This is a genomic window from Brevundimonas sp. TWP1-3, from assembly GCF_049896085.1.
Classification (GTDB): Bacteria; Pseudomonadota; Alphaproteobacteria; order Caulobacterales; family Caulobacteraceae; genus Brevundimonas.
Genome location: NZ_JAFCTP010000001.1, coordinates 109101 through 162872, shown reverse-complemented (window position 1 = coordinate 162872; position 53772 = coordinate 109101). Strand labels below are relative to the sequence as shown.

Here is a 53772-nt window from a genome sequence, read left to right as displayed (position 1 = left end):
CGTCGCGCGGCGTCTCGCAGAAGGCGCCGATGGCTGCGAACAGCACGGCATACATCAGGTATCCGCCGACCATATAGGCGATGAAATAGAAGATCAGGCCGTCGTGCAGCAGCACCTGGCCGATCGTCGCCGCCGTCTCGGGCGAGGCCGACAGCAGGCTGAACGTCCCGATTCCACCCCAAACGCCCATGACCGTCAGGGTCAGCAGCGCCACGCCCAACACCTTGCCCGTCAGGATCTCGGTCGCCGAGGCCGAGGACAGCAGCACCTCCAGGATCTTGTTCGACTTCTCCTCCATCACGCTGTTCAGCAGGATCGAGGCGCCGGTGATGACCAGCGACCACAGCAAGAAGCCCACACCCAGGCCGATGAACGACGGAATCCGATCGCGCATCGACACCTCGCCCCCGCTGGCGGCGTTGGGCGAGAAGGCCTTCACCTCGGGCCGGAAGTTCTGGACCTCCTGCGCCATGGCCGGCGCGACGCCGGCGGCGGTCAGCAGTTCGGTGCGTCGCGCGTCGCGAAGGGCCGTGCGAACGAAGCTGGACACGTCATTGTCGGTGGCGCGGGCGGTCCACACCTGGGCGGCGGGCTTGCCGTCCACGCGGTTCAAAAAGACCACGGCGTCCAGGCGGCGGTCCTTGGGCGCCGCCTTGTCCAGCGCGGCCTTGATGGCGGCGTCGCGCGCCGGGCCGGTCGCATCGGCGATGGCGGACGGGGGGGCGACCAGGCGGATCTTGGGCCCGCTGATGGAGGCCACGGCGCGACCGGCGCCGACCTGACCCTTTTCGGCGGCCTCGCGCAGGCGTTCGTTCTGGCGATCCAGATCGGATTGCAACGAGGCGCGGACGGCGGCGGCCAAGCCCGTCGCGGCCGGCCCTTCCTCGATCACCGCCACCGCCTTGATCGGTTCGGCCGAGCGGATCAGCAGGGGAATGCCCCCGCCCAGAACGGCGAACAGCGGCAACGCCAGCAGCGACAGCCAGAAGCCTACGGTCTTCGCATAGGCGACATATTCGCGTCGCGCGATCAGCAGGGTGCGGTTCATCGGGCGGCCTCCGCAGGTGCAGCGGGTTGATCGGGATGGTCGCCGGTCAGGCCGATGAAGGCGTCGTGCAGCGTCGTTTCCTTCAACGCAAAGCCGCGCACGTCCAGACCGTTCAGGAAGGCCGTTTTCAATGTTTCCTGTCCCCCCGCGCCGGGGGAAAGGGCGATCTTCAACCGCCGCACGCCGTCCACATCCGACAGGGTCTCGACGCCGGCCACGCCGGGCAGGGCGGCGGCGGCCTGCGCGCTGATCGCGCCTTCCAGATCGAGGAAGCGGGGCGAGGTGGCCCTGGCCTGATCCACCGTGCCCTCGAACGCCTTGCGACCGCGCGCCAGCAGCACGACCTTGTCGCACAGCCGTTCGGCGTGCTGCATCACATGGGTCGAGAACAGGACCGTGGCGCCGTTCGCCGCCAGGTCGCGGATCATGGCCTCCAGGCCCTGCTGGTTCATCGGGTCCAGACCCGAGAAGGGCTCGTCCAGGATCACGAACTCGGGCTGATGCACGACCGAGGCGATCAACTGCACCTTCTGCGCCATCCCCTTGGACAGCTCCTTCATCTTCTTTTTCTGCGCTGCGCCCAGCCCCTGCTGCTCCAGCATGGCCTTCGCGCGCTTCTTGCCTTCGGCGACCGGCAGGCCCTTCAGGGCGCCGAAGAAGCTGATGGCCTCGACGGGGGTCATCTTCTTGTAGAGGCCGCGTTCCTCGGGAAGGAAACCGATCCGGTCGCGCACCTTGCGTCCGTCGTCGGCGCCCAGGATCTCGATCCGCCCCGACGTCGCCGGCTGCAGGCCCAGGATCATCCGCAGGGTCGAGGTCTTGCCCGCCCCGTTCGGCCCCAGAAAGCCGCAGATCGCCCCTTTCTCGACCTGAAAACTCAAATCCCGCACGGCGTCGAAATCGCCGTACCGCTTGTTCACGCCATCCAGCGTCAACGCCGCCATATCGCCCCCCGTACTGTGGCGCTCAGCCTAGAAGCGCAGGTTGTGCGACGCCAGTGGATTTGGCGTCGCGGCCGTCAATCCAATACGGGCAGCTCGATGTAGGAGGCGTCCTCTCCAGCATGGTGAATGGCGTTGTCGGCGACGACGCCTTGGCGCTCAGCCTCGTTCGGCCCGCCCGTGTTCAGGTTGCGAACGAATTTGGGGAAGTTCGAACTGGTGACCTCGACCCGGATGCGGTGCCCCGGCTGGAAGGTGTTGCTGATCGTCATCGGCGTCGGTTGGACCGTCGCCACCTGGCCGGGCGTCAGCGGCATGGGGCGGTCGTATCCATCCCGATACCGGGCCCGCATGATGGTGTCGCCGAGGATATAGGCCGTGCCGTCCGGCGCCACGTCCACCAGCTTGACCGCGAAATCGGTATCAGCCGCCGAGGACGACACTTTCAGCACCGTGTCGATGAAGCCCGTGACCTGCATTGGTTTTGTCAGGGCTTCGGAGGTGTAAACCAGCACGTCGTTTCGCGCCTCGATCTGGCGCTGGTCGAACGCTCCGGCGGTGACCAGGCCGCCGTTGCAGCAGTCGCCGCCGCCGATGGTCTGGACCGGGTTCATCGGATCATAGCGATAGCGGTCGGCCTGTTCGCCTGCCGGCGGCGCCTCCAGGCTGAGCATGCCGTCACCGTTGAGGCTGTTGGCCGCTCCGCCCGAGCGCAGATACATCCGCACGGTCTTGACCCCGGCGGGCGGCCATTGCGCGGCGGTGCGCCATTCGTTTTCGCCCATGTTGAAGTATTGGACGTGGGGCGTGCTCTCGGGGAAGGCGCGGCGTTCGCCCTTCAGCCAGCGGTCGAACCAGGCGTGGACTAGGGCGTCGCTGTCAAAGCTGGCGTCGCCCAATGGCCGCTCGCCCGACTTGTAGTTCGGACCCAGGCCACCGAAGGCGCAGTGGTTGTTCGGGCCCACGACCACATATTGGTTCTCGGCCGCCTCGCGATCCTGCGTCGTCGAACGGGCATGGTTGAACAGTTCCATGTTCGGGCCGATCGACACGTCGTACCAGCTGTTGAACCACAGCGACGGCACGCCCCAGCCCATGTCGTCGTGATAGAGGCCGCCTTGACGCCAGGCTGGGTCGGCCGGTGTGCGGGCGATCAGTTCCTCAAACGTGCCGGCCGGCTCTCCGAGGTCTTTCAACATTTCATTGACGGGCAGGTGGCGGATCTGGCGGGGCCAGTTCACGTCCGGCTTCTTGGCGTCCAGGTCGTTGTAGCGGACCAGCCTGGCGCGCGTTTCCTGGTCCATGTCGCCGGGGATCTGCGCCCGCTGCGGATTGTCGACGCCGTACAGCCAGACGAAGAACAGGTTGCGGGGAACGCCGCCGGTGTACCAGTTGCCCTGTTCCTGGAACCGACCGACCTTGCCGATGCCGGCGCCCGAGGCCTGGGGCACCATGGCGGCGTGGGCCGGATGGTTCTGCGCCGCCAGCGCCAGTTGCCATTCCGCTGAGGACGAGCATCCCAGCGTGCCGACCTTGCCGTTCGACCAAGGTTGGGCCGCGATCCAGGTCAGGGCGTCATAGCCGTCGGTCTGGGGGTAGCCCAAAATCTGGTAATCGCCGCCCGAGAAATAACGCCCCCGCTCGTTCTGGACGACGAAGGCGTAGCCCTTGCTGACCCAGCTCAAGGCCGAGCGCGTGGTGCGCGCGTTGTAGGCCAGCTCGTTGTAGGGCGTGCGCACGAAGACGGTCGGCAAGGGGCCCGATGCGTTCTTGGGGCGATAGACATTGGTGGCCAGGCCCACGCCGTCGCGCATCGGCGCCATGACCGCCATCTGCACATCGGCGAGGCGCGACAGCTCGGTTTGCGCGGCGGCGTCGCTGTAGCGGCCATAATCCTGGGCTGATACGGCGACAGGCGTGGCGGCCAGCAAACCCGCGACGACAGCGGCGACGATCTTGTGCATTTCCATCCCTCCCAGAACCTGGGGGGGAGACTAGGACGGTTGGGACGATCCCCGCAACATCATCAGGCCTTGGGCTTCACAGTCACTTCGAAATGGCGATCGACGACCTTGGTCGGATTGACCTGGGCGCCGTTGCGGCGGACTTCGAAATGCAGGTGCGGCCCGGTGGAATAGCCGGTGGAGCCGACCAGGCCGATGCGCTGGCCCATCGTCACGGCGTCGCCGTTCGCCACGTCTATGCGGCTGAGATGGCCATACAGGGTGCTCATGCCGTTGGGGTGGCGCACCTCGATGAAGTTGCCGTAGCCCTCGGGGTCATAGCCCGTGCGGACCACTTCACCCTCGGAGGCGGTGAAGACGGTGGTGCCTTTCGGGGCGGCGATATCGACGCCCTTGTGCGCACGGGCCTTGGCCTCGATGGCCAGTTTGCGCAGGCCGAAGGGGGAGTTGATCGCATAGCCGCGCACGGGGGCGGTGAAAGCGATCTGGCGTGTGATCGGACCGGCTTTCTCGACCTCGGCCTTGACCGGCGGGGCGACGGGAATGGCGATCTGGGCGGGCGGCGGCGTTGCGGCTTCACGGGCGGCATTGGGCGCGGCAGCGGCGGCGAAGACGGCCACAACGGCGAAGGCGGCCGTCTGACCGGAGTGTATCAAGAGGGTCTTGCACCGCGCCAATGGCGCGTTGGTAAGCAGGCGTCGCATTCGGCGGCGTCTCCAGCGTTTTACGCTCTGGAATGAAGGCCCGCGGCGTCCGACGACGCACGGCGTTCCGTGGAAGCGCCGGCTTATGCCCTCGGGCTGGGGCGACTTTGGGGCTGAGGCGGGGCGGCGGATGGTCGCACGGAGGAACCGGCCGCTCGCCGTCGTCCGATCAGGCGATGATGTCGGGCAGGATCTCGTCTTCGATCTTCACGATCTCGTCCTTCAGCGCCAGCTTCTTGCGCTTCAGCCGGGCCAGCATCAGTTGGTCGGGAGTGACGGCCAGGCTCAACGCGTCGATGGAGGCGGCCAGGTCGGAGTGTTCCTGACGCAGCAGCTTCACCCGTGCGTGAAGCTCGGCCATCTCTGCGGTGGTTTCAGGCGTGTCGTCGTTCATCGTGTCGTCCCCAAGCCGCTTATAGCCACGCCGGCCTCAGGTCGGAAGGGCGTCTGCGAGCCGGATCAGCGCCGGTCGCGGTGTGATGTTGGCCCACACACGCGCCGTCACGACGAGAGCGTCGATGGCAGGACGCGGCGGGCCGGCTGGCGCGGGCGCCAAGGCCTCCAACGCCTCCAGCAAATGTCTTTCCGCCTGAAGCTCCAGCGCCTTGATGCGGTTGCGCACCGCCTCGCGCGGGCCGTCGTCGATGTCGGGAACGGGAGCCTTTAAGGTGCGACGGATCGAGCGCAGCGGCGCGACGACGACGCTATCCCAGGCGCGGGCTGTGTCGCAGGCGGCCTCGATGGTCTCCGCATCCGGCTTGCGGCCGGTTGCGGCGACCCAGCCAGACCAGAGCAGCACAGGCACGTTCTGCTCATGGCTGTCCTGCAACGCCAAGCATGCCTCGCCGACCCCTGGCGCGGCATAGGCGGCGACCGCCCAGTCCCACAGCCGCATTATTTCAGGCCTTCCCAGCGACGCACCGCGCCCCAGTCCAGGCCGAACAGATCCAGTGTCCGTCCGACCGACTGATCCACCATCTCCAGAATCGACGCGGGCTTGGCGTAGAAGGCGGGCAGGGGCGGGGCGATGATCGCGCCCATCTCCGTCAGGGCCGTCATGGTGCGCAGGTGGCCCAGGTGGAACGGCGTCTCGCGCACCATCAGCACCAGCGGTCGCCGCTCCTTCAGCGTCACGTCCGCCGCGCGCGTCAGCAGGGTCGAGGTCACGCCGGTGGCGATTTCGCTCATCGTCTTGACCGAGCAGGGCGCCACGATCATGCCCAGTGTGCGGAATGAGCCGGAGGCGATGGTCGCGCCCACATCGGCCAGTTTGTGAACGACGGACGCCTTGGACATCAGGTCGTCGGGCGACAGATCGGTTTCCTGTGACAATGTCAGCAAGGCCGCCTTGGTCACCACCAGATGGCTCTCGACCCCCAGATCATTCAGCGCGTCCAGCATGCGCGCGCCGTAGATCGCTCCGGACGCCCCTGAAATTCCGACCACGACCCGGGCGGGCGGGTTCCGTATGGCTCCGTTCACATCATCGACCATTTTTGGGGTCAGCCTCCGTGGGTCCGGCGAGACGGGCTGTCACTGGAAAGTGATTACACAGCTCGCCAAACCGGGCGCTCACTCTACTGGTCCCTAACCTGAGGAGGCGCAAGCCATGACCATCGAGGCTCGTATTCGCGAACTGGGTAATCGTCACCGTAGTCTGGATGAGACCATCCAGAAGGAACTTACCCGTCCGTCCACGGATCCGTTGCAGGTCAGGGCGCTGAAGCAGAAGAAGCTTCGGCTGAAGGAAGAAATCACCAGTCTGGAGGCGCGGGCGCATTAGCGACCGACGTCCTGAAAACGACGACGGCCCCGGAGATCGCTCTCCGGGGCCGTTTTCGTTTCGTGAAGCGAAGATCAGTCCTTGGTGCCGAACACCGAGGCTGCGGTCGGCTCTGCCGTCGGACGCTGACGGGCTTCCGGCACGAATTCGGGTTCGGCCTCGACCTGTTCGACGGGCTGGATGGTGCCGCCGCCCTTCTTGAGGTCGTCCTTGGTCTTCTTGTCGGCGGCTTTCTTGACGATCTCGTCCAGGGCCAGCTGGCCGACCAGGCCCAGGGTCACCGGATCAACCGGCTTGATGTTGGCGCTGTTCCAGTGGGTGCGGTTGCGCACGCTTTCGATGGTGGACTTGGTCGTGCCCAGCATCTTGGCGATCTGGGCGTCGGTCACTTCCGGGTGATTGCGCACGAACCAGGCGATCGCGTCCGGGCGATCCTGACGACGCGAGACCGGCGTATATTTCGGGGCCGGCTTGGCCGACTTCATCAGTTCGGCGTGACGGCTGACGATGGCCTTCATCCGGTAGTTCTCGTCGCTCTGGGCCTTGTCCAGCTCTTCGCGCGTCAGCTGGCCGCCCGTGACGGGATCGACGCCGCGGATGTCGCGCGCCACGTCGCCGTCGGCGATGCCGCGGACTTCCAGCGGGTGCAGGCCGCAGAAGTCGGCGATCTGCTCGAAGCTGAGGGAGGTGTTGTCGACCAGCCAGACCGCAGTGGCCTTGGGCATCAGAATGTCGCTCATGGGGCGTTCGTCCCGGTGTTGTTAAGCCGCCGAATGAGGCTTCGGCTGGCGTTGGATACGACGGCGCCCGGCCTTTCGACCGGGCGCGTAGTGTTTCGATATAGGCCTATTCGCCTGAAAAGAAAACGCCGCCCGACAATCCTATACAGCAACGGTTCATCCGTCCTGACGCAACCTTCGCCTTAGTGAAGACTTACAGCCTTGGGAGAGGAGAACCATCATGTCACTGCTATTCGCTGCGGCCCTTGCGGCCGCCATGTCGTCCCCGGTCGAGCCGCAACAGCAGCGCGTCGCACCGAGAGGCAGCTACGCTCAGAGCTGCACCGAAGCCTATGTGAACCGGGGTCGGCTCTACGCCGACTGCCGAGACACGCGCGGCCAGATGCGCGGCACCTCGATCGAGCTGGCGCGCTGCGGCAACGAAGAGATCAACAACGACAACGGCCTGCTGGTCTGCGGTCGCTTCCGTGGCGATTACGAGGGCGCCCAGCCCGGTCGTCCCGGCGGTCCTGGCAATGGCGGCCCCGGCAACGGCGGTCCGGGTTGGGGCGGCGGAAACGGCGGCGGTTGGGGCCGTTCGTCCATCACCGTCTATGAAAACTCCAACTTCCGCGGCGCCTCGCGCGAGTTCACCAGCGAGGATCGCAATCTCGGTCGAACGCCCTTCAACGACCGGATCAGTTCGGTTCGCGTCCAGGGCCGTTGGGAAGTCTGCACCGACGCCGAGTTCAGGGGCCGTTGCCGCGTCGTAGAAGGCGACGTCCGCAATCTGAGCGGCGGCTTCAACGACAGTATCTCGTCCATGCGCCCCGTGCGCGGCGGCGGGCGCTACTAGGCCTCAGACGGTCAAGACCATCTTGCCGATGTGCCCGCCGGCTTCCAGTTCGGCGTGCGCATCGGCAGCCTTTTCGATTGGAAAGACCGCCTGAACCGGCGGCCTGACCGCGCCTGACACCACCCAAGGCCAGACCGTCGCCTCGACGGCGGCGGTTAGTCGGGCCTTTTCGTCGGCGGGACGGCTACGTAGCGTCGATCCCGTCAGCGTCAATCGCTTCAGCATGATCCGCTGCAAATCCATTTCGACCTTGGCGCCGGTCAGGGACGCGATGACGACCCACCGCCCGCCGGCGTTCAGGCTGTTAAGGTTCAGGGCGGCGTAATCGCGCCCCACCATGTCCAGAACCACATCGGCCCCGCCCGCCGCCTTGATCTGCGCTTCCAGATCGTCGGCCGAGGCGTCCAGGCTGATATCGGCGCCAAGCGACTTCGCCGCCTTGGCCTTGTCCGCCCCGCGCGACGTGGCGATCACCTTTGCGCCCGCAGCCTTCGCCATCTGAATCGCCGTCACGCCGATGCCGCTGGTCGCGCCGTGGATCAGCAAGGTCTCGCCGGCCTTCAGCCCGCCGCCCTCGAACACATTGGCGAAAACGGTGAAGACGGTCTCGGGCAGCACGGCCGCCTGGACGAAATCGAGACCCTCGGGGATCGGCAAGACATGCCGCGCATCCACCACCGCCTGTTCGGCATAGCCGCCGCCGCCCAGCAGGGCGCAGACCCGGTCGCCGACATGCCAGCGGGTCACGCCCTCGCCGACGCCCGCGATCTCGCCTGCGATCTCAAGGCCCAGGATGTCGGATGCGCCTGGGGGAGGGGGGTATCCGCCATTTCGTTGCAGCAGGTCGGGCCGGTTGACGCCCGCCGCTCGCACCCGGATCAGCACCTGTCCTGGATCCGCAACGGGATCGGGGCGTTCGGCGATCTTCAGCGCCTCGGCCGGGCCTGAACCGCCTTCGATCTCGATCACGCGCATCGCACTTCCCTTGCATTCGTCCGTATCCGGGCGTTGAGATAAGGGTCCTGGGCCGCCTTGGCCATGACAGCGCGGAAAGGCGACGACGATGTTCGAAGATATTGAACCCCGCCCGCAACGCGGCGAACCCCTTCGCGCCCTGTCGCGCGAAGACCTGGATGTCTATTCCATCGAGGATTTGCAGGAGCGGATCGCCGCTCTGGAGGACGAGATCAAAAGGTCGGGCAACGCCATCGAGGCGAAACGCTCCAAGAAAAACGCCGCCGACGCCCTTTTCAACTTCGGTTCCTGATCGCGAATGGCACGTCTGCATGGCATGAGCGTTGCATCTATCCTGCGAACGGTTCCGCCAGGCGCCGATTGCAGGACGGACTCGCATTTCCCTAATGATCAAAGCTCAAATGACCTCCGCTCCGTCCTTCGCTGACCGCAGCCGCACCGTGCGCGATTTCGCCCGCTCTGAGCTGTTCGACCGCACCTTCCGTGAAGGCATGGAACTGGTCGAGGAGACCGCCGCCTATCTGGACGGCGAGGGGCGTCGCGATTCCAAGATGCTGTCGCGCGCCGCCGCCCTGGCCTATGCGGCCGAGAGCATGAAGCTGACGACGCGGCTGATGCAGATCGCCTCGTGGCTGTTGGTCCAACGGGCCGTGCGCGAGGACGACATGACGCCGGAAACGGCCTGCGAGCCGCGCTATCGCCTGAACGAGCGCCGCATCGAGGCCGAGCCCAGCCACGCCGAACTGCCCATCGCCCTGATCGAATATCTGGTGCGGTCGGAAAAGCTGTTCGACCGCACCCTGTATCTGGATCGCCGCATGTATATGGACGATCAGGATCAGGCCCCCGAGAACCCGGTCCTCAGCCAGATGGGTCTGCTGGAAGCCGCCTTCAGGGGCTGACCGCCCCTGTTACGGCCCGACATCGTTGGCGTCGGTACGGCCGTCATCGACCGGCTTGGGCAGGTTGACGCCGATGCCTAGAGCCTCAGCCAGCTTGTCGTCGCGGCCATAGACATCCTCGCGGAACGCCACGCGACCCTGACCGTCCACGAAGGCGGTCCAGTACAGCAGTCGCACCGAAATCTCGCGCCCGGTGGTGACGCGCGTCGTCTCACGCGTGTCCTGGGCCGTGTCGAACTGGGCCAGCTTGGTCGGGTCGGGCGCCAGCAGCAGGCGCGCGAACTCCACCGCATTCTGCACCCGCACGCAGCCGTGGCTGCGCTGGCGCGTAGACAGGTTGAAGGCGGCCTTTGACGGCGTGTCGTGCAGGAAGATGGCGTAGCTGTCGCGCAGCTCGAACTTCACATAGCCCAGGGCCGAACGTGGGCCGGCGCGCTGGATGACCGTGCCGTCCTTCACATACATGTCGTTGGCGGCCAGATAGCCCGGACCCTTGGGCAGGATCTCGCGACGCGCGATGCCCGCCGGCACGTACCAGGGCGGATTGGCCACGACCGAGGCGAAGGGCTTCTCCAGGCTGGGCGTCTGATTCTCGGCCGAGCCGACCACGACGCGGTTGGAGTGGACCGGCTTGCCGTCCTTCCAATAGACCATGATGGCGGCGGCGGTGTTGACCTCGATCCGCTCGGGCGCGACGTCGCGCTTCAGCCAGCGACGGCGTTCCAGGTTCAGGGCGATCTGGCGGGCGCGGTCCTCGGCCGATGCGCCCAGCGAGCGCTGGGTGCCCGTGCCGATGCGGCCGTCGGCGCCCAGGCCGTGGCGATTCTGGAAACCCTGCACAGCACGCTGCAGTTCGGCGTTGTAGGTCAGGCCCTGGGCCTTCAGCCGTGCGCCGTCGGCGGCCGACAGGTCGCCCTCGGCCGTCAGCCGGTCGATCAGGGCGGGGATGCGGCGATCGCTGTTGCCCGGCTCGATTGTGCCGCCCGGCGCGAACGCGGGCCAGCCGCCCTGCGCCGCCAGCCGGCGATAGCGCACATAGCCGGCCGACAAGTTCTGATAGCCGATGTCGGTGGGCGCCAGGCCGTCGTACCAGTTGGCCAGCACATTGCGGTTCAGGGCGTCGCTAAGGCCGCGCGGCAGGTCGACGCGGTTCTTCTGCATCTCCCACAGGTCTTCGACCGTCTCGGGCCGCACCTTGCCCTCGGCCAGGACGCGCGCATAGGCGAGGGCGGCCGTGGTGGTGCGCAGATCGGCGCTGGCCGGATCGGCCGCCAGTCCCACGAAGTCGAAATAGTCGGCGCCCGACAGGCCGTGGCGATCGGCGCGGGCGGCGGCGGCGTTCAGGGCGCGCATCCGATCTGCGTTCCACACCGGCCGCCAGCCGTTCAGCTCATAGAAGGCGCGCACATCCGCCTGCTGTGTCGCGGGCAGACGCGAAATCTGGTCGTTGAAGCTGTTGTAGAAGGCGGTCGCCTCCGGGCCACGCTGCACGAAGACCTGCTGCGCGCGCGCCGTGGAGCCGAGGGCCATGGCCGCCGTCGCGACGCCCAGACCCAGTTGCCGTCTATTCATATCCAGTCCGCTTCTTCGAATGTTTCGGCCAGCGTGGCCAACGCCCCTGGTACCCGAACGCCGCCACATTATCGGTGTTCCGGCCAAACAAAAAGCGCCGGTCTCGCGACCGACGCTCTTCGTGATGTGTTTGCTGCAGTATGCCGCAGCCTTGGCCTTACTTCTTGATGAAGCCGGCGAACTTGTTGTTGAAGCGCGAGACGCGGCCGCCACGGTCCAGCAGGTGGGCGTTGCCGCCGGTCCAGGCCGGGTGGGTGGACGGATCGATGTCCAGGTTCAGCGTGTCGCCTTCCTTACCGTAGGTCGAACGGGTCTGGTAGGAAGTGCCGTCGGTCATCACAACATTGATGAAGTGATAGTCGGGGTGCGTGTCCGCTTTCATGGTCGTCGTCCGGTCTCTGCGCGATGACGATGCCGACCGTCTGTGCGCGTGAAATGAGAAACCCGCCAGAAATCCGGCGGGAATGAGGGGCGGCGTTTACACCGGGGGGCGTTCCGGGGCAAGAGGCGGGCGCAATGACCGACCAATCCAACGCCACCGCCCCTTCCGCAAACCGCGCTTCAGGCGTGGCCTCGATGGAGGGCCGGCCCAGCGCCGGGGCCCTGCTGGCCGATCAGATGTCCGAGGCGGGCGCCAAGCGCGCCAAGCGCCGCGACATCCGCCCGCTGGCGCGGCTGATTCCCTTTGCGATGCGGCACAAGGGCCATGCCCTGATGGCGGTCTTCTGGCTGTTGCTGTCCACCGCCGCCTCCCTGGGTCTGACCGCCCTTGCGCGCGGGGCCATCGACCACGGGTTCGAGGCCGGCGGCGCCAATCTGAACATCTGGTTCCTGCTGCTGGGCGCCAACGCCCTGTTCCTGGGTCTGGCGACGGCCGCCCGCTACTATTTCGTCACCCGCACGGGCGAGCGCGTCATCGCCGATGTACGCAAGGGCCTGTTCGGCCGCATCCTGACGCTGGATCCCTCCTTCTACGCCCATATGCGCACGGGCGAGGTGCTGTCGCGCCTGACCACGGACATCGCCCTGGTCGAGACGTTGATGACGACGTCCATTTCCTATGCGCTGCGCAACTTCCTGACCCTGATCGGCGGCGTCGCCTTGCTGTTCTTCGTCAGTCCCAAGCTGACCGGCTTCGTCCTGCTGATCGTGCCCTTCCTGCTGGGACCGATCTTCATCTTCGGTCGCAAGGTCAGGAAGCTGACCGTCACATCCCAGGATCGGTTCGCCAACGCCGTCGGCTTCGCCGGCGAGAGCGTGGACGCCATCGAGACGGTCCAGGCCTTCGGGCGCGAAAAGAGCGCCATCGCCCGCTTCGGCGCGGCGGTCGAGGACGCCTTCTCCGCCTCGCTCACCCGGATGAGGGCGCGCGCCTGGATGACCGCCCTGATCATCGTCGTCATGTTCGGCGGCGTGACCCTGGTGCTGTGGCTGGGCGCTCAGGACGTGGTCGCCGGCGTCATGTCGCCCGGCGCCCTGCTTCAGTTCGTGCTGCTGTCGGTCTTCGCGGCCGGGGCCGTGGGCGCCCTGGGCGAAAGCTGGGGCGACGTGCAAAAGGCCGCCGGCGCCATGGAGCGGATCGAGGAGCTGATGCGCGCCGTGCCCGATATCGCACCTCCGGCCAACGCCACGGCCCTGCCGTCGCCGCCGCGCGGCGAGGTGTCGATGTCGGCCGTCGGCTTCTCCTACCCCGGCCGACCGGATCTACCCGCGCTGAAGGGCTTCAGCCTGACCGTGCGTCCGGGCGAGACCGTGGCCCTGGTCGGCCCGTCGGGTGCGGGCAAGTCCACCGTCTTCCGCCTGCTGCTGCGCTTCTATGATCCGCAGACCGGCATGGTGTCGGTCGACGGCGTCGATGTGCATCAGGCCGATCCCGTCGATGTGCGCGAGCGTTTCGCCTGGGTGTCGCAGGAAACGCCGCTGTTCTCGGGCTCGGCCCTGGAGAACATCCGCTTCGGCCGCGAGACCGCCACCCTGGAAGAGGCGCGCACCGTCGCCGAAAAGGCCCAGGCCCTGGGCTTCATCGACGCCCTGCCTGAAGGCTTCGACACGCCCTTGGGCGAACGCGGCAAGAGCCTTTCGGGCGGCCAACGCCAACGCCTGGCCATCGCCCGCGCCCTGGTCCGCGACGCGCCGATCCTGCTGCTGGACGAGGCCACCAGCGCCCTGGACGCCGAAAGCGAGCGCCTGGTCCAGGTCGCCCTCGACCAGGCTATGGAAGAACGCACCACCATCGTGATCGCCCACCGCCTGGCCACCGTGCTCCGCGCCGACCGCATCGTCGTCATGGACGACGGCCGCGTGGTGGAAGAGGGGACGCACGACCAACTGGTGGCCAAGGGCGGCCTCTATGCCCGGCTGGCGGAACTGCAGTTTCGGGCGGGCTAAGCCTGCACTTGGGCTAAAGGCCCGCGCGCGCGAGCGCCGGGAAGTCGCTGAAGATCGCGTCCACCCCCGCTTCGGCGAAGGCAGCGGCATAGCCTGGCATGTCGCCATGCTCGGCCAGGCCTTCGCCCCGCCGCCGTTCGGCCGGCAGGAAGGCGTTCTCGGCTCGCAGCGTCCAGACGACCACTTTCAGCCCCGCTGCATGAGCGTCATCGACCAGGGCGCTGGGCGCGGTCGTGCGGCCCTCGGCGTCGCGCGGCAGGACCAGGGTCATCTCCGGCGCGACCCATGCGGCATAGGCGGCCATGGCCTGCAGGCCTTCGGGCGTGATCATCTGGGCATAGGTCATGTCCGGTCGGTCCGCCGGTCCACCCACGCCGGCGACCAACTGGGCCAGAGGGGCGTCGATGCGAGCCGCCAGCCGCTCCAGCGGCCCGACCTCGAAACACTGGATGATTACGGGTGCGTCCGCGCCCGTCAGGCCCAGCCGTTCCAGCTCGGCGACGAAGGCGTCCTCCATCGGCAGGCCGATCCCGGCGAAATAGGTCGGGTGCTTCATCTCCGGCGCCACGGCGATGGTCCGTCCCGTGCGGGCAGAGGCCGCGCGGGCGATGGCGACCACCTCCTCAAAGGTCAGGATCGGCTCGCCCCCGTCATAGGCGGCGCTGCCCGGTCGAAACGCGGGCAACCGCTCCTTGGCCCGCAGCGTCTTCAGCTCGGCCAGGGTGAAGTCTTCGGTGAACCAGCCGGTGGTCTGGACGCCGTCGATGGTCTTGGTCGTCTTGCGGTCTGCGAACTCGGGTCGGCCGGCGACGTCGGTCGTGCCGCCGATCTCGTTCTCGTGCCGATCCACGAAGACGCCGTCCCTGGTCAGCACCAGATCCGGTTCGATCACGTCCGCGCCCTGTTCGACCGCCAGTTCATAGGCCGCGCGCGTGTGCTCCGGCCGTTCGCCGGACGCGCCGCGGTGGGCGATGATCAGGGGCTGAGCCAAGGCGGGCGTTCCGACAAGGAGGGCGACGGCGGTGACGATGGCGCGGATCATGCCCGATGGGTAGGGTCGCCGCGCGACAAGCGAATGACGACGGCGTCTCTCCCTCCCCCTGCGGGGGAGGGGGGCGAAGCGAAGCGCAGCCGGGTGGGCCGGGCCGGGCGACGCCCCACAGACCTGATCGTCTCAGTCCGTGCGCCCTGGCCTTGCCGTCCTCACCCCGTCGCTTCGCGACGCCCCTCCCCGGTCGGGGAGGGAGAGGCGGCTATGCGGTTTCAGGACGCCTGCAGCACCTTGCGCAGCTGCGGATGCAGTTCGCTGTTGGTCGCCAGGACGGACACGCCCGTCTTGGGATCGCCGTCGTTCTCGATGGTCGTGACCCGGCCGCCGGCCTCGGTGACGAACAGGATGCCTGCCGCCACGTCCCAGGGCTTCAGGTTACGCTCATAGAAGGCGTCATACCGACCGGCCGCGACCCAGGCAAAGTCCAGCGCAGCCGAGCCCAGACGGCGCATGCCGGCGACCCGCTGGCCGACGGCGTGGATGTCCTTGATGGCCTGGGCGTGGCCCGACTTACCGATGAAGGGCAGGCCGGTGGCGACCAGGCTTTCCGACAGGTCGCGACGACCGGCGACGCGGATGCGGTGATCGTTCAGATAGCAGCCCTTGCCCTTTTCGGCCCAGAACAGCTCGTTCATGACGGGGTTGTAGGTCACGCCGGCGACGATCTCGGACGAACCGTCCGGCGCGCGCCGCTCCAGGCCCACCGTGATGGCGAAGTGGGGCATGGCGTGCATGAAGTTGGTGGTGCCGTCGATCGGATCGACGATCCAGGTGTGGGACTTGTCCGTCCCCTCCATCATGCCGCGCTCTTCGCCCAGGAAGCCGTAGCCGGGTCGAGCCTTCATCAGCAGTTCGTAAAGGGTGTCCTCGGCCTTCAGGTCGGCGGCCGTGACGAAGTCGCCGGGGCCCTTGCGCGAGACCTGCAACTGGGAGACCTCGCCGAAGTCGCGCAGCATGGGGCGGGCGGTCTTGCGCACCGCGTCGAGCATGACTTGGAGCAGGGCGGAAGCGAGGGCCATCGGCGGATCTCCTGGTCCGCATGTCCTGAAAAGGCGCTGGTTGGCCCGGAGATGCGGAGAAGTTCAAGAAAGGGACGGCCTCGAATGAGGCCGGTCGTCGGTATCAGTCCGCGCGGCGGACGTATTCGCCGGTCGCGGTATCCACGACGATGCGCTCTCCGGCCGACATATAGGGCGGGATCATGATGCGCACGCCGTTCGACGCCATGGCGGGCTTGTAGGAGGACGATGCCGTCTGACCCTTAACGGTCGGCTCGGTCTCGGCGACTTCCAACACGACCTGATCCGGCAGCGACAGGCCGATCGGACGCTCTTCGTGCATCTCGATGACGACCTTCATGCCCTCTTGCAGATAGGGAATGCGGTCCTCGCCGACCCAGTCCTTTTGCAGTTCGATCTGCTCGTAGGTGCCGTCGTCCATGAAGACCAGGCTGTCGCCGTTGTCGAACAGGTAGGAGAAGTCCTTCTGCTCCAGCGTCACTCGCTCGACCTTGTCTTCCGACCGGAAGCGCTCGTTCAGCTTGTTGCCGGTCTCCAGGTTCTTGGCCTCGACGTTGGCGAAGGCGCCGCCCTTGCCGGGCTTGACGTGGCTGGCCTTGGTGACGACCCACAGGCCGTTGTTCACTTGCAGGACCATGCCGGGCTTGATGGTGTTGCCGTTGATCTTCATGGGGTCACATCGGGAATAGGGTTGCGCTCTCGCGCCGTTCGGGGCGAGGCGAATAGGGCGCGATCCCTAGAGGAAGCCCCGAGAAAGGGCAAGGCGGCCCTAATGCAGGGTGCGCTCTCGCGACGCCTCGTCCGCCTTGCGATGCAGGAAGTTGCCGAGCCGCACGCCCGATCCGGTCGGAGAGGCCATCTTGCCTGCGCCCTCGTTCAGCTTGCGGGCCTCATGCGCGAAGGCGGCGGCCAGACCGGCGGACGACATGGCGGCGATCACCTGACGCGCCATCGACGACGGGCGCAGGCCCAGCCAGACGGCGTTGACCGTCTGGGCCGCGACCCAGAGGCCCATGGCCGTGGTGCGCTCGCGCTGTGGCGGGGCGTTCCACACTCTAACGGCAGACAGGGTGGTGGCCGAAAACACGGCGGGCAGGATCAGGCTGAACGCGCCCCGCGGCTTTTCGGTGATCGGCAGATCCTTGTTGCGGGCCTGTTTCAGATTGCGCTTGGGCTTCATGGCTCCCGAGGCGATGCCGTGCGCCAAAAGGGCGAATCCGACGGTCAGAGCGATGCCGGCAAGGACATGTCCAGTGCTGCGGCCCTCGCTGTTCAGCAAATCCTTGGCGGCGTCGCGCACGTCGTCGATCGCTTCGTCGATATCGGTCATGGTCCGCTCCAGCTTGGCCCTGAAAGGCTAATGACCAGAGCGGACCAGAGTTCCGTCAGAGGTCTGAGCTTAGTTGCCAGTCGCGGCGCTGTCGGTGACGATCTCTTTCATGGCCGACTGCAGATAGTTCTGCGCGCCCATCAGTTCGATCAGCTTGTGCTGGTTTTCCAGGAAGTCGATGTGCTCCTCGGTATCCGCCAGGATCTTCATCAGCAGGTCGCGGCTGACGTAGTCGCGGGTTTCCTCGCACTGGGTCACGGCGGCGGCGGTGGTGGCGCGACTGTCGAGTTCCAGCTGAAGATCGGCGCCCAGGCATTCGATCGGATCCTCGCCGACCTTCAGCTTGTGCAGATCCTGCAGGTTCGGCAGCCCGTCGAGGAAGAGAATGCGTTTGATCAGCATGTCGGCGTGCTTCATCTCGCCGATCGATTCTTCGTAGATCACGTTGCCGAGGTGCGACAGGCCCCAGCTTTCGAACATGCGCGCATGCAGGAAATACTGGTTCACGGCCGTCAGTTCATTGGTGAGCACTGCGTTCAGCGTGCGCAGGATTGCGGGGTCGCCCTTCATGGCCATGGTCCTTGGTCTCGCCACGGCGCATTCGCCGTCTGTCTAGCGAGGCAATACCACAGTAAAACGCGCGTTGTTTATTTGCGAGTTTTTATCACTACATTGATAGTGCGAGTGATTTTCGGCCGCGATACGCGGTGAGGACTATTCGGCTGCGAGTGCGAACGCTTCGCGGCTGTCCTGAATCATCTGGCGCATCTCGCAGACGCATTTGGCGCACTGGGCCTGGCACTGGTTGCGCGCGAAGATGTCGCGCGGACGGCAGGCCCCGGCCTCGATGGCCTGGGCGACATCACGCTGGCGAAGACCGTTACAGTTGCAGACGTACACGAGGCGCTACACGTTCCATCGACTGAGAATGGTTCGCTATAGCACGGGTTAAGGCGATTGCAAGTCGTTCGCATAGCTCGAACGTTGACGGATCGTCGCGGGGGAGGGAAGGACGAGTATGGCCCGAACACCCACCGCCCCCGCCCGCCCGCCTTGCCGGCTGTATCTGATCACGCCTCCTGCGATTGCAGACTTGGGCGCCTTTGCCGAAACGCTGGATCAGGCGCTGGCGGCCGGCGATGTCGCGGCCTTGCAGATCCGGTTGAAGCCAGCCGACGATGCGACGATCCGTGCGGCGGTCGCGGCGCTGGCCCCCGTCGCGCGTCGTCACGACGTGGCCGTGCTGCTGAACGACCGGCCCGACCTGGCGCGGGAAACAGGGTGTGACGGCGTCCATATCGGTCAGGCGGACGGCTCGCTGGCCGAGGCCCGCCGCATTCTGGGGCCGGACGCCATGATCGGCGTCACTTGCCACGACGACCGCGACCTGGCCTGGGACGCGGCCGAGGGTGGGGCGGACTACGTCGCCTTCGGCGCCTTCTATCCCACGGACACGAAAGAGACCGTCCATCGTCCGGGGCTGGAGATTTTGACGGTCTGGCAGGAAACGGTCGAGACCCCCTGCGTCGCCATCGGCGGAGTCACCGTCGACAATGCCGCCGACCTGGCCCGTGCGGGTGCGGACTTCGTCGCCGTCAGCAACGGCGTCTGGGGTTACCGCGAAGGCGCAGCCGAAGCGGTTAGGTTGTTCAATCAAAGATTGAATTTCTGACTTCAGGGGATATTAGGAACCCTGTGGTTTTTTACCCCGCCTCTATTTGGTCGGGACGGTTCCATGATCCTGAGCCGCGCGCTCAACAGTAACGACCCATCGGTGTCGTCTTTGACGACGTCGCCAGAGGTTGTCCAACAACCGGGTGATCTGACCGACAGCGTTCATCCGTTTCAGCCTCTGGCTCCTGTACTGACGGGTGTAGCCGTCGCGATCCTCGTCGCCCTGGCCATCGCCTATGGCCGGTCGGCAGGGCTGGTCGCGGGGCTATGGGGCGCCAGCGGCGTCGCGGTGGTCGTATGGTTGCGGACCAGCCGTGGTCGCCGCAGCGACATGACGTTTGCGGTGGTCCTGACCGTCAGCATCCTGATCGGAGAGATCATCGCCGGCAACAAGCCGGCTTTGGCGCTGGCCTTCACCATCGTCAACATGATCGAGATCGTGGCTGCGGTCCTGCTGGCGCGGCGGTTCTCGCCGACGTTGAACCTGTCCAGCCTGAACGGCGCCGTCAACTTCCTGTTCTTCGCCGCCGTCCTGGCGCCGATCCCGGCGGCCCTGGCCAGTTTGGTCATCCTGAATCAGATGGGACAGGGGGAGATCTGGCAGGGGTTCCAGACCTGGTGGTTCGGCCATGCTCTCGGCATCGCCGTCCTCGGCTCCATGGGGCTGTCGCTGACGCGCAGCACGCTCAAGAAACTTTTTCGACCGGCGAAGATGACCGAGGCCGTCATCCTGTTGGGGTTGGTTCCCATTTTTTACTACGTCGCTTTCGCGGGAAACGTTCCCATGGGGTTCGTGTTGCTGCCCCTGCTGCTGGGCATTGCCGTGCGGTTGGGCGTGGCGGGCATCGCCTTCACCCTCGTCGTCGTCAGTTTTTTGTTGGTAGGCGGGGCGATGATCGGCCACGGCCCCTATAACCAGGGATCGCTTCCCGAACAGGTTATGATGGCCCAGATGCTGGTCCTGATCGGTTATATGCCGGTCTTGCTCGTGGCGTCGCTTCTGGAAGAGCGCGACTTGCTGGCCGAACGCGCGCGTCTCGGGCGTGAACGCGCCGAGAAAGCGTCCGAAGCCAAGTCTCGCCTGCTCGCCAATGTCGCCCACGAAATCAAGAGCCCGGTCGCCGGCATCATCGGCATAGGCGATCTTTGGCGTCAGGGCCAACTAGGCCCGATCACGGCCCAGCAGGCCGAAATGTCGGAAATGCTGGTCTCGACAGCCCGTCAGGTCGAAACCCTGGCTCATGACCTGCTGGACGTGGCGCGGGCCGAATCCGGGGCCGTCAGGGTGGAACTGCGTCCGACCGACATTCCGGGATTGCTGGAGGATGTGCGCCGCACCTGCCTGCTGCGACCCGACGCCGACAAGGTCGCCATCGAAGTGGTGTGCGAAGGCGACGGCCTGATCGCCATCGCCGACTCCCAGCGTCTGGCGCAGGTGCTGACCAATCTGATGATCAACGCCCTGAAATATGGCAGTTCGGGCGGCCGCGTCATTCTTCGGGCGCTGCGTGAGGACGATCATGTGCGGATCGAGGTCATCGACTTCGGCCCCGGGCTGTCCGTGCAGAAGCAGGCCCAGCTGTTCGAACCCTTCAACCGCTTGGGGCTGGAACGTTCGACGGTAGAGGGTCACGGCGTGGGCCTGGCGCTGGCCAAGCGTCTGGTGGAGTTGCAGGGCGGGTCCATCGGCGTGATCTCCGCGCCGGGCGAGGGGGCCACCTTCTGGGCTCTGTTGCCCAAGGCGTGAGGTCGCGCTTGCGGTCGGTGCGTTGGCGCGCGATTGTCCGGCCATGCCCATGATCGCCCTCGCCGCCGCCCTTCTGATTTCTGGACAGGCGACCACGCCTCCGCGGCGCGCCACGTCGGACCTGACGCGCGATCTGAACAGCGCGCCCCCTTCGGCCGTCACGCCGCCATCGTCAGCCAATGCGGCGCCGGCGCAGGTCCCGGCGCGCGCGCCGACAGCGACACAACCCGCCACACCGCAAAGCCCGACCGCCGCGACCGCATCCCCTCGGCCTGCGCCGTCGACTGCGATTCGGCCTGTTCAAACGCCGGCTTCCACGCCGCGTCCGGCGCCCTCGACATCGACGCTGCCCCCGATCGGCGGCGGATCTCAAACGCCGCGCGCGTCCCCGGCTGCGCCGCGCCCTGCGCCTTCGGCATTGCCGCCTATCGGCGGTGCGCCTCAAGTCCAGCCCGCTGCCACCGCCGCAACGCCGACGACATCAGCCCCTGCTGTCCCTGCGCCGGCCGCGCTCGGCGCCGCCGCCATCGCGGCCCTGCCGTTGAGGATCGAATTGCCTGCCGGACTGACGATTACGCCTGCACGCGCGGGCGCCGACGCCAGCATCTACCGGGTTCAGCGCAGCGATCAGACCTTGCTGATGATATACGCCGGGCCGTCGTCGCAGTTTCCGATCTATGACGGCGAGATGGTGCGCGCCGGCGGCCGCGCCTCGGTGGTGGTGACGGAAGGCGGACGGCGCCTGGCGATGGAGCATCTGTTCCAGCGACCGACCGTCCCCAAGGAAATCCACGTCTGGATCACCAGCATCACCGGCGCCGACCGGGATCTGGCCGAACGGATCGGCCAGTCCATCGACGCCCGCTAAGCCGTCAGCCCTCGGACCAGACCGCCATTTCGGTTCCGGCCGGATCGGCGAAATGGAACCGGCGACCGCCGGGGAAGGCGTAGATCGGCTTCAGGATGCGACCGCCGGCCGCCTCGACCTTGGCCAGCATGGCTTCCAGGTCATGGGCGTACAGAACGGGCAGGGGCGTCTGGGTCCGCTCGGCCTGATCGGCGTCGAACCCGCCGTCCAGCCCCTGATCGAAGGCCGCATAGGTGGGGCCGTAGTCCACGAAGGTCCAGCCGAACGCCTGGCTGTAGAATTCCTTGGTCGCGGGCAGGTCTGCGGCGGGCAGTTCGAGATAGTCCAGCTTTCCGTCTTCACGCACGGTTGATCTCCTCAGTTCGACGCCACCGACCGATCCCTCTTGCACGACGCCCGAACATGCGCAAACCTGCAAACGGTTCGCAGTTGCAGGAGTCGGCGATGATCGTGATGACGACGGGATTGTCGGGCCTCGTCGCCCTGATGCGGCAGGAGGAGCGCGCGGTCGAACCGCCGCCCAGACCGCAAGCCGGTCACCCGCAAAGCCTTCAATCCATCATCTCGGCGCGCAGACCGAGGCGATAAGCCGTCAGCCGACTTGGGCGCGGTGCCTCAGGAAGGCATCGGCCAGGACGCAGGCGGCCATGGCCTCGACCACCGGCACGGCCCGCAGCGCGACGCAGGGGTCATGGCGACCCTTGGTGCGCAGGTCCGTTTCCTCACCGTCGCGCGTAACCGTCTGACGCAGGGTCAGGATCGAGGATGTCGGTTTAAACGCCACGCGCGCCGTCACCGGCTGCCCCGTCGAAATCCCGCCCAGCACGCCGCCCGCCTTGTTCGACAGGAAGACCGGCTGCTTGTTTAGGTCCAGCCGCATCTCGTCGGCGTTCTCTTCGCCCGTCAGTTCGGCCGCCTCGAAGCCCGCGCCGATCTCCACCCCCTTGGCGGCGTTGATCGACATCAGGGCCGCCGCCAGTTCGGAATCCAGCTTGCCATAGATCGGCGCGCCCCAACCGGCCGGAACGCCCGTGACCTCCAAAGCGACCACGGCGCCGACCGACGACCCGGCCTTGCGAATGCCGTCCAGATAGGCCTCCCACGCAGGCACGACCTCGGCCGAGGCGGCGAACAGCGGATTGCCGGATACGGCGTCGAAATCGACCTGATCGGGTGCGATCCGGTGGGGTCCGATCTGCACCACGCCTGCACGAATCCTGACGCCTTCGCCCAACACCTTGCGCGCCACGGCGCCGGCCGCGACGCGACTGGCGGTCTCGCGCGCCGAGGATCGGCCGCCGCCCCGGTGGTCGCGCACGCCGTATTTGGCTTGATAGGCATAGTCGGCGTGGCCCGGCCGATAGGCGCGGGCGATCTCGCCATAGTCCTTGGACCGCTGGTCCTCGTTCTCGATCATGATCGAGATCGGCGTGCCGGTGGTGACCGGGCCGTCGCCGTCGTCGAAGACGCCCGACAGGATGCGCGCCGTGTCGCTTTCCTTGCGCTGGGTCACGAAGCGGCTTCCGCCGGGCTTGCGCTGGTCCAGCCACGGCTGGATGTCCGCCTCGGTCAGCGGGATCATCGGCGGGCATCCGTCCACGACGCAGCCGATGGCCGGCCCGTGGCTCTCGCCCCAGGTGGTCACGCGAAACAGATGGCCGAAGGTATTGTGCGACATGCGCCGACTTAGGCCGCCAGACGCTCCTGCGTCCAGACCCGCGTGAACCGCAACAGCAGGTCTTCCGCCGCCGACGGCACGTCCGACGACGGCGTCAACGTCACGAACAGATGCCCGGCCTCGCGCGATCCGCGCGCCGGCAGACCCAGGCCTTTCAGGCGAACCCGCACCGGCGCGGCCATGTCCGCCGTGATCCAGGCCGAGCGTGTGCCCGCGTGGGTCTCGATCTCGACCCGGCCGCCGTCGGCCATCAGGCGCTGTTCCGTGGGCCAGGTCATGAAGATGTCGTCGCCGACGACCGACAACCCGTCCTCGGGTCGGATCAGAACCGACAGATACAGGTCGCCGCCGTCCGCCGCGCCGCGACGCAGCCGCAAATGATCGCCGCTTCGCAGGCCCGCCGGCGCCGTGACCCGCACCGTCCGCGCGCCCAGCCGCAGGTCCACGCGCGCCCCGGCGATGGCCTGCATCGGACTGAGCACTAACACGGGCGCAGGCGCGGGACGCAGCTTGGGAGCGGACAGGGCAGGGCGTGCGGGCTGATGCGCCTGGATCAGGCGATAGGCGGCGATCACGCGCCGGAACCGCTCGGCGTCGCCTCCGGTCTGGTCGGGGCGCGCCGCCTTGACCGCGGCGCGGAAGGCGGTCTTCAGCGCGGCGGCGTCGACATCGCCGCTGAGACCCAGCATCGAAAGGGCCTCGCGGACGCCGGAAACATCGGAGGGGTGACCATGCGCGCTCATGCCGTCACCGTTCGCCCATCAGGGTCAATGGGCGGTTAACCGTGCTGCGCAAACGGCCGTTTTGACCTCGATCATTTCCAGAACCGCTCACAGGGATTAGATCACCAACATGACCGCATCCGTGATCCCGCCCAGCCCGTCGCGTGAGGAATACGCCCGCGACTATGCCGCCGCCCTGGCCGCCAATGGCGACGAGACCATCTTCTCGCGCGCCGAACCCATCGGGCTGTTCGTCGAGTGGCTGGCAGACGCACGGGCGCACGAGCCGAACGACGCCAACGCCATGACCCTGTCCACCGTCGATGCGGATGGCCTGCCGGATGCGCGGATCGTGCTGCTGAAGGACGTCGATGCGCGCGGCTTCACCTTCTATTCCAACAGCGAGAGCGCCAAGGGCGTGGAACTGGCGGCCTGCGCCGCCGCCGCCCTGACCTTCCACTGGAAATCGCTGCGGCGTCAGGTGCGGGTGCGCGGCGCGGTCGAGCCGGTGTCGGTCGCTGAAGCCGACGCCTATTTCGCCAGCCGCGCCCGCGAAAGCCGGATCGGCGCCTGGGCCTCGGACCAGTCTCGGCCCCTCTTGGACCGCACGGTGCTGGAAGAGGCCGTGGGGCGCGAAACCGCGCGGTTCGACGGCCAGGACGTGCCCCGTCCCGCGCACTGGACCGGCTGGCGGATCGTACCGCGATCGGTCGAGTTCTGGCGCGATCGCCCCTTCCGCCTGCACGATCGGCTAAGGTTCGAGCGCGACGGCGAGGCCTGGCGGTCGGGACGTCTTTGGCCCTGACCCCCGATCAGTCGCGGAAAAGCAGAGATCCGTCGCCGTAGGAATAGAATCGATAGCCGTCGGCGATGGCGTGGGCGTAGGCCGCCTTCATCGTCGCGCTGCCCGCAAAGGCGCTGACCAGCATGAACAGCGTCGACTTCGGCAGGTGGAAGTTGGTCATCAGCACATCGACCGCGCGGAACCGATAGCCCGGCGTGATGAAGATGGCCGTGTCGCCGTGGAAGGGCCGGATCTCGCCGTCCTCGGCCGTGGCGCTTTCCAGCAGACGCAAGCTGGTGGTGCCGACGCAGACGATGCGGCCGCCGTTCGCGTGGACGGCGTTCAGGGCGGCGGCGGTCTCAGGTGAAACCTCGCCCCATTCGCTGTGCATCTTGTGATCGGCCAGGTCGTCGGCCTTGACCGGCAGGAAGGTGCCGGCGCCGACATGCAGCGTCACGGCGTGGGTCGAGACGCCCTTGGCGCGGATGGCGTCGAGCAGGGCCGGGGTGAAATGCAGGCCGGCGGTGGGGGCCGCGACCGACCCGTCATGCTCGGCGAAGACGGTCTGATAGTCCGAACGGTCGCGGTCGTCCTCGGGCCGTTTGGCGGCGATATAGGGCGGCAGGGGCATGACCCCCACGTCGCGAATGGCGTCATCCAGCGCCGGGCCGGACAGGTCGAACGTCAGGGTGATCAGACCGTCGTCGCCCTTGGCCGTCACCGTCGCATCGAGGCGGCCCAGATCGCAGGCGGCGTCGCTCTCGTTTCCGAAGCGTATCCGGTCGCCCGGCTTGATGCGCTTGCCCGGCTTCATGAAGGCGGACCAGACGTCGGGCGCGTCACGGTGGTGCAGCGTCGCCTCGACCTCCACCGTCAGGGTTTCACCCTCCGCCCCGACACGCTGGCGCACGCCCGACAGACGGGCGGGGATGACACGTGTGTCGTTGAACACCAGGGCGTCGCCGGGTCGCAGGAAGTCCGGCAGGTCGCGGATGACCCGATCCTCCAGCGCGCCGCCCTTCACGACCAGCAGTCGCGCAGAGTCCCGCGGATCGGCCGGACGCAGCGCAATCCGGTCTTCAGGCAGGTCGAAATCGAAATCGGCGGTCTTCATCGCGCGCTCTATACGAGCGTCGGGCGGACCGCGCCACGAGGTAAGGTGGATGAAACGCGGAGCTGAGCCTTATGAACTTGTTCATCGACGCAGAACAAAATGCTTGGATGATCACTCGCGACCGTCTCATCGTCTCGGCAGCCGCGCTCCCCGCTGTGTTCGGGTTTGGTTTGGCGATCGCCATATCTCGCGATCTGATTATCGCTGGCGCCGTTGCGGTCGTCGCGTCCCTCATCTCTGCCGGGATTACATTCACACCGTCAGTGCGCGCTGCGCGCATCCGCATAATGCGGCGGAAATATCCGGACGCTTCCTGACTAACTTCCGTTCGCCCTGTCAGGCGAGATGGGCTGAGAACGCGCTGCCAGCGCATTTCGCTCGAGCCGGTCCTTGATTTCCAAAAGGATTTGTCGCCCGAACGGCTTCTACCCTAACGCGCCCTATCCATGCGTTAGAATGATCGCCGATCTTTGACAGCTTAAGTTCAGGCAACCCACACGGCCAATTCCCGCCTGCGTCTCACGGCGACCACACCGGGAGATTAGACGAATTAGACACTCTAGACGGTGAATTCTGGTCCGCGCCTCAGGGCGCCGACGCCCAGAGATCAGACGAATTAGACAGTTTAGACGGTAAAAATCGCCGGTCAGCGTCTGATGTCAGTTGTAGCCGGGCGCAAACGCCCCCGCCCAGGCGCCGTAGCGGTTCAGGGACAGGTCGCGCGTCTCGATCTCGGGCGACCGGCCGTCAATCATGTCGGCCAGCACGCGGGCCGAGCCGCACGACATGGTCCAACCCAAGGTGCCGTGGCCGGTGTTCAGATAAAGGCCTGGGATCTTGGTCGCGCCGATGACGGGCGTGCCGTCCGGCGTCATCGGACGCAGGCCGGACCAGTAGCTGGCGCCCGCCAGATCGCCACCGCCGGGGAACAGGCTGCCGACAGAATGGGCCAGGGTTTCGCGGCGCAGGGCCGGCAGGGTGTTGTTGTAGCCCGACAGTTCCGCCATGCCGCCCACGCGAATGCGGTCGCCCAGGCGAGTGATCGCCACCTTGTAGCTTTCGTCCATGACGGTGGAGACCGGCGCGCGGTCGGCGTCCAGGATTCGGGCCGTGATCGAATAGCCTTTCACCGGATAGACCGGCAAATCCAGGCCCAGGGGCTTGGCCATCATCGGCGAATAGGAGCCCAGCGCCAGCACGACCAGATCGGCGGACATCGCCCCCTTGCTGGTCAGGGCGCCGGTCGCGCGGCCGTCCGTGGTCGTGATAGCGTGGATTTCGGTCTCGTGATGGAAGACCACGCCCCGCCCCGCCGCCAGCTTCGCCAGGGCGTTGGTGAACAGGAAACAGTCGCCGGTCTCGTCATGCGGTAGGCGCAGCCCCCCGACGAAATCGACATCGGAGGCGGCCAGGCCCGGTTCGGCGGCGATGCATCCGGCGCGGTCCAGCACCTCGCACGGGACGCCGGCCGCCTTCAGCACGTCCACATCCTTGTGCACGTCAGCCAGCTGTTTTTCGGTGCGGAACAGCTGCAGCGTGCCCTGCTGGCGGCCGTCATAGGCGATGCCGGTGTCCCGCCGCAGCAGGTCCAGCTGGTCGCGGCTGTATTCGGCCAGACGCACCATGCGGCTCTTGTTCAGCGCATAGCGGTCGTGGGTGCAGTTGCGCAGCATGGCCAGCGTCCAGCGCACCATGGCCATGTCCAGCCTGGGTCGAACGATCAGCGGGGCGTGGCGCATCAGCAGCCATTTCATCGCCTTAACCGGGATCGATGGCGCGGCCCAGGGCGCGGAATAACCGGGGGAAATCTGGGCTGCGTTGGCGAAGCTGGTTTCTAGGGCCGGACCCGCCTGGCGATCGACCACCGTCACCTCATGTCCGGCCTGATTGAGATACCAGGCGGTGGTGACGCCGATGACGCCGGAACCCAGAACCAGAACCTGCATGTGACGCTTCCGAACCGTGTTGATTGTCGGCGAAGTTACCCTCGCATCGTTCGATGATCCTGCCTGTTTGCGCAATGATCTGCGGCTGGTAGATATGTGACGCAATAATCTGCGGTCGAAAGGCGGAAACTTGTGCCCCTGCTTGATCCCATCGACCAGCGCATTCTTCAACGGCTTCGCGCTGATGGCCGTGTGAGCAATGCAGACCTGGCCACAGCGGTCGGCCTGTCGCCGTCGGCGTGCCTGCGCCGGGTGCGACGGCTTGAGGAACGCGGCGTGATCCGGGGCTATGCCGCCGTCCTCGCCAATGACGCCGACGACGGGGTGGTGGCCTATGTCGAGATCACGCTGGAAAAGCAGACCGACGACCATATGCGCCGGTTCGAGGCGGCGGTGCGCAACCATCCCGAAATCCGCGACTGCTATCTGATGGCGGGCGAGGCCGACTATATCGTGCGGGCCGTGGCCCCCGACATCGCGGCCTATGAGGTGATCCACAAGGACGTGCTGTCGCGCCTGCCGGGCGTGTCACGCATCCACTCCAGCCTGGCGATCCGAAACGTTCTGGCGGCGCGCGGCTGAACCCTCGCCGTCGTGCGGTGTTCAAACGGCATGAAGATCACCGAACTGTTGCCCTCCGCTCTCATCGGCGCCGTCGCCAGCGCCCGTTCCATGACCCCGATGGCGGCCATCGCGGCGGCCGAGTTGGCGCACAAGCCGACGCCGGGGCGGGTCTTCCTGTTGAACCAGCCGCTGTTCAAGTTCGGGGCGCTGTTGATGGGCGTGGGCGAACTGTTCGGCGACAAGATGAAGTCGGCGCCCGACCGCACGGTCTTTCTGGGCCTGTTGGCGCGGGTGATGAGCGCCGGCATCGCGGGATCGGCCCTGGCGCCGCGCGGCAAGGAAAAGCTGGGCGCCGGCGTCGCCGTCGCCACCGCCGTGCCGCTGGCCTATCTGACCCTGGCCGGTCGCAAGAAGGCCATGGCTCGCATCGGCCAGACCCGCAGCGGACTGATCGAGGACGCCCTGATCGTCGGGGCGGGCGCTCTGGTCGTCGGTCTGACGGTCGCCCGGTTCAGCCGCCGCTAAGCGCTCGACAGGCGAGGGGCGGGCGGCGATAGATGCGACAGCATCTCCACAGGAACCCGCCATGATCACCCGCATCCAGCCCGGCGCCCGCATGAGCGAAGCCGTCATCCACGGCGACACCATCTATCTGGCCGGCCAGGTCGGAGAGCCGGGCGACGACGTCATCGCCCAGACGAAGACGGCTCTGGCCGAGGTCGAGGCCTTGCTGGCCGAGGCCGGCAGCGACAAGTCCAAGATCCTGATGGCCCAGATCTGGCTGGCGGACATCGGCGATTTCGACGCGATGAACAGCGTCTGGGACGCCTGGGTGGACACCGCCAATCCGCCCGCCCGCGCCACGGGCGAGAGCCGGCTGGCGTCTCCGGAGTATCTGGTGGAGGTGATCGTGATCGCCGCCAAGGGTTGATCGCGACGGCTAAGCGGTTGACCGGGCGGTATGCAGACTGCAAACCGCCGACATGTTGCAGAACCTCGAAACCCTCGCCCGCGAGGCCAAGTCCTGGCCGTTCGAACAAGCCCGCAATCTGCTGGCCCATGTGCTGAAGAAGCGTCTGACCGACGCCGAGCGGGACGCGGCGAAACTGCTGATCGACGCGGGCAAAGCGGACGAGGCGCTGGCGACCTTCCCGGCGCTGCAACGGCCTGTGATCCTTGAAACCGGTTATGGCCCCTCGGGCCTGCCCCACATGGGCACCTTCGGCGAGGTGGCGCGCACGACCATGGTGCGCAACGCCTTCCGCGCCCTCACCGGGGACCACTGGCCGACGCGCCTGATCGCCTTCAGCGACGATATGGACGGGCTGCGCAAGGTGCCCGAGGGCATCCCGAACCCGGAAATGCTGCGCGAAGACCTGCACCTGTCGCTGACGCGCGTGCGCGATCCATTCGGCACGCACGACAGTTTCGGGGCGCACAACAATGCGCGGCTACAGGCCTTCCTGGATTCGTTCGGCTTCGACTACGAGTTCATGAGCTCGACCGAGACCTATAAGTCCGGCCGGTTCGACGGGACGCTGCTGACGCTGCTGGAACGGTTCGATGCGGTCATGGCCATCATGCTGCCGACCCTGGGCGAGGAGCGGCGCGCCACCTATTCGCCCTTCCTGCCGGTTAGTCCGATCACCGGCCATGTGCTGCAGGTCCCGACCCTGGCGCGCGACGTCGAGAAGGGAACGATCACTTTCGAGGATCCGGCCGGCGAACCTGGCAACCGCACCGAGGTTCCGGTCACCGGCGGCCATGTGAAGCTGCAATGGAAGCCCGACTGGGCCATGCGCTGGGTCGCGCTGGACGTCGATTACGAGATGTCGGGCAAGGACCTGATCGAGAGCGTGCGCGAGTCGTCGAAGCTGTGCCGCGCCTTGGGCGGCACGCCGCCGGAAGGCTTCAACTACGAGCTCTTCCTCGACATCGAGGGCAAGAAGATCTCCAAGTCCAAGGGCAATGGCCTGACGATGGACGAATGGCTGCGCTACGGCACGCCGGAGAGCCTGAGCTGGTACATGTTCCAGTCTCCGAAGTCGGCCAAGAGCCTGCACTTCAACGTCATCCCACGCGCCATCGACGACTATCTGGCCTTCATCGAAAGCTACAAGACGCAGGAGTCGGCCAAGCGGATCGACAACGCCGTCTGGTCGATCCATGCGGGCGATCCGCCGACTCATACGTCGCCGGTTTCCTTCGCCCTGCTGCTGAACCTGGTGGGGGTGGCCAACGCCTCGACCAAGGAGCAGCTGTGGGCCTATTTCGCCAAATATCTGCCCGAGGCGACGCCTGAGAATGAGCCGCTGCTGGACCGGCTGATGGGGTCGGCGCTGAACTATTACGAGGACTTCGTGAAGCCCTCGAAGTCGTATCGCTTGCCGGACGACAAGGAGAAGGCGGCGCTGCTGGACCTGGCGGAAAGGCTGAAGGCCCTGCCGGCGGACACCACTGACGGCGAGCTGATCCAGAGCGAGGTCTATGCCGTGGGCAAGGCGCATGAGTTCGAGCCGCTGCGAGCTTGGTTCGGGGCGCTGTACGAGGTGCTGCTGGGCGCCAGCCAGGGACCGCGCTTCGGCTCGTTCGCGGCCATCTATGGCCTGGCGCAGACCATCGCGCTGATCGAGGCAGGGGCGAACGGCGAACTCGCGTAACCTTGATTTTGGTCAGGATTGTTAACCTGGACGCGTTTGGATGGGCGCGTAGCCGGGGAGGCGACGTTGCGTTACGAAATCGACGAGGCCGCGCGGATCTTGTGGCTGGACCTGGTCTCTGCCGGGTCAGCGGACAAGGTGTTGACGGCGACGGTCAATCTGATCACCGGTCGGCCCGAGCTTTGTAGCTGGGACTGGATCGTTGAATGCGAGCCGATGCCAGATGACGCGACGATCCAGCATCTGGGCAAGCTTGCAGAGGCGTGGGGGCCGCCGCCAAGCGACGAGGCTGTGACGGTCTTCGTGACCCACGATCGCCTGCTTTATTTGTGGGCGCGGGTGCTGGATTTTCAGTTCGTGCGTCGCAAGCATCTGATCGAGCAGGACATCGAGGCGGCGCGACGGCTGGTCCAGCGTCGGCGAACGGCGCGAGCAACCAAGATGAACGGAAAATAACGGCGAAGCTCCGGGAGCCTTCAGGTTCGTCCGGGCATTCTCCCGTCATCGGCAAACGCGCTGACAGGAGAAGAGTTATGTCGAACAAGATTTTCAAGACCGGTCTGGCCACGGCTGCCGCTCTCGCCGCCATGGTGACGGCCGCCCCGATGGCCGCCCAGGCTCAAGCCAATGGCGTGACCAACTGCGACGCCCCCGGCGGTCGCCAACGTGCAGGCGCCCTGATCGGCGCGGTTGTCGGCGGCGTGGTGGGTTCCAATCTGGCGCGTAACGAGCGCACGGCCGGCACCATCGTCGGCGCCGGCGCGGGCGCAGCGGCGGGTTCGTACATCGGCTGCAACCAGCAGCGCGCGCGTGCGGCGTCGGTGTCCAACGGTTCGCAATATCGCGCCTCGTCAAACCTGCGTATCCGCAGCGGTCCCGGCACAAACTATCGCCAGGCCGGCACCCTGTCGGCCGGCCAGCCCTTCACCGCTGTCGGTTCGCAGGGTGAGTGGGTCCAGATCGCCGGCGGCGGCTGGGTGAACGCCCACTACGTCACGGCCAACTAGGTCTGAACGGATCACCATCGAAAGCCCCGTCCGGTTCGCCGGGCGGGGCTTTTTGCTGGCGCCTTACTGGCTCACCCAGAGGATGCGCGCCATCCACTCGATCTCGCGGCGCGAAACGACACGGGGCGGATAGTCGGGATTGATGGAGGAGAGGGTGACCGTACGGCTGGTCAGGCTGGTCACCTCCTTGGCCACGGTCTCGCCGGTCGTCAGGCGGGCCACGACCCGGTCGCCCCGCCGCACGCGCGTCGCCTCCTGATCGACGATGACCCGGTCGCCCTCGCGATAGAGCGGCGACATGGAATCGCCCGTGATCTTCAGGCTGAATAGGGTGTCCTTGGCGCGCGGCAGGTCGGTCTGGTCCCAGCCCTCTCCGGTCGGCAGGCCCGCATCATCGAAAAACCCGTCCTGTCCCGCCTTGGCCAATCCGAGAAGCGGCACGGTCGTCGGTCTATCCGGGGCATCGTCGGCCAGCACCGCGAAGTCGGAAAGCGACACGCCGGTCGCCTGCAGCATCAAGGTCATGCTCTCGGTCGACGGCCAGCGCGGACGCGGCGGATCGCCGGGACCAAAGCGTTTGGACGGATTGAAGCTGGTGGCGTCCAACCCCGCACGCCGCGCTAGACCAGACGGCGTCAGCCCCTCACGCCGCGCCAAGGTATCGACGGCCTTCCACAGTTTGGCGTGCGATAGCGGCATGGCGTCCCGACGATCGATTCGCCCACAGAATACGATGCTAGGCTAGGAATTTCTACCTAGGTGGGCTGTGGCGGCTTTTCGGTCCTGCCATGCCCAGAAGGTGCCCATGGTGATGCAGCCGATGATCAGATAGCCGGTGAAGTTCATGACGGTATACAGCGACGCTACCGACACGGGTTGCCCCGTCAGGATCATGATGTGGGACATCACCACGATCAACTGAAGGCCGCTCGCCCACACAGGCCAGGATCCACGATATCTCCAGGCGATCGTGACGAAAGCGGCCAAAAGCGCCAAATCGATCACGAACATTCCCAAGGGAACGCCACGGAAGCCGCTATTCTCCTGCATGACGATCGTGGCAAACCAGGCGAACAGATAGGCTCCCGCGCCAAGCCGTTCCGGCTTTTCGCCTTTCAGAAAGGCGAAAAGCGCCATGCCAACCATGAAGACCGCGCCTACGACGGCGTAGATCATGTTCACCATGCGAAATCGCCCCCACGCAGAATGCGCAGGGGCGATAATGACCTAAGTCAGCCCAAACTGAAATCTCAGCAAGCTAAGCTTACCAAGAATTCACGCCACGCGGAGATGGCCCATCGGACGGGTCTGCTCTTGCGGATCCAGCCAATCATCAGGCTTGCCCACAGGACCGGCGGCATAAGTGCCGTAGCCGAGGCGGCGGTGATCTTTTTGAAGTTCGGCGTGGCAGGCCACGATGGACTCGCGCGCGGCCGACAGGGCGGCGATGGTTTCCATGGCCTTGGCCTGGGAAATCGTGCCGCTGACCGGCGAAAGCGAAAGCGCGGCGCGGGCGCCGATGAAGGATTGAACCAGCGTCGTCGCCTGGGTGATCGCGGCGTCAATCGCGAGTTCGGTAGCATGCAGATCGCCAGCAACGCTGGTGACGACTTCGGTGTGGTCCATGAAAGCCCCTCAGATAAGGTTACGTGAGGCTTATAGTTATCACGTCTTAACCATGCTTGGTAGGGGTATCTTCATAAGTGCGGCAATCGCGCGTTGAAGCGCCGCCATAAGGATGGCGTTGAAGTTCAGCGTCCGTGGGGATCCAGGCCGAATCGGCGCTAGGGCCAGCGGTGACTAGCCCTGGTTGTCCAAGAGGAAGTGTGCGGTCAGGGACGCGATTGGCTGTGCACGTTCTTCCTGCCAAGCCTCGGCCTGAACATGGGCGACGCGGCGGCCGGCGCGGCTGATGCGGGCGCGGGCGAAGACATCTAGAGGTCGGCCAGTGCGCAGATAGGCGACCGTTACATTGATCGGGCGCGGAAGGCGAGAGCTGGGGAAGGTGATCGCAACCTGGGCCATGGCGGTCATTTCCAGCAGGGCGGCCGTCGATCCACCGTGCAGGGCGGGCAGCATGGGATTGCCGATCAGCTTGTCTGCGAACGGCATGATCACCGTGATCTCGTCGCCGCTGACCAGGGTCTGAAGGCCCAGGAAACGGGCATAGGGCATCCGGTCCAAGATGTCGGTCATGCGCCGGCTCCGGTCGAACGCTCACGGGTCTGGTTGAGGATATAGGCGGACTGGGCGGCAGCAACGGGATCTGAGGGATCGTCCTCGAACGCCCAGGCGCGCACGAAGGCGATGGTCGGCGTCAGGCGATAGCAGAGCCCCTGGGCCAGCAAATCCTGACGGGGCCGCGCCGCCCGCATATAGTCGACCCGCAGGTCCAGGGTGGCGATGGGCTGGAAGGTGTCGAGCGCCGTCCAGACCGCCAGGCCGCCGATGTGATCGAGCAAGGTGGTGACCAGGCCGCCGGCGAAGACGCCGCTGTCAGGATCGCCCACCAAATCTTCACGCCATGGCACGCGAATGCGCGGCTCGCCGTCGTGCAGTCCATCGAAGGAGAAACCCAGCGCGCCGGTATGGGCCGCGCCGGCCGCCAGTTGCGGCAGGATGGTGGTGAGGAAGCTCTCTTGCATCGTGCGGGCTAAACCTTTTGAGCCGATTTTCCGATCATCTTGTATGAGGCGGCGACCTGACGGCGTCGAGAGCGTTACCGCAACATGATCCGCCCCGAAGACCTGCTGCACCCGACGCCTGCCGGCCTCTATTGTCCGCCTGGAGACTTCTATATCGACCCGGTTCGGCCGGTGGATCGGGCCGTCATCACGCATGGCCACGCAGACCATGCGCGCGCCGGACACGGTGCGGTTCTCGCCACGCGCCAAACCCTCGCGATCATGGCCGAGCGCTATGGCGCCGATTTCACGGGTCAGCCGCAGTCGGTGGACTATGGCGAGGCGACCGCGATCAACGGCGTGGACTTGCGGCTGGTCCCGGCTGGCCACGTCCTGGGGTCTGCCCAGGTCGAGGTGCGGTGGAAGGGACTGACCATGGTGGTCTCGGGCGACTACAAGCGTCGCCGCGACCCGACGTGTGCGCCTTTCGAGCCCGTGCCGTGTCACGTCTTCATCTCCGAGGCGACGTTCGGCCTGCCCGTCTTCAGCCATCCCCCGGCCGAGGAGGAGGTCGGGCGGTTGGTGCGGTCGCTGGGTCAGTTTCCCGAGCGGGCGCATCTGGTCGGGGCCTATGCGCTGGGCAAGGCGCAACGGATCATCCGCCTGTTGCGCGAGGCGGGCTGGGACCGCACCATCTATGTCCACGGCGCGATGGAGCGGCTGAACGCCTTGTATCAGCGCGAAGGCGTGGATCTGGGGCCGCTGGCCCCGACGCGCGACCTGCCCAAGAATGCGCTGGGTGGAGAGGTCGCCATCGCCCCGCCATCCGCCATCCAGGATCGATGGGCGCGGCGGTTCGCCGATCCAGTTACGGCTTTCGCCTCGGGCTGGATGGGGGTGAAGGCGCGCGCACGCCAGCGGGGCGTGGAGTTGCCGCTGGTCGTGTCGGACCATGCCGACTGGAAAGAGCTGACGGCGACCTTCACCGAACTGAAGCCCGAGGAAATCTGGATCACCCACGGTCGGGAGGAGGGTCTGCTTCGATGGGCGGAGATCAACGGCCAGAAGGCGCGGGCGCTGCGGCTGGTCGGCTATGACGAAGAGGACGAGGAGGCGCTGGACGTCCGTCCAGACTGAAGATCAGGCGGCGGACCGGTCGCCTTCGTCTTCAGAGAGCCGGTCGGCGTGGCCGGCCTCTTCCTGGGCCGCTGACAGGGCGGCGTTCATCGCCATTCGCAAACGTTCAGGCTTGATCGGCTTTTCCACCACGGCGGCCATGCCGATGGAGAGGTAGTGTTTGGCGTCTTCGGGATCGGCGTTCGCGGTCAGGGCCACGATGGGCACGCGGCCGATGGCGCCGGGCAGGGCGCGGATGGCCTGTGTGGCCTGAACGCCGTCCATGCGCGGCATCTTGATGTCCATCAGCACGAGGTCGTAGCGGCTTTCCTGAACGGCCTGAAGCGCCTCAAGGCCATCCTCGGCCAGCTCGGAACTGCAGCCGAACATCTCGCAAAGGGCCTGGGCCACGACGCGGTTGGTGGCGTTGTCATCGACGATCAAGATGTGAGGCGCCGACTTGAGGTCGAATCCCGACAGATCGGATACGTTGGATTGCGTTTCAGCCTCGACCACAGCGCGTGGAGCGGTCAGGTCGAAGGCGAAGGTGGCGCCGCGGCCCTTGTTGTTCTCGGCCCAAATCCGGCCGCCCATGCGGTCGATGACCTGGCGGCAGATCGACAGGCCCAGGCCTGCGCCATCGGGGCCGGAGCCGTGAACGAAGGGTTCGAAGATCGAGTCGACGCGCTCGGCCTCCACACCGGGCCCGTCGTCGCGGATGCCGGCTTCCATATGAATCTGGTCGCCCTCGACCCAGGCTTTCAGCCCCGCCTCGACCACGCCGTTGCGGGCGAACTTCAGTGCGTTGCCGATCAGGTTGTTGAACACCTGCTTCAGTCGCGTGCCATCGATGACGGCCGCCAGCTCGGTGTCGCCTTCATAACCGACCAACAGCGTGACGCCGTCCTGAGACGCGCGCGGCTCCCACATCGACTGGATGTCGTCCATCACGGCGCGGAGGGCGGTGGGGGTGTTGTTCAGCTCCAGTTCGCCCGCCTCGGCCTTGGACAGGTCGACCGCGTCCTGAAGAATGCGCAGCAGGGTTTCGGACGAGTCCATGATCGTCTGGACGTGCGCCTGGGCCGCTGCGTTCAGCGGCTGACGTCGCAGCAGTTCGGCGACGGCCAGCACACCGTTCATCGGCGTGCGCAGCTCGTGGCTCATGATCGCCAGGAACTGGCTCTTGGCGCGGGCGGCGGCGATGGCCTGGGCGCGGGTGTCGCTGAGGATCGCGGCCTGTTCGGCCAGCTCTTCGTTCTGTTGGCGCTGACGCGTGTTTACAGCCTGCAACAGGGTCGCGGCCGTGCCTACGCCCAGATAGGCGCCGTTATGCGTGACGATGAAGCCGCGCAGCAAGGCGGCCGGGCCGCCCTTCAGCATGATGTCGCAGAAGGCGTCGATGCGGACGCCGGCCTCGACCACGGCCGGCTCGGGGTCCATGGCGAAGGTGATGGGGCGCAGGTCGTAGAGGGCGTGGCCGAAACGGGCGGCGATTTTTTGCAGGAAGGCGGTGCGTTCGACCAATCCGACCGGTCGATTTCCATCGACGACGGGAATGACGAGCGTGTCGGGCTCGCGCTCGAAGCGCGCCAGCACCTCGCACCCGAGCGTCGTCGGAGCCACCGGCTGGGGACGCTCGGAAAGGGTTTCGATGGTCGGCATACTGCCTGGAACTCCTACTCGTTGGGACTAATGCCCAAAATCGCTTGCGGATTTGTTAAGCTGGCTCAGCTTGATGCATATCGCTGCAAACGGTGATTTTGCACCGCATCCGGGTCTGGTGTATGAGGCCCGCCTGACCCATCTGGGTCCCATCCCTTTGTGCATGCGCGCGGCCGACCGGCCGACCGCAGATTCGTCATGAGCGTCATCCTGGAAAAGACCTCCCCCACTGCCATAAAGACGGCCCTCGTTCTCTTCTCCGGCGGGCAGGACAGCGCGACCTGTCTGGCCTGGGCGCTGGAGCGGTTTGAGCGGGTGGAGACGGTCGGGTTCGACTACGGCCAGCGCCATCTGGTCGAGATGGAAGCGCGCCAGGCGGTACGCGCCGGGATGAAGACGGCTCTGCCGCAGTGGGCCGACCGGCTGGGCGACGACCATGTGGTGGACCTGACAGGCTATGGTCGGATCGCCGAGAGCGCCCTGACAGCCGACCGCAAGATCGAGATGGATGCGCGCGGCCTGCCGACGACCTTCGTGCCTGGGCGCAACCTGATCTTTCTGGTCGCGGCGGCGGCGCTGGCGGATCGACGCGGGCTGGAGGTGCTGGTCGGCGGCATGTGCGAGACGGATTTTTCGGGTTACCCGGATTGCCGCCACGAGACGATGGAGGCCATGGCGCGGGCCCTGTCGCTGGGGCTGGACAAGCCGGTGGTGATCGACACCCCGCTGATGTGGTTGACCAAGTCCCAGACCTGGGAACTGGCCGATAGACTAGGCGGGGCCAAACTGGTCGAGCTGATCGTCGAGGATAGCCATACCTGTTACCGGGGCGACCGGACCCATCGGCACGCCTGGGGCTATGGCTGCGGCGAATGCCCGGCGTGTGAGTTGCGCGCGGCGGGGTATGCCGAATGGGTCGCGAGCCGGTGACCTATTCGGCCAAGGAAGTCTTTCTGACGGTGCAGGGCGAGGGCGGGCAGGCGGGGCGGCCGGCGGTCTTCCTGCGTTTCGCCGGTTGCAATCTGTGGAGCGGGCGCGAGCAGGATCGCGCGACGGCCGTCTGCAGCTTCTGCGACACGGACTTCGTCGGGATGGACGGGGACGGCGGGGGCAAGTTCGCCACGGCGGACCTGTTGGCCGATCATGTCGCGGCGATGTGGCGAGGACGCGAGGGCGACCCAAAACTGGTCGTTTGCACCGGCGGCGAGCCCTTGCTTCAACTGGATCCGCCGTTGATCCATGCCCTGCACGCGCGCGGTTTCGAGATCGCCATCGAGTCCAACGGCACTCTGGCCGCGCCCGATGGCATCGACTGGATATGCATCAGTCCCAAGGCCGATGCGGCGGTGGTTCAGACGCACGGGGCCGAACTGAAGCTGGTCTATCCGCAAGCCAAGGCCATGCCGGATCGGTTCGAACACCTTGATTTCGAACGGTTCTGGCTCCAGCCGATGGACGGTCCCGACCAGGCGGCGAACACGGCCGCCGCCATCGAATACTGCCTGACCCATCCTCAGTGGCGCCTGAGCGTCCAGACCCACAAATACATCGGCGTCCGCTAATGCCTATCTTCGAGATCACCAAACAGGCGACCTTCGACGCCGCCCATCATTTTCCGAACGAACCCGAGGGCAGCATCTATCGCCGCGTTCACGGCCATTCCTTCACGGTCGAAGCGACGATTCGCTCCGAGACCCTGGACGCCGAACACGGCTGGGTCGCCGATCTGGGGGCGCTGGATCGCGCGCTGAAGACGGCGGCCGAGACGCTGGATCACGGCATGCTGAACGAACACGAAGGGCTGGAAATGCCCAGCCTGGAGAACCTGTGTCTGTGGTTCGTCAAGACGCTGCAACCCGAGTGGCCCGGCCTGTGCCGGGTTCAGGTGGCGCGGCCGACGATCAACGAGCGCTGCGTGCTGAGCCTCTGATCAGCAGCGCTTGCCCTGGCGTTGCCGCTGTTCGCACCGCCTTTGCTCGCGCTCGTAGTCGCGCTGTTCGCGCTCGCGGCGCAGCTTGGTCTCCTCGTCCGAGGTGGTGACGGCGTCGAAGCCGGCGCCGACCACCGCGCCGGTGGCCTTGGCCGTCCCGCCGACGACGGCCGCAGTGCCTCCGACGACAGCGCCGACCAGGCAGCCCTGGAGCATCAGACAGCCCCCCAGGACGACGACGATTTGAGATACGGAAACGAGGCGATTTCGACGACGCATGAGGGACGACTCCAGAGATTTGGAATAGTCGCTGATAATCATGAATGAGGGCTGACTTCAGGCCGTGCGTTGCGGCAGCAGTTTGCGGCGCTGGCGCGAGAGGGCCAGCGGGGTTCCGTCGGCGCCCCAGGCGGAGGCTTCGTCCACTGTCCAGCCCAGCCCCAGGTCCAGCATCCTAAACTCGAAGAAGGCCCAGCCGTCGGGCGCTGTCTGCGGCGCCGGATCGGTCAGGATGTCGATGCGCAGGTCCACGGTTGTCATCGCTGTCGGCGTCTTCGACAGGGTCCACGCCGGCGGATAGAGGGCGTCCAGCAGGTAGCACAGCCCGACCTCGTCCAGCGGCCGGCCGTCCTCCATCCGCATCCAGGTCCGTTCGACCGCCGGTCGGCCCTCGTTGCCGCCCAGGATGTTGGGGCCGCCGTCGAACCGATATTCGACATGCTGCGAGAAGTGCGGGGCCATCGGACCGTGGATGGTCGCCCTGGGGTTCAGGCTGTCCAGCGGCGGGGGCGGCAGGTGCAGGGGCGTGACCGGCGGCGTGGCGCCGCCCAGTCCGTATGTGCCCGTGGCATGGTGGGTCAGGCGACCGTCCTGTTCCGCCTCGACCGCCGCATAGACGACGTTGCGGCCGCCGCGCAGCAGGCGCGGGCGAAAGGTGACCTGATCGCCGAACTTGGCCGCCGACAAATATTGCACCGACAGGGTGCGCAAGGGCGCGGTCAGGGCCAGACCCTGGCGCATCGACTGGGCGCACAGGGCCGCCAGCAGGCCGCCGAACGGAAAGCCCTTTTCCGGCGCCATGCCCGACGGGCCGTTGGAGAAATGGCCGGGCACCGGGGCGGACAGGCCGCCGTCATCCAGGGTCTGGAAGGCCAGGGCGGCGTCGAGGGAGATCGGCAGCGTCATTGCGCAATCCTGCGTCAGGCGAAGAGGCGGCGGAAGACCCGATGAAGATCTCCCGCCGAAGTCGAAGGAACAAGGCGGCGAACCGAGAGGCCCGCATGTCCGTTGCCAAACAAGACTGACTTGGACCGTTCTGATTTGCAACCCTTGCCAAATGCCTGACGCGGCGTCACTTTCGCCGCATGGGACGCACCGCCGACTACAGCCGCCAAAGCTGCTCCATCGCCGCCACGCTTGAGGTGATCGGCGATCCCTGGACCCTGCTGGTCATCCGCGACGCCTTCAACGGCGTCAGCCGGTTCGAACAGTGGCAAGACAATCTGGGCGTGGCGCGCAACGTCCTGGCGGCCCGCCTGAAAAGCCTGGTCCAGCATGGGGTGCTGGAGCCGCGCCTCTATTCCCAACGTCCGCCGCGCAACGAATATATCCTGACCGCCAAGGGCAAGGATCTCTACGGCGTGCTGGTGACCCTGCACGGCTGGGGGGCCAAGCACGTCTATGGCGACGCCGACAGCGGCATCGACATGATCCACAAGACCTGCGGCTCGACCCTGACGCCCCGCATCGCCTGCGGCTGCTGCAACGAGATCGTCAAACCCCGGGACATCCTGCTGACCCGTGCGGAGAACCGGCCGACGGTGGGCGATGTGATGCCGAAAGAAGCCGCTTAGGCGCTATCGATCATCGCAGACTTTCGCCGGTCCATTCTTCCGATATAGCCCAAAGCCGCTCGGCCAGATCAATGTCAGCCGCCCAGGCGGCGACACCCCTGCGGCCGGTTTCGCCGGTGTTGAGCGGAGCGATGTCGCAATCTTCGCAATAGACTCCGCCCAGCTCCGCCAGCGAGGGGCTGGTTGCGCACCAAAGGCTGGTGGCTGCGCCTTGATCGAGGCTCTTCATGCCGCGGTCAGGATCGATGATGGGCTGTCCTTCGGCGTCCAAAGCCTCGAATCCTGCGATCTCTTCTTCTGAGAGATGACGCGCCAGATCCGTCAGAATTTGACCCGGATGAAGAGAGAAGGCGCGGACACCATTCGCCGCGCCGCGCTGATCCAACGCCATGGCGAACAAGGCGTTTGCGGTCTTGGACTGACCATAGGCAGCCCATTTGTCGTAGGGGCGACGCAGGAAGTCGATGTCGTCGAAATCGATCCCAGCGATTTGATGGCCCCGCGAAGAGACGGTAACGACGCGCGCCCCTTCGGCTGTCAGCAAGGGCCAAAGGGCGCAGGTCAGGCGGAAGTGGCCCAAGTGGTTGGTGGCGAATTGCCCCTCGTGTCCGTCCGGATCACGGAACAGCGATGTCGCCATAACGCCGGCGCTGTTCACCAGGATCGAAACAGAGCGCGCCTCGTCTCGCATCTTCGAGGCGAATGCCAGTATTGAGCCGGGCGCGGTCAGGTCCATGTCCGCCACCATGGCGCCCGTGACGCCGTCCAAGGCGGCCTCGGCCCGAGCCCGATCGCGAGCGGGTACGACAACGCGGGCGCCGGCGGCAGCCAGGCTGCGAACGGTGACCAGGCCAATGCCGGAATAGCCGCCGGTGACGACTGCGGTCCGGCCGCCCAGATTTACCCCCGACATGACGTCATCGGCGGTGCTTGCCGCGCTGAAACCTGATCCGATGGGTTGCTGTCGCGTGATCATAGAAGATGTCCTGTTTGGCTGTAGCCAAAGGATCGACTATGGGGATCGAATGAAACAGACTTCTAAATACGTTTTTCTGTCGTGATAATCCAGAAATCGCCAGTTGATCCCTTATCCAGCGTCTTGGGCGCTATCGGCTTCAGCGTCGCCTGTTCGGTGCGATTGACGGCTGGCGGCGATTGGGCGCTGCGCTTTCAACCCATCGCGTTGAAGTTCAATGCTGTGCGCCACGGCGGCTGCTGGCTGACATTGGAAGGCGAGACGCCGATCAGGTTGGAGAGCGGCGACTGTTTCATCGTCTCCGGGCGGCCTTTCGTGCTGGCCAGCGCGCCTGATTTGCCTGCGGTCGATGCGGCGAAGGTGTTTGGCGAGAATGGTCTGTCAGCGGTCTACGGCCAAGGCGAGGATGTGGCCTTTCTGGGCGGGAGCGTGGAATTCACTGACACGGGGGCGGGTGATCTTCTGAATCTTTTGCCGCCCGCGTTGGTGATCCGAAGAGGGGCCGATGGGGCGGGCGTTATGGGCTGGCTGCTGGAGCAGCTGGATTTGGAATGGCGTGAAGGTCAGGCCGGCGGGCAGGCGGCCTGCGAGGACCTGCTGCGATTGATGTTCATCAACGCACTGCGCGGCCATTTGACTCAGGCGGACGAGGGGGCGCTGGGATGGTTGGCGGGTTTGAATGACCGACCGACTGCGGCGGCCTTGCGAGCCATACATGCGGAGCCGGCGCGTGCTTGGCGGCTTCCGGAACTGGCGCAGGAAGCAGGCCTGTCGCGAACAGGCTTCGCTGAGCGGTTTAAGGCCAAGGTTGGTCGGACGCCCATTGAATACGCCACACGCTGGCGGATGCGCGTCGCAGCACGCCGTTTGAAAGATGGGCGTCGCAGTATCTCTGATGTCGCTCAGGAACTAGGCTTTTTGTCAGACAGCGCGTTCGGCGCGGCTTTTCGCCGTGTGCATGGCGTATCGCCTGGACGCTATCGGGCCACTCACAAGGCATCCCGAGGGGATTGATGCTGCCGCTTTCTGGCAGCAAGTCTGCTAGGGTCGTCGCGTGTCCCGGTCCGAACGCCTGCTTGATCTGCTGAACGTCCTGCGGCGGCATCGTCGGCCGGTGAGCGGGCAGGTGTTGGCGGATGAGATGGGCGTCAGCCTGCGCACCCTGTATCGCGACATCGCCAGCCTGCAGGCGCAAGGCGCGACGATCGAGGGGGAGGCGGGGGTCGGCTATGTGCTGAAGCCCGGCTTCATGCTGCCGCCGCTGATGTTCACGCCGGAAGAGATCGAGGCCCTGGTGCTGGGCTCGCGCTGGGTGGCGGACCGGGCGGACCCACGCATGCGGGATGCGGCGTTGGCGGCTCTCGGGCGGATTTCGGCGGTGTTGCCGCCCGATCTGCGCGACGAGATGGAGACCTCGGCCCTGCTGGTCGTGCCGGGCGCGCCGTTCCCGGCGGACCAGGTCGATCCGGGGCTGTTGAGGAAGGCGATCCGCACCGAGCGGCGGCTGAGGCTGTGCTATCGCGACGAGGCGGGCGCGGCGTCCGAACGGGTGGTCTGGCCCTTCGCCCTGGCCTTCTTTGATCGGGTGCGGCTTCTGATCGCCTGGTGCGAGCTGCGCGGCGACTTCCGCAGTTTCCGTACCGACCGCATCGTCGAGGCCGAGGTGATGGAGGCCCGCTATCCTGCGCGTCGGCAGGCCCTGATGAAGACCTGGCGCGAGGCGCACGAAAGGTCGAGGTCGTCCGAAGGCTGCTGACGGAAACTGGCAGCAGGACCGGCTAGGCTCCGTCGTGTTGGAGCAAGGGACGGGCTGATGATCGAGATCGAAGACATTCTTCTGGCTGTCGCGGATCCAGAGACCAGCGCGCGTTTCTATGCGGGCCTGCTCGGTTGTCGGCCGGTGATGGCGGGGCCGGATCGGGCGCTGTTCGTGCTCAGTTCAGGCCGTGCGCTGGGCCTGTTGCGGTGCGCGGGCGATCGGCGCGAGGTGTGCGAGGTCGATTTCCCTCTGGACGGCGCAGCCGCCGTTGATCAGGCCCACATCGACTGGTGGGACCGGGGCGCGCGCATCCTGACGCCGCCGATGGATACGCAGCCGGGTCGCAGCTTCGTGGCTGGCGACCCGGACGGGCATCGGTTGAGGGTCTATGCCGTCGCGACTTGAGGGGACCGATGAGCGGGCCCCCTCGGCTAAGTCGGGCCTATTTTCGCACGTGTTTGTCCAGAACCGCCGCTATGCGACGACTGCCGTCGTGTCGCGGATGAAGCCGCCGCCGAGCACACGTTCGGTGTCCACAGGGTCGTAAAGGGCGCAGGCCTGGCCGGGGGCCACGCCTTCTTCGCCGTCATCGAAGACGATGCGGACTTCGCCGTCGATCATGGTCAGGCGGGCAGGGGAGGGCTGACGTGTCGAGCGGACGCGGGCCAGGACCGGGATGTTGGCTTCGGCGGCCTCGACGATGGTGGCCTCGTCGCCCAGCCAGTTGGTTTCTTCCAAAGTCAGGGACGCGGTCAGCAGGGCTTCGCGCGGGCCGACGATGACGCGGCGCGTATCCGGCTCCAGTTTCGTCACGAACAGCGGCTCGCCCACGGCGACGTTCAGCCCCCGGCGCTGGCCGATGGTGTAGTCGGTGATGCCGGCGTGGGTTCCGAGAACCCGACCGTCCATATGCACGATCTCGCCGGCCTCGCGCCCCTGCGGACGCAGCCGGTCGATCAGGGTGCGATAGTCGCCGGAGGGGACGAAACAGATGTCCTGGCTGTCCGGCTTGGCGGCGATCTTCAGCCCTAGTTCGGCGGCGACGCCGCGTACCTGGGGCTTTTCCAGATCGGCCAAGGGGAAGCGCAGATAGTCGAGCTGATCCTGGGTCGTGGCGAACAGGAAATAGGACTGGTCTCGGGAATGGTCGATCGCCTTGCGCATCTGCGAGCGATTGCCGACGGCGGCGCGGCGGACGTAGTGGCCTGTGGCCATGGCCTCGGCGCCCAGGTCGCGGGCGACGTCCAGCAGGTCGCGGAACTTCACAGTTTGATTGCAGCGAATGCAGGGGACCGGGGTCTGGCCCTTCAGATAGGAGTCGGCGAACTGGTCGATCACCGCGTCCTTGAACCGGCTCTCATAGTCGAGGACATAGTGCGGGATGCCGATCATCTCTGCGGCCAGACGTGCGTCGTGGATGTCCTGGCCCGCGCAGCAGGCGCCCTTCTTCTTCAGGGCCGCGCCGTGGTCGTAGAGTTGCAGGGTCACGCCGACGACGTCATAGCCGGCCTTGTGCAGCAGGGCGGCGACGACGGTGGAGTCCACCCCGCCCGACATGGCCGCGACAATGCGCGCCCCCTTCGGCAGACCGACCGCCGCCCGCGCGCTCTCGACCGCCGCATCCATGTCGGTGTGGACGATGTTCGGAATAGCGCAGATGTCTTCGACCAGGGTCATTGAGGCCATTTAGTGCGGAACCCGCGCGATTTCGAGGCCTGTAACGAAAAGGGCCGCACCCGTCGCCGGATGCGGCCCTTCCTCGTCTTCGGGGGGAACTCTTATGAGCGGTAGCTCTGGATCCGCGTCGTGCGCAGACCCTGCATGCCCCACTTATCGATGGCCTTCTGCCATGCGAGGAATTCTTCGGCCGTCAGGCGATACTTCGCCAGGGCGTCGTCAAGGCTGAGCAGGCCGCCGCGAACGGCGGCGACAACCTCGGCCTTGCGGCGGATCACCCACCGGTCCGTATTGGACGGCGGCAGATCGTTCAGGGTCAGGGGCGTGCCAGTCGGTCCGACCACGTATTGTTCGCCTTTGCTATTCAGGCGTCGCTCTTGCAACATGGGCTTATGCCTCTTTCACCAACACCGTAGTGTCATGAAAATAGGCGGTCCCGACTAAGGTCCGTTTAAGCGTCGTGGTGAAGGAACGGATAAAATCCGTCCCTCCCCGAACGACTCTGTAAACCTTGATTGCGCGACGATTCATCGAGACTAACGCTTACTTACTCGCCGATCAGCGTTTGATGTTGATCAGCTCGGCCAGCATTTCATCGGCCGTGGTGATGATCTTGGACGAGGCGGAATAGGCCCGCTGGGTTGTGATCAGGCCCGTGAACTCGGCGGACAGATCGACCGTCGAGGACTCTAGCTGCTTGGCCGCGATCTCGCCCGCGCCGCCCGTGCCGGCGGCTTTAAGGTTGAAGGTGCCGGACTGCAGGCTGACGGCGTAGGCGTTGCCGGAGACTTCACGAAGGCTGTCGGGGCTGGGGAAGGTGGCGACCGCGACCTGGGCGATGCGACGCATCACGCCATTGTCGAAGATGGCGGTGACGTAGCCGCCTTCGTCGATCTTGATCTCGCTCAAATTGCCGAAGGCCGTTCCGTTGGTGACCGTCGATTGAACCACCGAGGCCGTGTTCAGTTGGCTGAGGCCGCCTGCGGAGGTGTTAAGCTCCAGTGTCACGGCTTGGGCGGCGATGCCCAGGCCGCCGGCCCAGGCGACCTGGCCCGGCGCCATGGTCAGGTTGTTCGGATCGGACATGCCGAAGTCCATCGTGGCCATGGTGGGGTCGGCAAACAGGCCCATGCCCTCCGGCCAGGTCTTCATCGTCTCGACATCCAGACGACCCGACGGGGTGAATGCGATCTTGCCCGTCTTGATCTGGCCGTTGGAATAGGGCGCGCCGGTCACGACATCGTCGGCCGGCACAGAAACGATTTCAGAATACCAGATGTTAGGCTCGTCGCTCTTTAGGAAGCGAATTTCCAGATTGCGCTGGCCCCCTTTGGAATCCGAGACCGGAATATTCATCTTGAAGTCGGGTTTGACGCCGACGGGGTTGTCGTCGTCGGCGTTGTACATGGCCATCGAGTTTACCGACGGATCATATTTCGTCCTGGCGACATTGGCGTTGCCCAAGCCGATGTCCGCCAGATTGACGGTATAGGGCGCGCCGGTCGCGGGCGTGAACTGCAACTGGGTCGGCGGCGTGCCGACAGGGGTGGCCGAGCCCGCGTTCGCGCCCGTGATCGTAAGGCCGGTCAGGGCCCCGGTCGTCGGGTCGAAGGTCGCCGCGCCATCGATCCTTTGCGAGCCGGATTTGATGACGACGTCATGGCTGTCGGCGCCGGTGCGGGTATAGCGGACCGAAACGTCGTGCGTGACCGGCGGCGTCGCCGTGTCGGTGACCCCCGTATAGGATTGGGCGCTGGCGGCGGCGGACGATGCCTGGTCCGAACGCAGGTTGGCATTGATCTGGATGCGAGTCGTCGGTTCGGCGGTGCCGCCGACGGATCCGATGTTGATCGAGCGCAGGCGCGACAGGTCCGACGGATCGGTCGCAATCTCGCCGTTGGAGTCCACCGGCCAACCTTGCAGATAAAGGCCTGCGCTATTTTTCAGATAGCCCTGCTTGTCGACGGTGAAGGCGCCGGCGCGGGTGAACAGGCGAGTGTCCGTGGCGCCGACGTCCTCGGCCTGTGTCGTGGTGACGAAAAAGCCCTGGCCGCTGACGGCGAGGTCGGTGCTGGAGGTCGTGCGCTGAAGCTGACCTTCCTGACTGACGAACGATCGCGTGTTGGTGGTCACGCCGCCGGCGGAATAGCTGCCGCCGGTCGAGGACTGGCTGTTGACCAGGGTCTGGAACTCGCTGGCCGTACGTTTGTAACCGACGGTGTTGACGTTGGCGATGTTCTGGGAAATCGCCGCCAGGGCGGCGGAGTTGGCGGCGAGACCGGACACGCCGGCCAGCATTGCACTGTTGAGGCTCATGGAAGAACGCTCCTTAAATGAAAATCATCGGGAAGACGGCGGATCGCATCATGCGGCCGCCTCCTCGGTGGGGACGTTCGGATTCTCCGTATCGTCGGTGTCGTTGTCGGCCTGCGCCTTGATCTCGTTGAGCGAGATCACAGTCGAGAGCGGAAGTATGGAGTCGCCGATCACCAGGTATGGCGCGCCGTCGTACATTTCGACGCCGGTCACCCGACCCTGGATCAGAGCCTGGGCGTCGACCTTGGCGCCTGTCGCGTTGGTCGCCGCGACCTTGAGCGTGTAGACGCCGCCGTCCTCTGCCGTTCCGCCGTTGTTGAGTTTTCCGTCCCAGTTGAAGGTATGCAGGCCGGAGTTCTTGTCCGGCGCGGCGCCCTCCCAAACCACGGCGCCCTTGCTGTCGACGACCTGCAACGTGGCCTTGTCGGCGTCGGCGCCCAGTTCGTAGGCCCAGGTCGCCTTGCCGTCGTTGAACTCTGTGGCCGTCCATGCCGCCGTGACGCTCTTGCCGATATAGTTGGAGGCGTTGTCGAGGCCGCCTCCCGCCTGAGCGGCGAGCAGGCTGGTCAGCAGGTCGTTGGTCAGCAGTTGCTGCTCGACGCCTGCCATCTGGGTCAGCTGTCCGGTGAACTCGTTGGAATCCAGCGGCGACAGTGGATCCTGATTTTTCATCTGTGTGGTCAGCAGCGTCAGGAAGGTCTCGAAGTTCGAGGCCAGCATGGTGGTGCTGCTGTTCAGACGACCAGAGGCGTCGGCGGTGGAGATGGCGTCGACCATGGGGTCAGACCTTCACATCGACGCGGTCAGGCGTCTGGGAATGGTTGATCCAGGCGCCGGGCGCCGGGACGATGGGGGTGTCGGCCTGGGCCGCCAGGCGAGAGCCGCCGGCGAACAGGGCGTTGCGTTGCTGCTGACGGTCGAAGGCGCCGCCATTGCCGGCCGACGGATCGCGTTGCGAGAAGTCGAGCGCATCGCCTGCGACCTGGAAGCCGGCGTCCTGAAGCTGGCGACGCAGTTCGTCGGCGCGGCCTTTGAGATCGGCGGCGGCGGCGGGATTGTCGAAGGCCAGGCGAGCGGACAGCTGGCCGTCCTTGCCGATCTCGAGGCTGACATCCACACGGCCCAGGTCTTCCGGCGTCAGCACCATGTCGAACCGTGTCGAACGGTTGTCCAGCCTGCGGGCGATCTGGGCGGCGAGTTGTGCGGTCGTCTCGACGGTCGCGCGCGACAAGGTCGAGAGACCTAGGTCGCGATCAGGCGCGACGGCCTGCTGGACGCCTTGAGGGTCAGCAGGAGCCGCCGTGCCCCCCGTCTGTGCGGCGTCAGCTACGACGGGGAAAGGCGTCGGCTCGGCAGTTGCGTCGGCTGTCGCCGTCGGTTTGGCGGAAAGGGGCGAGGCGGCGCCGGCGTCCGCCAGAGACGGCGTTTGTACGCCTGTCGCTTTTGCGTCGGCCGTGTCGATCGAGACGGTCGATGTCGCGGCGTTGGCGGTCTGATGGGCGACTTCGTGACGCAAGGGCTTTAGAGGCGGCGCGGGCATTGTCTGCGGCGGCAGATCGTGAGCGGGGCCCGCCGCAGCGTCTGCGGACAGGTCGGGCATGCCGATCGCTGCGGCGATGTCGGCCGATACGATCTGAGCGGGCTTCGGCGACGCCGCAGCGACGGAAATTTGGACCAGAGCCGTCGGGATTTGGGCGGCGGTCATGGCTTGGGCGATGGGCGAGGGCGCGGACGGTGTGGCGTCGCCTGACGACATCGCCTGAAAGGCGGCCTTCTCGGCCCCTGATGCGGAAATATCGACGCCCGAAGGTTCGGCGGAATGCGTCGCGGTTTGTATCACGGGTCGGACCGTAGGCGTTGGCTTTCCCGACTGCTTCTGAGCGCCCGATCCGGCCGCCGAACGAGCGGCTTCGCTTTGCGGCCCATCGGTTGTCGTTTTTCCCGACGCTTCCGCGGCAAAGCTTGAAGAGGGGGGAGCGTTTTCCACCGCCATAACGTCGGTCGCCTCGTCTGCAGTCGCTTCAGGCGCCGCGGGCGGCACAATGGCGAAGGTCGCGCTTGTGTTAGCCGGCGCGGCGACGAGTTCGCTTGCGGCAACCTCTGTGGCCAAGGCCGTCAGCGGCGTCGGCTGCGCTGAGAGGAAAGATGACGCAAAAGCCGCGACCGCACTGTCGTCGTGGTCCAGCACTTCTTCGACCGCGATCGTGGTCTCGTCGGACGCTGAAGATGCGATTCCAGACTTTGAAGCGCCCTGCGTGCTCTGTGTTTGGCTTTCGAGCGGCGGCTCAAATGCGACGTTGTGACTTTCGTCATCTATGGCTTGCGTCACGGCGACGCTAGGCGTGCGGGAGATCGTAAAGCGGCCGAACGCGCCTCGTTCGACCGACGTATTGCCGAGGCCGGCGTCCAGAATGCTGGCGACCTTGCTGGAGAACAGGCCGGCGTCGCCCATGTCTGCGGCGCCGGAGGCGGCAACCGGCGTTCCGGTCGGAACCGGAGCGTCAGGCGCAAACAGTGCGGAAACGATCGACATTGAAGCGCGGCGGCTTTCGTGAGGGACGAAGACGGCGCCTGCTGCGCCCAAGGGTTCGCCGAACTCAACGCAAGGGGCGGGCCAAGACCTTAGTTTAGCAAAAACAATAGCTAATGGAGGTCGATCGATGTGCGATCGTCAGGGTGGAGGTCGTTTATTGCCGCGCTATCGCCATTTTTTGCCCGGCTGTCGGCGAACGGCCTTCGCTGCGGCGTTGAGCCTCAAAACCGCATCCGCGATGTTGGCCCGACCTTTGCGCGTCTTGCCGATCATGACGGCCGTCCGATCTGCGATCTTGTGGAAAAACAAAGCTCTGTGCGAGCGGGGACGGCGCGTGGCTGGGCAAGAACTGCGCGCGACGATGCAGCGGTTGCCGGGTAGGGCGGGGGAGACGCGTCAATGTCGCTGAACTCGATCATGAACATCGCGACGTCGGGGCTGAAGACGGCCCAGACCCAGTTGCGCGTGACCGCCGACAATATCGCCAACGTCGATACGCCCGGCTACATCCGCAAGGTCGCAGACCAGTCGGCTGCCGTCACCAACGGCTATGGCTCCGGCGTCGATGTCACGCGGGTGCGTCTGGCGACCGACCGCTTCCTGCAGGCGGCGAGTTTGAGCGCGGGGTCGGACGCCGCGCGTCAGACCGTGCGTTACGAGCTTTACGACCAGATCCAGAACCAGTTCGGCGATCCCAGCAGCGACAGCAACTTCTTCGCGCAGGTGGACAAGCTGTTCGCCAGCTACGCCACCCTGGCCGAAAGCCCGACCTCGTCCGCCGGGCGTCAGGACACGATCTACAAGACCCAGGCGATCTTCAATCAGGCTTCGGGCATCGCCGCGCAGATCCAGTCGGCACGCCAGGAGGCGGACGGCCGACTGTTGAGCGCAGTCGAGACGGTCAATCCGCTGCTTGAGCAGATCGCCAAGCTGAACAAGACGATCGCCTCGGGCACGGTGACCAATGAGGATGTGACCGGCGCCCAAAACGCCCAGCTGGGACTGATCAACGAACTGTCCAAATATATGGACGTGAAGGTCGAGGCCCGCTCCAATGGCGGCGTGACCCTGCGCACCAATGCCGGCACCACCCTGGTGGGCGAAGGCGCGGCGACGCTGTCGTATCAGTCGGCCGGCACGGTCGACGCCACGACGGCCTTCTCCGACATCATGATCAGAGAGCCCAGCGGCACGCGCTGGCCGCTGCTGGACGGGCTGTCGTCGGGTGAGATTCGGGGCCTGGTCGAAATCCGCGATGTCGATGCCCCAGCCGCCGCCGCGCGCCTGGGCGAACTGACGGCCAAACTGGCCGATGAACTGAACCGCGCCCACAACGCCAACAGCAGCGTGCCGGCGCCGACGACCCTCACAGGGCGCAATACCGGACAGTCGCTGGAAAATGCCCTGACGGGCTTCACCGGCACGACCACGATCACGGCGGTCGATGCGGCCGGCGTGGTGCAGGCTTCGGCTCGGATCGTCTTCTCCGGCGGCACGATGACGATCAACGGCGCAGCCGCCGACCCGACCACCTTCCTCAGCGTCCTGAACGCCCAGATGGGTGGGGCGGCGACGGCCAGCTTCTCGGACGGCAAGCTGCAACTGGACGGCGCGGGCGGCAACGGCGTCGCCATCGCCGACGACGCGACATCGCCCAGCGCCAAGAGCGGTCGCGGGTTCTCGCACTGGTTCGGTCTGAACGACCTGGTTTCGACCACCACGCCCAGCTTCTACGAGACCGGTCTGACTCTGGCTTCGCAACACGGCTTCGATCCGGGCGAAAGTCTGACCCTGCGCGTCTCTGGGCAGTCCGGTTCGCGTCAGCGCGACATCACTGTCTCGGTGCCGGTCGGTACAGGGACGATGGGCGAGATGCTGGGCGCGTTGAACGACCCGATCACGGGCGTCGGACGCTATGGCTCCTTCAGCCTGGACGCGGCCGGCAAGCTGGCGTTCAAGGCCTATGATCCGGCCGCCACGACCCTGAGCGTGGTCAATGACAACACGACCCAGGACCCGTCGGGCGTTTCGATGTCGCAGTTGTTCGGCCTGGGAGAGATCGGGGCGACGCGGGCCGGCGCCTATACGGTTCGCAGCGACATTCAGCGGGACCCCGGCAAGCTTGCGCTGGCGCAACTGAACCTGTCGGCGGCGGCGGGCGCGCCGGCGCTGAGCAAGAGCGACGGACGCGGCGGCCTGGTGCTGGGCGACGTGGGCAAGAAAAACGTCGCCTTTGGCGCAGCCGGTGGAAACTCGGGCGGGACCAAGACCCTGTCGTCCTATGCCGCAGACTTCGCCGGCGAGATCGGCGGCAAGGCGTCGGCCGCCAAGACCCGCAGCGAGACCGCGACCGCTTTGGCCAGGGAGGCGGACAGCCGCCGCACCTCGGCCGAGGGCGTGAACATGGACGAGGAACTGGTCAATATGACCACCTTCCAGCAAGCCTATAATGCCTCCGCCCGCCTGATCCAGGCGAGCAAGGACATGTACGACGTTCTGATCGGAATCCTGCAATGAACCGCGTTGCGACCAACGGAAACTATCAGTCGGCTCTTCTCAGCCTGATGAACGCGCAGAGCCGCGCCCAGCAGGCGCAAGAGCGGATCGACAGCGAGAAGATCGCCACCGACATGTCCGGCTATGGCCGGGGCGCCGAACAGCTGACCAGCCTGACCTCGACCCAGGCGCGGCTGGATGGTTTCATCGCCACAGGAGAAGCCGTCGCCGCGCGGTTGAGCGCGCAGGATCTGGCCATGAACCGAATCTATGAAGGCGGAACCGGCGCGCGCGAAGCCATCGCCACCAGCCTGGCCGCCGGTCGGATCGACAACCTCATGGTCGAGCTGGGCCTGAATTATCAGACCGTGCAGGGCGGTTTGAACGCCGAGCATCAGGGGTCTTATCTGTTCGCGGGCGGACAGGGGGATGTCGCGCCGGCCACCGCCGGAACCATGGCCGCCTTGGCCACGGCGCCGTCGACCGCCTCGACCTTTGCCAACGATACGCTGAAACAGAAGTCGCGCATCGACGAGAAGACGACCGTCGAGACCGGCTTTTTGGCCAGCGAGATCGGCGGACCGCTGACCGAGGTGTTCCGCAACATCCAGGCCTTCCAGAATGGTGCGCCGGTGACGGTGGGCGGCGTGACCTATACGCCGACCGGGCCGGGCACGCTGACGGGCCAGCCCAACGCCGACATCACCGCCTTCCTGAACGCGCAGATGGGCGAACTGGACAAGGCAAATGCGGGTCTCACCAACCAGACCGCCAAGAACGGCCTGATGCAGAACCACGTCGAGTCGGCGCTGGA

General features: G+C 66.0%; 63 protein-coding genes (2 of these 63 running past the window's edge). 27 read left to right on the top strand and 36 right to left on the bottom strand.

Going from position 1 to position 53772, the window contains the following annotated elements; genetic code table 11:
- The 7 genes from ACP693_RS00905 to ACP693_RS00875 all read right to left on the bottom strand — a co-directional run.
- Positions 1-1048, bottom strand: the 5' portion of a protein-coding gene (locus ACP693_RS00905) for an ABC transporter permease (protein ID WP_426016120.1). Its footprint begins 311 nt before the window's first position; the window shows 1048 of its 1359 coding nt (coding positions 1-1048); it begins with the start codon at positions 1046-1048; its stop codon lies off the left edge, out of view.
- On the bottom strand, positions 1045-1992 hold the full coding sequence (locus ACP693_RS00900) for an ABC transporter ATP-binding protein (RefSeq protein ID WP_426016122.1): 948 nt from the start codon (positions 1990-1992) through the stop codon (positions 1045-1047). The genes ACP693_RS00905 and ACP693_RS00900 overlap by 4 nt, the downstream gene beginning before the upstream one ends.
- Before the next feature lie 74 nt (positions 1993-2066).
- Complete coding sequence (locus ACP693_RS00895) at positions 2067-3953, bottom strand: CocE/NonD family hydrolase (protein ID WP_426016124.1); 1887 nt, start codon at positions 3951-3953, stop codon at positions 2067-2069.
- A gap of 62 nt (positions 3954-4015) precedes the next feature.
- On the bottom strand, positions 4016-4657 hold the full coding sequence (locus ACP693_RS00890; RefSeq protein WP_426016126.1) for a M23 family metallopeptidase: 642 nt from the start codon (positions 4655-4657) through the stop codon (positions 4016-4018).
- Positions 4658-4826: 169 nt separating this feature from the next.
- Complete coding sequence (locus tag ACP693_RS00885; RefSeq protein WP_346496450.1) at positions 4827-5051, bottom strand: YdcH family protein; 225 nt, start codon at positions 5049-5051, stop codon at positions 4827-4829.
- 36 nt (positions 5052-5087) lie between these two features.
- Entirely contained in the window at positions 5088-5552 is a 465-nt protein-coding gene (locus tag ACP693_RS00880; RefSeq protein WP_426016128.1) for a TIGR02444 family protein, read from the bottom strand.
- Complete coding sequence (locus ACP693_RS00875; protein ID WP_426016129.1) at positions 5552-6151, bottom strand: UbiX family flavin prenyltransferase; 600 nt, start codon at positions 6149-6151, stop codon at positions 5552-5554. Before ACP693_RS00875 ends, ACP693_RS00880 begins: the two co-directional genes overlap by 1 nt.
- A gap of 115 nt (positions 6152-6266) precedes the next feature.
- Between ACP693_RS00875 and ACP693_RS00870 the strand changes: the two genes are divergently transcribed.
- Positions 6267-6440, top strand: a complete 174-nt coding sequence (locus ACP693_RS00870; protein ID WP_159845273.1) for a YdcH family protein — start codon at positions 6267-6269, stop codon at positions 6438-6440.
- Positions 6441-6514: 74 nt separating this feature from the next.
- On the opposite strand, the gene ACP693_RS00865 is transcribed toward ACP693_RS00870, so the two are convergent.
- A complete protein-coding gene (locus tag ACP693_RS00865; protein ID WP_426016131.1) occupies positions 6515-7180 on the bottom strand; it encodes a DUF1013 domain-containing protein in 666 nt (221 codons plus the stop codon).
- Positions 7181-7400: 220 nt separating this feature from the next.
- Here ACP693_RS00865 and ACP693_RS00860 point away from each other — a divergent pair, with 220 nt between their 5' ends.
- Positions 7401-8015 (top strand): beta/gamma crystallin-related protein, encoded by a 615-nt coding sequence (locus tag ACP693_RS00860; RefSeq protein ID WP_426016133.1) that lies wholly within the window; start codon positions 7401-7403, stop codon positions 8013-8015.
- A gap of 3 nt (positions 8016-8018) precedes the next feature.
- Here the strand turns inward: ACP693_RS00860 and ACP693_RS00855 are convergent, their stop codons facing one another.
- Complete coding sequence (locus ACP693_RS00855) at positions 8019-8990, bottom strand: NAD(P)H-quinone oxidoreductase (RefSeq protein WP_426016135.1); 972 nt, start codon at positions 8988-8990, stop codon at positions 8019-8021.
- A gap of 88 nt (positions 8991-9078) precedes the next feature.
- Here ACP693_RS00855 and ACP693_RS00850 point away from each other — a divergent pair, with 88 nt between their 5' ends.
- Both ACP693_RS00850 and ACP693_RS00845 read left to right on the top strand, forming a co-directional pair.
- Positions 9079-9282: a DUF1192 domain-containing protein gene (locus ACP693_RS00850; protein WP_135195173.1), complete on the top strand. Its 204-nt coding sequence runs from the start codon at positions 9079-9081 to the stop codon at positions 9280-9282.
- 109 nt (positions 9283-9391) lie between these two features.
- Positions 9392-9892 (top strand): DUF1465 family protein, encoded by a 501-nt coding sequence (locus ACP693_RS00845; RefSeq protein ID WP_346496463.1) that lies wholly within the window; start codon positions 9392-9394, stop codon positions 9890-9892.
- A gap of 9 nt (positions 9893-9901) precedes the next feature.
- Here ACP693_RS00845 and ACP693_RS00840 read toward each other — a convergent pair whose 3' ends face one another.
- Together ACP693_RS00840 and rpmE are read right to left on the bottom strand one after the other, a co-directional pair.
- Positions 9902-11464, bottom strand: coding sequence for a L,D-transpeptidase family protein (locus ACP693_RS00840; protein ID WP_426016138.1), 1563 nt, complete (start codon positions 11462-11464; stop codon positions 9902-9904).
- 157 nt (positions 11465-11621) lie between these two features.
- Positions 11622-11846 carry a 50S ribosomal protein L31 gene (gene rpmE, locus ACP693_RS00835; protein ID WP_267516044.1) on the bottom strand — a complete coding sequence of 75 codons (225 nt, stop codon included), beginning with the start codon at positions 11844-11846 and terminating at the stop codon, positions 11622-11624.
- A 134-nt stretch (positions 11847-11980) separates the two neighbouring features.
- Between rpmE and ACP693_RS00830 the strand changes: the two genes are divergently transcribed.
- Positions 11981-13852 carry an ABC transporter transmembrane domain-containing protein gene (locus ACP693_RS00830; protein ID WP_426016140.1) on the top strand — a complete coding sequence of 624 codons (1872 nt, stop codon included), beginning with the start codon at positions 11981-11983 and terminating at the stop codon, positions 13850-13852.
- A gap of 13 nt (positions 13853-13865) precedes the next feature.
- Here the strand turns inward: ACP693_RS00830 and ACP693_RS00825 are convergent, their stop codons facing one another.
- The 6 genes from ACP693_RS00825 to ACP693_RS00800 all read right to left on the bottom strand — a co-directional run bounded on the left by ACP693_RS00825 (position 13866) and on the right by ACP693_RS00800 (position 18152).
- Entirely contained in the window at positions 13866-14894 is a 1029-nt protein-coding gene (locus ACP693_RS00825) for a glycerophosphodiester phosphodiesterase (protein WP_426016142.1), read from the bottom strand.
- 221 nt (positions 14895-15115) lie between these two features.
- Positions 15116-15922, bottom strand: a complete 807-nt coding sequence (locus ACP693_RS00820; RefSeq protein ID WP_426016144.1) for an inositol monophosphatase family protein — start codon at positions 15920-15922, stop codon at positions 15116-15118.
- A 103-nt stretch (positions 15923-16025) separates the two neighbouring features.
- On the bottom strand, positions 16026-16592 hold the full coding sequence (gene efp, locus ACP693_RS00815) for an elongation factor P (protein ID WP_426016146.1): 567 nt from the start codon (positions 16590-16592) through the stop codon (positions 16026-16028).
- A 99-nt stretch (positions 16593-16691) separates the two neighbouring features.
- The gene (locus ACP693_RS00810; protein WP_426016148.1) at positions 16692-17252 is read right to left on the bottom strand and encodes a tryptophan-rich sensory protein; all 561 of its coding nucleotides are present in this window, start codon (positions 17250-17252) and stop codon (positions 16692-16694) included.
- A 69-nt stretch (positions 17253-17321) separates the two neighbouring features.
- Positions 17322-17822, bottom strand: a complete 501-nt coding sequence (gene bfr / locus ACP693_RS00805) for a bacterioferritin (protein WP_135195181.1) — start codon at positions 17820-17822, stop codon at positions 17322-17324.
- A gap of 144 nt (positions 17823-17966) precedes the next feature.
- Complete coding sequence (locus ACP693_RS00800; RefSeq protein ID WP_135195182.1) at positions 17967-18152, bottom strand: (2Fe-2S)-binding protein; 186 nt, start codon at positions 18150-18152, stop codon at positions 17967-17969.
- 118 nt (positions 18153-18270) lie between these two features.
- On the opposite strand from ACP693_RS00800, the gene thiE reads away from it, so the two are divergent.
- The 3 genes from thiE to ACP693_RS00785 all read left to right on the top strand — a co-directional run bounded on the left by thiE (position 18271) and on the right by ACP693_RS00785 (position 21541).
- Positions 18271-18924 carry a thiamine phosphate synthase gene (gene thiE, locus ACP693_RS00795; RefSeq protein WP_426016151.1) on the top strand — a complete coding sequence of 218 codons (654 nt, stop codon included), beginning with the start codon at positions 18271-18273 and terminating at the stop codon, positions 18922-18924.
- A 63-nt stretch (positions 18925-18987) separates the two neighbouring features.
- Positions 18988-20673 carry an ATP-binding protein gene (locus ACP693_RS00790; RefSeq protein WP_426016153.1) on the top strand — a complete coding sequence of 562 codons (1686 nt, stop codon included), beginning with the start codon at positions 18988-18990 and terminating at the stop codon, positions 20671-20673.
- 43 nt (positions 20674-20716) lie between these two features.
- Complete coding sequence (locus ACP693_RS00785) at positions 20717-21541, top strand: hypothetical protein (RefSeq protein WP_426050111.1); 825 nt, start codon at positions 20717-20719, stop codon at positions 21539-21541.
- A gap of 4 nt (positions 21542-21545) precedes the next feature.
- On the opposite strand, the gene ACP693_RS00780 is transcribed toward ACP693_RS00785, so the two are convergent.
- From ACP693_RS00780 to ACP693_RS00770, 3 genes are all read right to left on the bottom strand, one after another.
- Positions 21546-21887 (bottom strand): VOC family protein, encoded by a 342-nt coding sequence (locus tag ACP693_RS00780; protein ID WP_346496484.1) that lies wholly within the window; start codon positions 21885-21887, stop codon positions 21546-21548.
- A gap of 246 nt (positions 21888-22133) precedes the next feature.
- Positions 22134-23219 carry a chorismate synthase gene (aroC, locus tag ACP693_RS00775; protein ID WP_426016159.1) on the bottom strand — a complete coding sequence of 362 codons (1086 nt, stop codon included), beginning with the start codon at positions 23217-23219 and terminating at the stop codon, positions 22134-22136.
- Between the two features lie 8 nt (positions 23220-23227).
- Positions 23228-23962 (bottom strand): DnaJ C-terminal domain-containing protein, encoded by a 735-nt coding sequence (locus tag ACP693_RS00770; protein ID WP_426016161.1) that lies wholly within the window; start codon positions 23960-23962, stop codon positions 23228-23230.
- 109 nt (positions 23963-24071) lie between these two features.
- Between ACP693_RS00770 and pdxH the strand changes: the two genes are divergently transcribed.
- Positions 24072-24746 (top strand): pyridoxamine 5'-phosphate oxidase, encoded by a 675-nt coding sequence (gene pdxH / locus ACP693_RS00765; protein WP_426016163.1) that lies wholly within the window; start codon positions 24072-24074, stop codon positions 24744-24746.
- Between the two features lie 7 nt (positions 24747-24753).
- On the opposite strand, the gene queA is transcribed toward pdxH, so the two are convergent.
- On the bottom strand, positions 24754-25839 hold the full coding sequence (gene queA, locus ACP693_RS00760) for a tRNA preQ1(34) S-adenosylmethionine ribosyltransferase-isomerase QueA (RefSeq protein ID WP_426016165.1): 1086 nt from the start codon (positions 25837-25839) through the stop codon (positions 24754-24756).
- 71 nt (positions 25840-25910) lie between these two features.
- Between queA and ACP693_RS00755 the strand changes: the two genes are divergently transcribed.
- Positions 25911-26156, top strand: coding sequence for a hypothetical protein (locus ACP693_RS00755; protein ID WP_426016167.1), 246 nt, complete (start codon positions 25911-25913; stop codon positions 26154-26156).
- Between the two features lie 342 nt (positions 26157-26498).
- Here the strand turns inward: ACP693_RS00755 and ACP693_RS00750 are convergent, their stop codons facing one another.
- Positions 26499-27785, bottom strand: a complete 1287-nt coding sequence (locus ACP693_RS00750) for a D-amino acid dehydrogenase (protein ID WP_426016168.1) — start codon at positions 27783-27785, stop codon at positions 26499-26501.
- A 132-nt stretch (positions 27786-27917) separates the two neighbouring features.
- On the opposite strand from ACP693_RS00750, the gene ACP693_RS00745 reads away from it, so the two are divergent.
- The 6 genes from ACP693_RS00745 (at position 27918) to ACP693_RS00720 (ending at position 32016) form a co-directional block, all read left to right on the top strand.
- Complete coding sequence (locus ACP693_RS00745; protein ID WP_426016170.1) at positions 27918-28367, top strand: Lrp/AsnC family transcriptional regulator; 450 nt, start codon at positions 27918-27920, stop codon at positions 28365-28367.
- A 30-nt stretch (positions 28368-28397) separates the two neighbouring features.
- Positions 28398-28874: a hypothetical protein gene (locus tag ACP693_RS00740; protein ID WP_426016172.1), complete on the top strand. Its 477-nt coding sequence runs from the start codon at positions 28398-28400 to the stop codon at positions 28872-28874.
- A 61-nt stretch (positions 28875-28935) separates the two neighbouring features.
- A complete protein-coding gene (locus ACP693_RS00735; RefSeq protein WP_426016173.1) occupies positions 28936-29280 on the top strand; it encodes a RidA family protein in 345 nt (114 codons plus the stop codon).
- 52 nt (positions 29281-29332) lie between these two features.
- Positions 29333-31009, top strand: coding sequence for a lysine--tRNA ligase (locus ACP693_RS00730; protein ID WP_426016175.1), 1677 nt, complete (start codon positions 29333-29335; stop codon positions 31007-31009).
- A gap of 66 nt (positions 31010-31075) precedes the next feature.
- Positions 31076-31465 (top strand): hypothetical protein, encoded by a 390-nt coding sequence (locus ACP693_RS00725; RefSeq protein ID WP_426016176.1) that lies wholly within the window; start codon positions 31076-31078, stop codon positions 31463-31465.
- Positions 31466-31542: 77 nt separating this feature from the next.
- Positions 31543-32016: an SH3 domain-containing protein gene (locus tag ACP693_RS00720; RefSeq protein WP_346496507.1), complete on the top strand. Its 474-nt coding sequence runs from the start codon at positions 31543-31545 to the stop codon at positions 32014-32016.
- 63 nt (positions 32017-32079) lie between these two features.
- Here ACP693_RS00720 and ACP693_RS00715 read toward each other — a convergent pair whose 3' ends face one another.
- From ACP693_RS00715 to ACP693_RS00695, 5 genes are all read right to left on the bottom strand, one after another.
- Positions 32080-32715, bottom strand: a complete 636-nt coding sequence (locus ACP693_RS00715) for a S24 family peptidase (protein ID WP_426016178.1) — start codon at positions 32713-32715, stop codon at positions 32080-32082.
- 42 nt (positions 32716-32757) lie between these two features.
- Positions 32758-33201 (bottom strand): hypothetical protein, encoded by a 444-nt coding sequence (locus tag ACP693_RS00710; protein WP_426016179.1) that lies wholly within the window; start codon positions 33199-33201, stop codon positions 32758-32760.
- A 90-nt stretch (positions 33202-33291) separates the two neighbouring features.
- The gene (locus tag ACP693_RS00705) at positions 33292-33642 is read right to left on the bottom strand and encodes a hypothetical protein (protein WP_426016180.1); all 351 of its coding nucleotides are present in this window, start codon (positions 33640-33642) and stop codon (positions 33292-33294) included.
- Positions 33643-33816: 174 nt separating this feature from the next.
- A complete protein-coding gene (locus ACP693_RS00700; protein WP_426016181.1) occupies positions 33817-34212 on the bottom strand; it encodes a PaaI family thioesterase in 396 nt (131 codons plus the stop codon).
- On the bottom strand, positions 34209-34661 hold the full coding sequence (locus tag ACP693_RS00695; RefSeq protein WP_426016183.1) for a PaaI family thioesterase: 453 nt from the start codon (positions 34659-34661) through the stop codon (positions 34209-34211). The genes ACP693_RS00700 and ACP693_RS00695 overlap by 4 nt, the downstream gene beginning before the upstream one ends.
- A gap of 84 nt (positions 34662-34745) precedes the next feature.
- Here ACP693_RS00695 and ACP693_RS00690 point away from each other — a divergent pair, with 84 nt between their 5' ends.
- Positions 34746-35777, top strand: coding sequence for a ligase-associated DNA damage response exonuclease (locus ACP693_RS00690; protein ID WP_426016184.1), 1032 nt, complete (start codon positions 34746-34748; stop codon positions 35775-35777).
- A 3-nt stretch (positions 35778-35780) separates the two neighbouring features.
- On the opposite strand, the gene ACP693_RS00685 is transcribed toward ACP693_RS00690, so the two are convergent.
- Positions 35781-37418: a response regulator gene (locus ACP693_RS00685; RefSeq protein ID WP_426016186.1), complete on the bottom strand. Its 1638-nt coding sequence runs from the start codon at positions 37416-37418 to the stop codon at positions 35781-35783.
- A 198-nt stretch (positions 37419-37616) separates the two neighbouring features.
- Here ACP693_RS00685 and queC point away from each other — a divergent pair, with 198 nt between their 5' ends.
- Genes queC through ACP693_RS00670 form a run of 3 tightly spaced genes read left to right on the top strand, consistent with a single transcriptional unit; the run spans position 37617 to position 39348 of the window.
- Entirely contained in the window at positions 37617-38348 is a 732-nt protein-coding gene (gene queC, locus ACP693_RS00680; RefSeq protein ID WP_426016188.1) for a 7-cyano-7-deazaguanine synthase QueC, read from the top strand.
- The gene (queE, locus tag ACP693_RS00675; protein ID WP_426019555.1) at positions 38345-38980 is read left to right on the top strand and encodes a 7-carboxy-7-deazaguanine synthase; all 636 of its coding nucleotides are present in this window, start codon (positions 38345-38347) and stop codon (positions 38978-38980) included. Before queC ends, queE begins: the two co-directional genes overlap by 4 nt.
- Positions 38980-39348, top strand: a complete 369-nt coding sequence (locus ACP693_RS00670; RefSeq protein ID WP_426016190.1) for a 6-pyruvoyl trahydropterin synthase family protein — start codon at positions 38980-38982, stop codon at positions 39346-39348. The genes queE and ACP693_RS00670 overlap by 1 nt, the downstream gene beginning before the upstream one ends.
- Here the strand turns inward: ACP693_RS00670 and ACP693_RS00665 are convergent, their stop codons facing one another.
- Positions 39349-39627: a hypothetical protein gene (locus ACP693_RS00665; protein ID WP_284877983.1), complete on the bottom strand. Its 279-nt coding sequence runs from the start codon at positions 39625-39627 to the stop codon at positions 39349-39351.
- Positions 39628-39684: 57 nt separating this feature from the next.
- Positions 39685-40533 (bottom strand): thioesterase family protein, encoded by an 849-nt coding sequence (locus ACP693_RS00660; RefSeq protein ID WP_426016192.1) that lies wholly within the window; start codon positions 40531-40533, stop codon positions 39685-39687.
- A 179-nt stretch (positions 40534-40712) separates the two neighbouring features.
- On the opposite strand from ACP693_RS00660, the gene ACP693_RS00655 reads away from it, so the two are divergent.
- Positions 40713-41201: a winged helix-turn-helix transcriptional regulator gene (locus ACP693_RS00655; protein WP_426016193.1), complete on the top strand. Its 489-nt coding sequence runs from the start codon at positions 40713-40715 to the stop codon at positions 41199-41201.
- A 10-nt stretch (positions 41202-41211) separates the two neighbouring features.
- On the opposite strand, the gene ACP693_RS00650 is transcribed toward ACP693_RS00655, so the two are convergent.
- Positions 41212-42177 (bottom strand): oxidoreductase, encoded by a 966-nt coding sequence (locus ACP693_RS00650; RefSeq protein WP_426016194.1) that lies wholly within the window; start codon positions 42175-42177, stop codon positions 41212-41214.
- Positions 42178-42258: 81 nt separating this feature from the next.
- Between ACP693_RS00650 and ACP693_RS00645 the strand changes: the two genes are divergently transcribed.
- Genes ACP693_RS00645 through ACP693_RS00635 form a run of 3 tightly spaced genes read left to right on the top strand, consistent with a single transcriptional unit; the run spans position 42259 to position 44341 of the window.
- Complete coding sequence (locus ACP693_RS00645) at positions 42259-43191, top strand: AraC family transcriptional regulator (RefSeq protein ID WP_426016196.1); 933 nt, start codon at positions 42259-42261, stop codon at positions 43189-43191.
- A gap of 40 nt (positions 43192-43231) precedes the next feature.
- Positions 43232-43933 carry a YafY family protein gene (locus ACP693_RS00640; RefSeq protein ID WP_346496532.1) on the top strand — a complete coding sequence of 234 codons (702 nt, stop codon included), beginning with the start codon at positions 43232-43234 and terminating at the stop codon, positions 43931-43933.
- 57 nt (positions 43934-43990) lie between these two features.
- On the top strand, positions 43991-44341 hold the full coding sequence (locus ACP693_RS00635; RefSeq protein WP_426016198.1) for a VOC family protein: 351 nt from the start codon (positions 43991-43993) through the stop codon (positions 44339-44341).
- 69 nt (positions 44342-44410) lie between these two features.
- Here ACP693_RS00635 and mnmA read toward each other — a convergent pair whose 3' ends face one another.
- The 5 genes from mnmA to ACP693_RS00610 all read right to left on the bottom strand — a co-directional run bounded on the left by mnmA (position 44411) and on the right by ACP693_RS00610 (position 49769).
- Positions 44411-45613 carry a tRNA 2-thiouridine(34) synthase MnmA gene (mnmA, locus tag ACP693_RS00630; RefSeq protein WP_426016200.1) on the bottom strand — a complete coding sequence of 401 codons (1203 nt, stop codon included), beginning with the start codon at positions 45611-45613 and terminating at the stop codon, positions 44411-44413.
- Between the two features lie 101 nt (positions 45614-45714).
- Positions 45715-45999, bottom strand: coding sequence for a DUF1153 domain-containing protein (locus ACP693_RS00625; protein WP_026108337.1), 285 nt, complete (start codon positions 45997-45999; stop codon positions 45715-45717).
- 172 nt (positions 46000-46171) lie between these two features.
- Positions 46172-47929 carry a flagellar hook protein FlgE gene (gene flgE / locus ACP693_RS00620; protein WP_426016202.1) on the bottom strand — a complete coding sequence of 586 codons (1758 nt, stop codon included), beginning with the start codon at positions 47927-47929 and terminating at the stop codon, positions 46172-46174.
- 48 nt (positions 47930-47977) lie between these two features.
- Positions 47978-48706: a flagellar hook assembly protein FlgD gene (locus ACP693_RS00615; RefSeq protein WP_425984546.1), complete on the bottom strand. Its 729-nt coding sequence runs from the start codon at positions 48704-48706 to the stop codon at positions 47978-47980.
- Between the two features lie 4 nt (positions 48707-48710).
- Positions 48711-49769, bottom strand: coding sequence for a flagellar hook-length control protein FliK (locus tag ACP693_RS00610; protein ID WP_426016204.1), 1059 nt, complete (start codon positions 49767-49769; stop codon positions 48711-48713).
- 202 nt (positions 49770-49971) lie between these two features.
- Here ACP693_RS00610 and ACP693_RS00605 point away from each other — a divergent pair, with 202 nt between their 5' ends.
- The 3 genes from ACP693_RS00605 to ACP693_RS00595 all read left to right on the top strand — a co-directional run.
- The gene (locus ACP693_RS00605; RefSeq protein ID WP_426016206.1) at positions 49972-50232 is read left to right on the top strand and encodes a hypothetical protein; all 261 of its coding nucleotides are present in this window, start codon (positions 49972-49974) and stop codon (positions 50230-50232) included.
- A 647-nt stretch (positions 50233-50879) separates the two neighbouring features.
- Positions 50880-52979, top strand: a complete 2100-nt coding sequence (gene flgK / locus ACP693_RS00600; RefSeq protein WP_426016207.1) for a flagellar hook-associated protein FlgK — start codon at positions 50880-50882, stop codon at positions 52977-52979.
- Positions 52976-53772, top strand: the 5' portion of a protein-coding gene (locus ACP693_RS00595; protein WP_426016209.1) for a flagellin. It continues 169 nt past the right edge of the window; 797 of the gene's 966 nt are visible here — the first part of the coding sequence; it begins with the start codon at positions 52976-52978; its stop codon lies off the right edge, out of view. The genes flgK and ACP693_RS00595 overlap by 4 nt, the downstream gene beginning before the upstream one ends.

Bases quoted from the DNA above. Each gene is read 5' to 3' on its own strand.
- ACP693_RS00900 (WP_426016122.1), bottom strand. From the start codon at position 1,992: ATGGCGGCGTTGACGCTGGATGGCGTGAACAAGCGGTACGGCGATTTC.
- ACP693_RS00895 (WP_426016124.1), bottom strand. From the start codon at position 3,953: ATGCACAAGATCGTCGCCGCTGTCGTCGCGGGTTTGCTGGCCGCCACG.
- ACP693_RS00890 (WP_426016126.1), bottom strand. From the start codon at position 4,657: ATGCGACGCCTGCTTACCAACGCGCCATTGGCGCGGTGCAAGACCCTC.
- ACP693_RS00885 (WP_346496450.1), bottom strand. From the start codon at position 5,051: ATGAACGACGACACGCCTGAAACCACCGCAGAGATGGCCGAGCTTCAC.
- ACP693_RS00880 (WP_426016128.1), bottom strand. From the start codon at position 5,552: ATGCGGCTGTGGGACTGGGCGGTCGCCGCCTATGCCGCGCCAGGGGTC.
- ACP693_RS00875 (WP_426016129.1), bottom strand. From the start codon at position 6,151: ATGGTCGATGATGTGAACGGAGCCATACGGAACCCGCCCGCCCGGGTC.
- ACP693_RS00870 (WP_159845273.1), top strand. From the start codon at position 6,267: ATGACCATCGAGGCTCGTATTCGCGAACTGGGTAATCGTCACCGTAGT.
- ACP693_RS00865 (WP_426016131.1), bottom strand. From the start codon at position 7,180: ATGAGCGACATTCTGATGCCCAAGGCCACTGCGGTCTGGCTGGTCGAC.
- ACP693_RS00860 (WP_426016133.1), top strand. From the start codon at position 7,401: ATGTCACTGCTATTCGCTGCGGCCCTTGCGGCCGCCATGTCGTCCCCG.
- ACP693_RS00855 (WP_426016135.1), bottom strand. From the start codon at position 8,990: ATGCGCGTGATCGAGATCGAAGGCGGTTCAGGCCCGGCCGAGGCGCTG.
- ACP693_RS00850 (WP_135195173.1), top strand. From the start codon at position 9,079: ATGTTCGAAGATATTGAACCCCGCCCGCAACGCGGCGAACCCCTTCGC.
- ACP693_RS00845 (WP_346496463.1), top strand. From the start codon at position 9,392: ATGACCTCCGCTCCGTCCTTCGCTGACCGCAGCCGCACCGTGCGCGAT.
- ACP693_RS00840 (WP_426016138.1), bottom strand. From the start codon at position 11,464: ATGAATAGACGGCAACTGGGTCTGGGCGTCGCGACGGCGGCCATGGCC.
- rpmE (WP_267516044.1), bottom strand. From the start codon at position 11,846: ATGAAAGCGGACACGCACCCCGACTATCACTTCATCAATGTTGTGATG.
- ACP693_RS00830 (WP_426016140.1), top strand. From the start codon at position 11,981: ATGACCGACCAATCCAACGCCACCGCCCCTTCCGCAAACCGCGCTTCA.
- ACP693_RS00825 (WP_426016142.1), bottom strand. From the start codon at position 14,894: ATGATCCGCGCCATCGTCACCGCCGTCGCCCTCCTTGTCGGAACGCCC.
- ACP693_RS00820 (WP_426016144.1), bottom strand. From the start codon at position 15,922: ATGGCCCTCGCTTCCGCCCTGCTCCAAGTCATGCTCGACGCGGTGCGC.
- efp (WP_426016146.1), bottom strand. From the start codon at position 16,592: ATGAAGATCAACGGCAACACCATCAAGCCCGGCATGGTCCTGCAAGTG.
- ACP693_RS00810 (WP_426016148.1), bottom strand. From the start codon at position 17,252: ATGACCGATATCGACGAAGCGATCGACGACGTGCGCGACGCCGCCAAG.
- bfr (WP_135195181.1), bottom strand. From the start codon at position 17,822: ATGAAGGGCGACCCCGCAATCCTGCGCACGCTGAACGCAGTGCTCACC.
- thiE (WP_426016151.1), top strand. From the start codon at position 18,271: ATGGCCCGAACACCCACCGCCCCCGCCCGCCCGCCTTGCCGGCTGTAT.
- ACP693_RS00790 (WP_426016153.1), top strand. From the start codon at position 18,988: ATGATCCTGAGCCGCGCGCTCAACAGTAACGACCCATCGGTGTCGTCT.
- ACP693_RS00785 (WP_426050111.1), top strand. From the start codon at position 20,717: ATGCCCATGATCGCCCTCGCCGCCGCCCTTCTGATTTCTGGACAGGCG.
- aroC (WP_426016159.1), bottom strand. From the start codon at position 23,219: ATGTCGCACAATACCTTCGGCCATCTGTTTCGCGTGACCACCTGGGGC.
- ACP693_RS00770 (WP_426016161.1), bottom strand. From the start codon at position 23,962: ATGAGCGCGCATGGTCACCCCTCCGATGTTTCCGGCGTCCGCGAGGCC.
- pdxH (WP_426016163.1), top strand. From the start codon at position 24,072: ATGACCGCATCCGTGATCCCGCCCAGCCCGTCGCGTGAGGAATACGCC.
- queA (WP_426016165.1), bottom strand. From the start codon at position 25,839: ATGAAGACCGCCGATTTCGATTTCGACCTGCCTGAAGACCGGATTGCG.
- ACP693_RS00755 (WP_426016167.1), top strand. From the start codon at position 25,911: ATGAACTTGTTCATCGACGCAGAACAAAATGCTTGGATGATCACTCGC.
- ACP693_RS00750 (WP_426016168.1), bottom strand. From the start codon at position 27,785: ATGCAGGTTCTGGTTCTGGGTTCCGGCGTCATCGGCGTCACCACCGCC.
- ACP693_RS00740 (WP_426016172.1), top strand. From the start codon at position 28,398: ATGAAGATCACCGAACTGTTGCCCTCCGCTCTCATCGGCGCCGTCGCC.
- ACP693_RS00735 (WP_426016173.1), top strand. From the start codon at position 28,936: ATGATCACCCGCATCCAGCCCGGCGCCCGCATGAGCGAAGCCGTCATC.
- ACP693_RS00730 (WP_426016175.1), top strand. From the start codon at position 29,333: ATGTTGCAGAACCTCGAAACCCTCGCCCGCGAGGCCAAGTCCTGGCCG.
- ACP693_RS00720 (WP_346496507.1), top strand. From the start codon at position 31,543: ATGTCGAACAAGATTTTCAAGACCGGTCTGGCCACGGCTGCCGCTCTC.
- ACP693_RS00715 (WP_426016178.1), bottom strand. From the start codon at position 32,715: ATGCCGCTATCGCACGCCAAACTGTGGAAGGCCGTCGATACCTTGGCG.
- ACP693_RS00710 (WP_426016179.1), bottom strand. From the start codon at position 33,201: ATGGTGAACATGATCTACGCCGTCGTAGGCGCGGTCTTCATGGTTGGC.
- ACP693_RS00705 (WP_426016180.1), bottom strand. From the start codon at position 33,642: ATGGACCACACCGAAGTCGTCACCAGCGTTGCTGGCGATCTGCATGCT.
- ACP693_RS00700 (WP_426016181.1), bottom strand. From the start codon at position 34,212: ATGACCGACATCTTGGACCGGATGCCCTATGCCCGTTTCCTGGGCCTT.
- ACP693_RS00695 (WP_426016183.1), bottom strand. From the start codon at position 34,661: ATGCAAGAGAGCTTCCTCACCACCATCCTGCCGCAACTGGCGGCCGGC.
- ACP693_RS00690 (WP_426016184.1), top strand. From the start codon at position 34,746: ATGATCCGCCCCGAAGACCTGCTGCACCCGACGCCTGCCGGCCTCTAT.
- ACP693_RS00685 (WP_426016186.1), bottom strand. From the start codon at position 37,418: ATGCCGACCATCGAAACCCTTTCCGAGCGTCCCCAGCCGGTGGCTCCG.
- queC (WP_426016188.1), top strand. From the start codon at position 37,617: ATGAGCGTCATCCTGGAAAAGACCTCCCCCACTGCCATAAAGACGGCC.
- ACP693_RS00670 (WP_426016190.1), top strand. From the start codon at position 38,980: ATGCCTATCTTCGAGATCACCAAACAGGCGACCTTCGACGCCGCCCAT.
- ACP693_RS00665 (WP_284877983.1), bottom strand. From the start codon at position 39,627: ATGCGTCGTCGAAATCGCCTCGTTTCCGTATCTCAAATCGTCGTCGTC.
- ACP693_RS00660 (WP_426016192.1), bottom strand. From the start codon at position 40,533: ATGACGCTGCCGATCTCCCTCGACGCCGCCCTGGCCTTCCAGACCCTG.
- ACP693_RS00655 (WP_426016193.1), top strand. From the start codon at position 40,713: ATGGGACGCACCGCCGACTACAGCCGCCAAAGCTGCTCCATCGCCGCC.
- ACP693_RS00650 (WP_426016194.1), bottom strand. From the start codon at position 42,177: ATGATCACGCGACAGCAACCCATCGGATCAGGTTTCAGCGCGGCAAGC.
- ACP693_RS00635 (WP_426016198.1), top strand. From the start codon at position 43,991: ATGATCGAGATCGAAGACATTCTTCTGGCTGTCGCGGATCCAGAGACC.
- mnmA (WP_426016200.1), bottom strand. From the start codon at position 45,613: ATGACCCTGGTCGAAGACATCTGCGCTATTCCGAACATCGTCCACACC.
- ACP693_RS00625 (WP_026108337.1), bottom strand. From the start codon at position 45,999: ATGTTGCAAGAGCGACGCCTGAATAGCAAAGGCGAACAATACGTGGTC.
- flgE (WP_426016202.1), bottom strand. From the start codon at position 47,929: ATGAGCCTCAACAGTGCAATGCTGGCCGGCGTGTCCGGTCTCGCCGCC.
- ACP693_RS00615 (WP_425984546.1), bottom strand. From the start codon at position 48,706: ATGGTCGACGCCATCTCCACCGCCGACGCCTCTGGTCGTCTGAACAGC.
- ACP693_RS00605 (WP_426016206.1), top strand. From the start codon at position 49,972: ATGGCGAAGGTCGCGCTTGTGTTAGCCGGCGCGGCGACGAGTTCGCTT.
- flgK (WP_426016207.1), top strand. From the start codon at position 50,880: ATGAACATCGCGACGTCGGGGCTGAAGACGGCCCAGACCCAGTTGCGC.